54 protein-coding genes, 2 tRNA genes, 1 pseudogene and 1 riboswitch (1 of these 58 running past the window's edge) are annotated in these 54,853 nt (G+C 60.2%); of the genes and pseudogenes, 21 read left to right on the top strand and 36 right to left on the bottom strand.

The features are described 5' to 3' along the window. Positions 1-43: 43 nt before the first annotated feature. Both AC1DIH_RS21490 and AC1DIH_RS21485 read right to left on the bottom strand, forming a co-directional pair. Positions 44-120, bottom strand: a tRNA-Asp gene (locus AC1DIH_RS21490). 19 nt (positions 121-139) lie between these two features. Continuing rightward, a tRNA-Val gene (locus AC1DIH_RS21485) sits at positions 140-215 on the bottom strand. 160 nt (positions 216-375) lie between these two features. Between AC1DIH_RS21485 and rdgC the strand changes: the two genes are divergently transcribed. From rdgC to sugE, 3 genes are all read left to right on the top strand, one after another. Further along, entirely contained in the window at positions 376-1,296 is a 921-nt protein-coding gene (gene rdgC, locus AC1DIH_RS21480; protein ID WP_095147961.1) for a recombination-associated protein RdgC, read from the top strand. A 145-nt stretch (positions 1,297-1,441) separates the two neighbouring features. Continuing rightward, positions 1,442-2,407, top strand: coding sequence for a bile acid:sodium symporter family protein (locus AC1DIH_RS21475; RefSeq protein ID WP_477773194.1), 966 nt, complete (start codon positions 1,442-1,444; stop codon positions 2,405-2,407). A 118-nt stretch (positions 2,408-2,525) separates the two neighbouring features. Next, complete coding sequence (sugE, locus tag AC1DIH_RS21470; RefSeq protein WP_477773193.1) at positions 2,526-2,843, top strand: quaternary ammonium compound efflux SMR transporter SugE; 318 nt, start codon at positions 2,526-2,528, stop codon at positions 2,841-2,843. A gap of 62 nt (positions 2,844-2,905) precedes the next feature. Here the strand turns inward: sugE and AC1DIH_RS21465 are convergent, their stop codons facing one another. The 3 genes from AC1DIH_RS21465 to AC1DIH_RS21455 form a co-directional block, all read right to left on the bottom strand. After that, positions 2,906-4,780, bottom strand: coding sequence for an MFS transporter (locus AC1DIH_RS21465; RefSeq protein WP_477773192.1), 1,875 nt, complete (start codon positions 4,778-4,780; stop codon positions 2,906-2,908). Between the two features lie 84 nt (positions 4,781-4,864). Further along, positions 4,865-6,016 carry a TDT family transporter gene (locus AC1DIH_RS21460; RefSeq protein WP_477773191.1) on the bottom strand — a complete coding sequence of 384 codons (1,152 nt, stop codon included), beginning with the start codon at positions 6,014-6,016 and terminating at the stop codon, positions 4,865-4,867. A gap of 125 nt (positions 6,017-6,141) precedes the next feature. Then, positions 6,142-7,338, bottom strand: a complete 1,197-nt coding sequence (locus AC1DIH_RS21455; protein ID WP_477773190.1) for an MFS transporter — start codon at positions 7,336-7,338, stop codon at positions 6,142-6,144. A gap of 91 nt (positions 7,339-7,429) precedes the next feature. Between AC1DIH_RS21455 and AC1DIH_RS21450 the strand changes: the two genes are divergently transcribed. Next, positions 7,430-7,969, top strand: coding sequence for a TetR/AcrR family transcriptional regulator (locus AC1DIH_RS21450; RefSeq protein WP_477773189.1), 540 nt, complete (start codon positions 7,430-7,432; stop codon positions 7,967-7,969). Between the two features lie 263 nt (positions 7,970-8,232). Next, positions 8,233-11,703 (top strand): hybrid sensor histidine kinase/response regulator, encoded by a 3,471-nt coding sequence (locus AC1DIH_RS21445; protein ID WP_477773188.1) that lies wholly within the window; start codon positions 8,233-8,235, stop codon positions 11,701-11,703. Between the two features lie 3 nt (positions 11,704-11,706). On the opposite strand, the gene AC1DIH_RS21440 is transcribed toward AC1DIH_RS21445, so the two are convergent. Continuing rightward, positions 11,707-13,071, bottom strand: coding sequence for a DNA recombination protein RmuC (locus AC1DIH_RS21440; RefSeq protein ID WP_477773199.1), 1,365 nt, complete (start codon positions 13,069-13,071; stop codon positions 11,707-11,709). Between the two features lie 175 nt (positions 13,072-13,246). After that, positions 13,247-13,570, bottom strand: coding sequence for a sel1 repeat family protein (locus AC1DIH_RS21435; protein ID WP_477773187.1), 324 nt, complete (start codon positions 13,568-13,570; stop codon positions 13,247-13,249). 1,018 nt (positions 13,571-14,588) lie between these two features. Here AC1DIH_RS21435 and AC1DIH_RS21430 point away from each other — a divergent pair. The 3 genes from AC1DIH_RS21430 (at position 14,589) to AC1DIH_RS21420 (ending at position 16,992) form a co-directional block, all read left to right on the top strand. After that, positions 14,589-14,813, top strand: coding sequence for a hypothetical protein (locus AC1DIH_RS21430; protein ID WP_007898912.1), 225 nt, complete (start codon positions 14,589-14,591; stop codon positions 14,811-14,813). A gap of 279 nt (positions 14,814-15,092) precedes the next feature. Further along, positions 15,093-15,575, top strand: coding sequence for a hypothetical protein (locus AC1DIH_RS21425; protein WP_019693082.1), 483 nt, complete (start codon positions 15,093-15,095; stop codon positions 15,573-15,575). 145 nt (positions 15,576-15,720) lie between these two features. Then, a complete protein-coding gene (locus tag AC1DIH_RS21420) occupies positions 15,721-16,992 on the top strand; it encodes an OmpP1/FadL family transporter (RefSeq protein ID WP_477773186.1) in 1,272 nt (423 codons plus the stop codon). 85 nt (positions 16,993-17,077) lie between these two features. Here AC1DIH_RS21420 and AC1DIH_RS21415 read toward each other — a convergent pair whose 3' ends face one another. From AC1DIH_RS21415 to cobO, 13 genes are all read right to left on the bottom strand, one after another. Then, the gene (locus AC1DIH_RS21415; protein ID WP_477773185.1) at positions 17,078-17,200 is read right to left on the bottom strand and encodes a hypothetical protein; all 123 of its coding nucleotides are present in this window, start codon (positions 17,198-17,200) and stop codon (positions 17,078-17,080) included. After that, positions 17,197-18,405 (bottom strand): MFS transporter, encoded by a 1,209-nt coding sequence (locus tag AC1DIH_RS21410; RefSeq protein ID WP_477773184.1) that lies wholly within the window; start codon positions 18,403-18,405, stop codon positions 17,197-17,199. The genes AC1DIH_RS21415 and AC1DIH_RS21410 overlap by 4 nt, the downstream gene beginning before the upstream one ends. A gap of 66 nt (positions 18,406-18,471) precedes the next feature. Next, the gene (locus AC1DIH_RS21405) at positions 18,472-18,876 is read right to left on the bottom strand and encodes a MarR family winged helix-turn-helix transcriptional regulator (RefSeq protein WP_477773183.1); all 405 of its coding nucleotides are present in this window, start codon (positions 18,874-18,876) and stop codon (positions 18,472-18,474) included. Positions 18,877-18,958: 82 nt separating this feature from the next. Further along, entirely contained in the window at positions 18,959-19,690 is a 732-nt protein-coding gene (locus AC1DIH_RS21400) for an adenosylcobinamide-GDP ribazoletransferase (protein WP_477773182.1), read from the bottom strand. 2 nt (positions 19,691-19,692) lie between these two features. After that, positions 19,693-20,268, bottom strand: coding sequence for an alpha-ribazole phosphatase family protein (gene cobC, locus AC1DIH_RS21395; protein ID WP_477773181.1), 576 nt, complete (start codon positions 20,266-20,268; stop codon positions 19,693-19,695). Beyond that, complete coding sequence (gene cobT, locus AC1DIH_RS21390) at positions 20,265-21,320, bottom strand: nicotinate-nucleotide--dimethylbenzimidazole phosphoribosyltransferase (protein WP_477773180.1); 1,056 nt, start codon at positions 21,318-21,320, stop codon at positions 20,265-20,267. Before cobT ends, cobC begins: the two co-directional genes overlap by 4 nt. Next, positions 21,317-21,838, bottom strand: a complete 522-nt coding sequence (gene cobU, locus AC1DIH_RS21385) for a bifunctional adenosylcobinamide kinase/adenosylcobinamide-phosphate guanylyltransferase (protein ID WP_477773179.1) — start codon at positions 21,836-21,838, stop codon at positions 21,317-21,319. Before cobU ends, cobT begins: the two co-directional genes overlap by 4 nt. 77 nt (positions 21,839-21,915) lie before the next feature. Next, positions 21,916-23,367 carry a cobyric acid synthase gene (locus tag AC1DIH_RS21380; protein ID WP_477773178.1) on the bottom strand — a complete coding sequence of 484 codons (1,452 nt, stop codon included), beginning with the start codon at positions 23,365-23,367 and terminating at the stop codon, positions 21,916-21,918. Then, complete coding sequence (gene cobD, locus AC1DIH_RS21375; protein WP_477773177.1) at positions 23,364-24,356, bottom strand: threonine-phosphate decarboxylase CobD; 993 nt, start codon at positions 24,354-24,356, stop codon at positions 23,364-23,366. Before cobD ends, AC1DIH_RS21380 begins: the two co-directional genes overlap by 4 nt. Beyond that, positions 24,349-25,257: an adenosylcobinamide-phosphate synthase CbiB gene (gene cbiB, locus AC1DIH_RS21370; RefSeq protein ID WP_477773176.1), complete on the bottom strand. Its 909-nt coding sequence runs from the start codon at positions 25,255-25,257 to the stop codon at positions 24,349-24,351. The genes cobD and cbiB overlap by 8 nt, the downstream gene beginning before the upstream one ends. Further along, the gene (bluB, locus tag AC1DIH_RS21365) at positions 25,254-25,910 is read right to left on the bottom strand and encodes a 5,6-dimethylbenzimidazole synthase (protein ID WP_477773175.1); all 657 of its coding nucleotides are present in this window, start codon (positions 25,908-25,910) and stop codon (positions 25,254-25,256) included. The genes cbiB and bluB overlap by 4 nt, the downstream gene beginning before the upstream one ends. After that, positions 25,907-27,202 carry a cobyrinate a,c-diamide synthase gene (locus AC1DIH_RS21360; protein WP_477773174.1) on the bottom strand — a complete coding sequence of 432 codons (1,296 nt, stop codon included), beginning with the start codon at positions 27,200-27,202 and terminating at the stop codon, positions 25,907-25,909. The genes bluB and AC1DIH_RS21360 overlap by 4 nt, the downstream gene beginning before the upstream one ends. Continuing rightward, positions 27,199-27,810 (bottom strand): cob(I)yrinic acid a,c-diamide adenosyltransferase, encoded by a 612-nt coding sequence (gene cobO, locus AC1DIH_RS21355; RefSeq protein WP_477773173.1) that lies wholly within the window; start codon positions 27,808-27,810, stop codon positions 27,199-27,201. Before cobO ends, AC1DIH_RS21360 begins: the two co-directional genes overlap by 4 nt. Positions 27,811-27,891: 81 nt before the next feature. Further along, positions 27,892-28,126: riboswitch (cobalamin riboswitch) on the bottom strand. 159 nt (positions 28,127-28,285) lie between these two features. Between cobO and AC1DIH_RS21350 the strand changes: the two genes are divergently transcribed. Beyond that, on the top strand, positions 28,286-28,870 hold the full coding sequence (locus AC1DIH_RS21350) for a hypothetical protein (RefSeq protein ID WP_477773172.1): 585 nt from the start codon (positions 28,286-28,288) through the stop codon (positions 28,868-28,870). Between the two features lie 27 nt (positions 28,871-28,897). On the opposite strand, the gene AC1DIH_RS21345 is transcribed toward AC1DIH_RS21350, so the two are convergent. The 6 genes from AC1DIH_RS21345 to AC1DIH_RS21320 form a co-directional block, all read right to left on the bottom strand. Then, entirely contained in the window at positions 28,898-29,560 is a 663-nt protein-coding gene (locus AC1DIH_RS21345; protein ID WP_477773171.1) for a class I SAM-dependent methyltransferase, read from the bottom strand. A 15-nt stretch (positions 29,561-29,575) separates the two neighbouring features. Next, entirely contained in the window at positions 29,576-30,109 is a 534-nt protein-coding gene (locus AC1DIH_RS21340) for a C40 family peptidase (RefSeq protein WP_477773170.1), read from the bottom strand. Between the two features lie 165 nt (positions 30,110-30,274). Beyond that, positions 30,275-30,898, bottom strand: coding sequence for a C40 family peptidase (locus AC1DIH_RS21335; RefSeq protein WP_427530364.1), 624 nt, complete (start codon positions 30,896-30,898; stop codon positions 30,275-30,277). 213 nt (positions 30,899-31,111) lie between these two features. Then, complete coding sequence (hda, locus tag AC1DIH_RS21330) at positions 31,112-31,816, bottom strand: DnaA regulatory inactivator Hda (RefSeq protein WP_008033543.1); 705 nt, start codon at positions 31,814-31,816, stop codon at positions 31,112-31,114. A gap of 232 nt (positions 31,817-32,048) precedes the next feature. Beyond that, positions 32,049-33,119 carry an AI-2E family transporter gene (locus tag AC1DIH_RS21325; RefSeq protein ID WP_477773169.1) on the bottom strand — a complete coding sequence of 357 codons (1,071 nt, stop codon included), beginning with the start codon at positions 33,117-33,119 and terminating at the stop codon, positions 32,049-32,051. 34 nt (positions 33,120-33,153) lie between these two features. Next, positions 33,154-34,203, bottom strand: coding sequence for a DUF2066 domain-containing protein (locus AC1DIH_RS21320; protein ID WP_477773168.1), 1,050 nt, complete (start codon positions 34,201-34,203; stop codon positions 33,154-33,156). 385 nt (positions 34,204-34,588) lie between these two features. On the opposite strand from AC1DIH_RS21320, the gene purM reads away from it, so the two are divergent. From purM to AC1DIH_RS21300, 4 genes are all read left to right on the top strand, one after another. After that, positions 34,589-35,647 (top strand): phosphoribosylformylglycinamidine cyclo-ligase, encoded by a 1,059-nt coding sequence (gene purM / locus AC1DIH_RS21315; RefSeq protein ID WP_145020505.1) that lies wholly within the window; start codon positions 34,589-34,591, stop codon positions 35,645-35,647. Between the two features lie 11 nt (positions 35,648-35,658). Beyond that, the gene (gene purN, locus AC1DIH_RS21310; RefSeq protein WP_477773198.1) at positions 35,659-36,309 is read left to right on the top strand and encodes a phosphoribosylglycinamide formyltransferase; all 651 of its coding nucleotides are present in this window, start codon (positions 35,659-35,661) and stop codon (positions 36,307-36,309) included. Between the two features lie 8 nt (positions 36,310-36,317). Then, positions 36,318-37,031: a DUF3108 domain-containing protein gene (locus AC1DIH_RS21305; RefSeq protein WP_477773167.1), complete on the top strand. Its 714-nt coding sequence runs from the start codon at positions 36,318-36,320 to the stop codon at positions 37,029-37,031. Between the two features lie 267 nt (positions 37,032-37,298). Then, positions 37,299-37,487, top strand: a complete 189-nt coding sequence (locus AC1DIH_RS21300; protein ID WP_054593565.1) for a hypothetical protein — start codon at positions 37,299-37,301, stop codon at positions 37,485-37,487. 67 nt (positions 37,488-37,554) lie between these two features. Here AC1DIH_RS21300 and AC1DIH_RS21295 read toward each other — a convergent pair whose 3' ends face one another. From AC1DIH_RS21295 to AC1DIH_RS21265, 7 genes and pseudogenes are all read right to left on the bottom strand, one after another. Beyond that, positions 37,555-38,097, bottom strand: a complete 543-nt coding sequence (locus tag AC1DIH_RS21295; RefSeq protein WP_427530357.1) for a DUF2058 domain-containing protein — start codon at positions 38,095-38,097, stop codon at positions 37,555-37,557. Between the two features lie 25 nt (positions 38,098-38,122). Beyond that, a complete protein-coding gene (mazG, locus tag AC1DIH_RS21290) occupies positions 38,123-38,956 on the bottom strand; it encodes a nucleoside triphosphate pyrophosphohydrolase (RefSeq protein WP_477773166.1) in 834 nt (277 codons plus the stop codon). Between the two features lie 137 nt (positions 38,957-39,093). Then, entirely contained in the window at positions 39,094-41,337 is a 2,244-nt protein-coding gene (gene relA / locus AC1DIH_RS21285; RefSeq protein ID WP_427546250.1) for a GTP diphosphokinase, read from the bottom strand. A gap of 122 nt (positions 41,338-41,459) precedes the next feature. Then, the gene (gene rlmD / locus AC1DIH_RS21280) at positions 41,460-42,812 is read right to left on the bottom strand and encodes a 23S rRNA (uracil(1939)-C(5))-methyltransferase RlmD (RefSeq protein WP_477773165.1); all 1,353 of its coding nucleotides are present in this window, start codon (positions 42,810-42,812) and stop codon (positions 41,460-41,462) included. Continuing rightward, positions 42,812-43,714, bottom strand: coding sequence for a cysteine synthase CysM (cysM, locus tag AC1DIH_RS21275; protein ID WP_477773164.1), 903 nt, complete (start codon positions 43,712-43,714; stop codon positions 42,812-42,814). Before cysM ends, rlmD begins: the two co-directional genes overlap by 1 nt. A gap of 157 nt (positions 43,715-43,871) precedes the next feature. Next, positions 43,872-44,627, bottom strand: a pseudogene (locus tag AC1DIH_RS21270) (sensor histidine kinase); the annotation flags it as partial. A gap of 28 nt (positions 44,628-44,655) precedes the next feature. Further along, positions 44,656-45,378 (bottom strand): response regulator transcription factor, encoded by a 723-nt coding sequence (locus tag AC1DIH_RS21265; RefSeq protein WP_477773163.1) that lies wholly within the window; start codon positions 45,376-45,378, stop codon positions 44,656-44,658. A gap of 217 nt (positions 45,379-45,595) precedes the next feature. On the opposite strand from AC1DIH_RS21265, the gene AC1DIH_RS21260 reads away from it, so the two are divergent. From AC1DIH_RS21260 to AC1DIH_RS21245, 4 genes are all read left to right on the top strand, one after another. Beyond that, positions 45,596-48,346 carry a response regulator gene (locus AC1DIH_RS21260; protein WP_477773162.1) on the top strand — a complete coding sequence of 917 codons (2,751 nt, stop codon included), beginning with the start codon at positions 45,596-45,598 and terminating at the stop codon, positions 48,344-48,346. 66 nt (positions 48,347-48,412) lie between these two features. Next, positions 48,413-49,402 carry a 2-hydroxyacid dehydrogenase gene (locus AC1DIH_RS21255; RefSeq protein WP_477773161.1) on the top strand — a complete coding sequence of 330 codons (990 nt, stop codon included), beginning with the start codon at positions 48,413-48,415 and terminating at the stop codon, positions 49,400-49,402. A gap of 81 nt (positions 49,403-49,483) precedes the next feature. Continuing rightward, on the top strand, positions 49,484-49,918 hold the full coding sequence (locus AC1DIH_RS21250) for a hypothetical protein (RefSeq protein WP_477773160.1): 435 nt from the start codon (positions 49,484-49,486) through the stop codon (positions 49,916-49,918). Next, positions 49,918-50,322, top strand: a complete 405-nt coding sequence (locus AC1DIH_RS21245) for an META domain-containing protein (RefSeq protein WP_477773159.1) — start codon at positions 49,918-49,920, stop codon at positions 50,320-50,322. Before AC1DIH_RS21250 ends, AC1DIH_RS21245 begins: the two co-directional genes overlap by 1 nt. A 171-nt stretch (positions 50,323-50,493) precedes the next feature. Here AC1DIH_RS21245 and AC1DIH_RS21240 read toward each other — a convergent pair whose 3' ends face one another. After that, positions 50,494-50,961, bottom strand: coding sequence for a TlpA family protein disulfide reductase (locus AC1DIH_RS21240; protein WP_477773158.1), 468 nt, complete (start codon positions 50,959-50,961; stop codon positions 50,494-50,496). Positions 50,962-51,078: 117 nt separating this feature from the next. Between AC1DIH_RS21240 and arsC the strand changes: the two genes are divergently transcribed. Genes arsC through AC1DIH_RS21225 form a run of 3 tightly spaced genes read left to right on the top strand, consistent with a single transcriptional unit; the run spans position 51,079 to position 52,452 of the window. Further along, complete coding sequence (gene arsC, locus AC1DIH_RS21235) at positions 51,079-51,432, top strand: arsenate reductase (glutaredoxin) (RefSeq protein WP_054593577.1); 354 nt, start codon at positions 51,079-51,081, stop codon at positions 51,430-51,432. Beyond that, positions 51,429-52,025 (top strand): NAD(P)H:quinone oxidoreductase, encoded by a 597-nt coding sequence (wrbA, locus tag AC1DIH_RS21230; RefSeq protein ID WP_019693120.1) that lies wholly within the window; start codon positions 51,429-51,431, stop codon positions 52,023-52,025. Before arsC ends, wrbA begins: the two co-directional genes overlap by 4 nt. A gap of 1 nt (position 52,026) precedes the next feature. Next, positions 52,027-52,452 carry a DUF2069 domain-containing protein gene (locus AC1DIH_RS21225; RefSeq protein WP_477773157.1) on the top strand — a complete coding sequence of 142 codons (426 nt, stop codon included), beginning with the start codon at positions 52,027-52,029 and terminating at the stop codon, positions 52,450-52,452. Positions 52,453-52,551: 99 nt separating this feature from the next. Here the strand turns inward: AC1DIH_RS21225 and AC1DIH_RS21220 are convergent, their stop codons facing one another. Both AC1DIH_RS21220 and ttcA read right to left on the bottom strand, forming a co-directional pair. Continuing rightward, positions 52,552-53,223 (bottom strand): DNA-3-methyladenine glycosylase I, encoded by a 672-nt coding sequence (locus AC1DIH_RS21220; protein WP_477773156.1) that lies wholly within the window; start codon positions 53,221-53,223, stop codon positions 52,552-52,554. Between the two features lie 67 nt (positions 53,224-53,290). Further along, a complete protein-coding gene (gene ttcA / locus AC1DIH_RS21215; RefSeq protein ID WP_477773155.1) occupies positions 53,291-54,115 on the bottom strand; it encodes a tRNA 2-thiocytidine(32) synthetase TtcA in 825 nt (274 codons plus the stop codon). A gap of 312 nt (positions 54,116-54,427) precedes the next feature. Between ttcA and AC1DIH_RS21210 the strand changes: the two genes are divergently transcribed. Further along, positions 54,428-54,853, top strand: the 5' portion of a protein-coding gene (locus AC1DIH_RS21210; RefSeq protein ID WP_054593582.1) for a Yip1 family protein. Its footprint extends 177 nt past the window's final position; only the first 426 of its 603 coding nucleotides appear in the window; its start codon is at positions 54,428-54,430; the stop codon falls past the right edge of the window.

Genomic DNA, 54,853 nt, shown 5'->3' with positions numbered 1-54,853 from the left:
TTTCCGTGGTGACCTGGCGTTCAGTGTTCCAGGTTACCGAATATGGCGCAGCGGACGGGACTCGAACCCGCGACCCCCGGCGTGACAGGCCGGTATTCTAACCGACTGAACTACCGCTGCGCGTAACACTGAATGCGAATGGTGGGTGATGACGGGATCGAACCGCCGACATTCTGCTTGTAAGGCAGACGCTCTCCCAGCTGAGCTAATCACCCTTCACGTTCGGTGTGGCGCGCATTCTACGGAGCAGCCCCACCTCTGGCAAGCACTTTTTAAAATAATTTTTTCAGGCCTTCCAAAGGCTTAGCTGAGGGTTGGCCTATGACGCTGCGCGGAGAATAATGCCCCCCTTTGTATAAAGGAGAGACTCACCCCATGTGGTTCAAAAACCTGCTTATCTATCGCCTGACCCAAGATCTGCCTTTTGATGCTGAGGCGTTGGAAACTGCACTGGCCACCAAGCTGGCGCGCCCATGTGCAAGCCAGGAGTTGACCACCTACGGTTTCGTCGCGCCGTTTGGCAAAGGCGAAGACGCCCCTCTGGTACACGTCAGCGGAGACTTCCTGCTGATCGCCGCACGCAAGGAAGAACGCATTCTGCCAGGCAGCGTCGTGCGCGACGCAGTCAAGGAAAAGGTCGAAGAGATCGAAGCCGAGCAAATGCGCAAGGTCTATAAGAAGGAGCGTGATCAGATCAAGGATGAAATCATCCAGGCGTTCCTGCCGCGCGCCTTTATCCGTCGCTCGTCGACCTTTGCCGCCATCGCACCGAAACAGGGGCTGATCCTGGTCAACTCCGCCAGCCCGAAACGCGCCGAAGACCTGCTTTCCACGCTGCGTGAAGTAATTGGCACGCTGCCGGTACGTCCACTGACTGTAAAAATGTCCCCGACCGCGACCATGACTGAGTGGGTCACCACCCAGAAAGCCGCTGACGACTTCTTCGTACTGGATGAGTGCGAACTGCGCGATACCCACGAAGACGGCGGCATCGTCCGTTGCAAGCGTCAGGACCTGACCAGCGAAGAAATCCAGTTGCACCTGAGCACCGGTAAAGTGGTTACTCAGCTGTCCCTGGCGTGGCAAGACAAACTGTCGTTCGTCCTCGACGACAAGATGGTGGTCAAGCGCCTGAAGTTCGAAGACCTGCTGCAGGATCAGGCAGAACAGGACGGTGGCGATGAAGCCCTCGGCCAGCTGGACGCCAGCTTCACACTGATGATGCTGACCTTCGGCGACTTCCTCCCGGCGCTGGTTGAGGCGTTGGGCGGTGAAGAGACTCCGCAAGGGATCTAAAAGCTTGTGATATCTACTGTGGGAGCGAGCCTGCTCGCGATAGCGGAGTGTCGGTCAACATCATTGTTGAATGTCAGTCCCTCATCGCGAGCAGGCTCGCTCCCACATTGGTTTTTGGCTTTATTTAAATAACAAGGAACAGGTCATGCGTGCACTGGCAGCACTGAGTCGCTTTGTCGGCAACACTTTCGCTTACTGGGTCTTGATCTTCGCCGTGGTGGCCTTCCTGCAACCGGCGTGGTTCATCGGTTTGAAAAGTGCGATCGTGCCGTTGCTGGGGCTGGTGATGTTCGGCATGGGCCTGACCCTCAAACTTGAAGACTTCGCTGAAGTGGCCCGCCATCCGTGGCGCGTGGCACTGGGCGTGGTCGCACATTTCGTGATCATGCCCGGCGTGGCATGGTTGCTCTGCCAGGCATTTCACCTGCCACCGGAAATCGCCGTCGGGGTGATTCTGGTCGGTTGCTGCCCAAGCGGCACCTCGTCGAATGTGATGACCTGGCTGGCCCGCGGTGACCTGGCGCTGTCGGTAGCGATTGCCGCCGTCACCACCCTGCTCGCTCCGGTGCTGACGCCCGCCCTGATCTGGTTACTGGCCTCGGCCTGGTTGCCGGTATCGTTCATGGAACTGTTCTGGTCGATCCTGCAAGTGGTGTTGCTGCCAATCGTGCTCGGCGTGGTTGCCCAACGCCTGCTGGGAGATCGGGTACGCCATGCGGTAGAGGTGCTGCCGCTGGTTTCGGTGGTGAGCATCGTGATCATCGTCGCCGCCGTTGTCGCAGCGAGTCAGGCAAAGATTGCCGAATCCGGCCTGCTGATCATGGCCGTGGTAATGCTGCATAACAGCTTTGGCTTCCTGCTGGGCTACTTCACCGGACGCGTGTTCAAGCTGCCGCTGGCGCAACGCAAATCCCTGGCCCTGGAAGTCGGCATGCAGAATTCAGGGCTGGGCGCGGCGCTGGCCAGTGCCCACTTCTCGCCACTGGCGGCGGTGCCGAGCGCGCTGTTCAGTGTCTGGCACAACATTTCCGGGGCGTTGCTCTCGACGTATTTCCGCCGGATGAGCGAGAAACACGACCGTGAACTGGCCGCCCAACAAGCAACCGACTGACCCTGGAACTTGATCCCAAGGTTGATAGTGGGCACTATACTGCGCATCGCGAGGACGACCTCGCGGCTCGATCGAGTTATTAATCTGGGGACGACCCCGTCAATCGATGGAGGTCCTCATGCCTTGGATCATTCTGTTTTTCGCTGGCCTGTTTGAAGTCGGCTGGGCCGTTGGCCTGAAATACACCGACGGCTTCAGCCGCCCTCTTCCCACCGTCCTGACGGTTGGCGCCATGGTGATCAGCCTGGGTCTGCTGGGCCTGGCCATGAAGGATCTGCCGCTGGGCACTGCCTACGCGATCTGGACTGGCGTCGGCGCCGTGGGCACGGTTATCGCCGGGATCATCCTATTTGGTGAATCCATGGCGCTGTTCCGCCTGGCCAGCGTCGCGCTGATCATTGCAGGGTTGGTTGGTTTGAAACTCAGCGCAGCCTGACGAGTGCCCAACAATGAAAACGCCCGCAGATTGCGGGCGTTTTTTTTATACAGCCAGTAAACCTAACGAACCGCGCCACGCAGTTCGCCGACCAGCGCCTGCAACTGCGCTGGCTGCGCGACCTCTACCGCCACCGCCGGTCCGGCCACCACGGTCACCCGCGACCAGAGGCGGTGAAAGAACCCCTTGTTCGGATCGCGGCTGAAAAAGCTGCCCCACAACCCTTGCAAGGCCAATGGAATCACTGGTACCGGTGTCTCTTCCAGTATCCGCGTCAGCCCGCCCTTGAACTCATTGATCTCGCCATCGACGGTCAGCTTGCCCTCCGGGAAGATACACACCAGCTCACCATCCTTCAGGTACTGGGCGATTCGCTTGAAGGCCTTTTCGTAAATCTGATTGTCTTCCTGGCGCCCGGCAATCGGAATGGTCCCCGCCGTACGGAAGATGAAGTTCAGCACCGGCAAGTTATAGATCTTGTAATACATCACAAAGCGAATCGGCCGACGCACTGCGCCACCAATCAGCAATGCATCGACGAACGACACATGATTGCAGACCAGCAACGCCGCGCCCTCATCGGGAATCAGCTCAAGGTTGCGGTGCTGCACGCGGTACATGGAATGGCTGAGCAGCCAGATCATGAAGCGCATGCTGAATTCGGGAACGATGCTGAAGATGTAGACGTTTACACCGATGTTAAGCAGCGACACCACCAGGAACAGCTGGGGAATCGACAGCTTGACGATGCTCAGCAGCACAATCGAGACAACCGCCGAGACCACCATGAACAGTGCGTTGAGGATGTTGTTGGCTGCGATTACCCGCGCCCGCTCGTTTTCGGCGGTACGCGACTGAATCAACGCGTACAGCGGCACGATGTAGAAACCGCCGAAAACCCCCAGCCCGAGAATATCGAACAGCACCCACCACGTCTGACCGAAGCCAAGCACTTCGATCCAGCCATGACCTTGAAGGCTTTGCGGGATGCCCCCGGAGCTCCACCACAGCAGCAAGCCAAACACTGTCAGCCCAAAGGAGCCAAACGGCACCAGACCGATCTCGACTTTGCGTCCGGAGAGTTTCTCGCAGAGCATCGAACCCAGCGCGATACCGACCGAGAACACCGTCAGAATCAGCGTCACCACCGTCTCGTCGCCGTGCATCCACTCTTTGGCGTAGGCCGGGATTTGCGTCAGGTAGATCGCCCCGACAAACCAGAACCACGAGTTGCCGACAATCGAGCGTGACACCGCAGGTGTTTGCCCCAGTCCCAGGCGCAGAGTCGCCCAGGACTGGCTGAAGATATTCCAGTTCAGCCGCAGTTCAGGGGTCGACGCCGCGGCACGCGGAATGCCGCGACTGGCCAGATAGCCCAGCACCGCGACACCGATGATCGCCGTGGAGACGATCGGTGCGTAATGACTGGACGACATCATGATCCCGGCGCCGATGGTCCCGGCCAGAATCGCCAGGAAGGTGCCCATTTCCACCAGGCCGTTACCGCCCACCAGCTCTTCTTCATGCAGGGCCTGCGGCAGGATCGAGTACTTCACCGGGCCAAACAGCGCCGAGTGGGTGCCCATGGCGAACAGCGCCACCAGCATCAGCGACAGGTGATCGAACAGGAAGCCGATTGCGCCGACCGCCATGATCGCGATTTCACCAAGTTTGATCAGACGAATCAGCGCGTCCTTGGCGAACTTTTCGCCGAACTGCCCGGCCAGCGCCGAGAACAGAAAAAACGGCAGGATGAACAGCAGCGCACACAGGTTGACCCAGATCGAACGGTCACCCTCGATGGTCAGCTTGTACAAAATGGCGAGGATCAACGATTGCTTGAAGATGTTGTCGTTGAACGCCCCGAGGGACTGCGTAACAAAAAACGGCAGAAATCGCCGCTTGCGAAGCAAGGTGAACTGCGAAGGGTGGCTCATCTTCCATGTCCCTGTGTGGCTTGGATGCTCTTATTGGAATGTCGTACAGCGATCCAGGCCACAACCTTACCTAAACTTTGCGAATTATTTCGCTAATCCGGCAATGCACGGCGAAACAAACAACTCTCCGCGCCAGGCGCCTTGAACGGTGCGCTTGGAGACGATCAGCCACATGATCGCCAACGCAACCACCAAGACACTGCCAAAGAGGCTGAAAAAAGTCAGGTTCAAGGTGCTTGCCAGCTTCAATGTGGCCAGCGAGTAGACACCCAGCGGGAAGGTAAAACCCCACCAGCCGAGGTTGAAGGGAATCCCGCCACGCAGGTAACGCAAGGTGATCAGCACCGCCATCAACATCCACCACAAGCCGAAGCCCCACAGCGTGATGCCGGCGACCAGGCCCAGCCCGGCGGCAATTTCACCGATGCCCGGCAAGCCGTTGGCGGCGAAAATCGCCGGAGCATCGCTGCCCAGCAACAACATGCCCAACGCCCCGGTGCCGATCGGCCCCAGCGCCAGCCAGCTCGACGCGGCCATGTTTTCGTGCGGCAGTTTGTGCAGGGCCATGCGCAGCAGCAGGATGGTCAGGATGCTGAATGCCACCGGCAGCGAGAACGCCCACAGCACGTAGCTGGTCACCAGTACCACCAGTTGCGAGTGAGCGTCTGCGAGGTGCGGTGCAAGCAAACCACCGCTGGCCGCCGCGACTTCCGCAGCCACCACCGGCAACAGCCAGACAGCGGTCATCTGGTCGATGCTGTGTTCCTGGCGGGTGAACATCATGTACGGGATCAAGATGCCACAGGCCAACGACATGGCGACATCCAGCCACCACAACACCTCGGCCAGGTGCACAACGCCCTCCCCCCAACGCGGCAGGCCGAACAGCAGGAAGCCATTGATGATGGTCGCCAGGCCCATGGGAATGGTGCCGAAAAACATCGAAACCGTGGAGTGGCCGAAAATCCGTCGCGCTTCATCGAAGAAAAACGCCCAGCGCGCGGCGTACAACCCGCTGAACAGCAGGAAAAGGAAAATATTGAACATCCACAGGCCTTCAGCGAAGGCATGCAGGCCGGGAACAGACACCGGCAATTGGGCGAGCGCCAGGGCCAGGACCCCGGTGCCCATGGTCGCGGCGAACCAGTTCGGGGTGAACTGACGAATCGCTTCGCGAGGGTGCTGCAAATGGCTCAAAGGCCGGTTAGCGGTTTTGTTGCTGTTGGGGCATTGCATCGTGAACTCCTGTCCTCGGGTGAGGTAGAGCTCATGGTAGAACTGAATCGAATATCTATATAACGGGTAATTTCTCTAACTGTTATCTGCTTTATAGATATACGCACAGGAACGTCTCTGTCGCGCTAAGGATTAGCCCTTGCGCCACAGAGCCTGGCTGGCCGCTGACGCATCAACCCCAACAACGCCCCCAACGACAGCACGATCAATACCGCGCCATAGCCATCGGTGGTGGCGATCAGGCCGAAGCTCCGGGTCAGGTTGCCTGCCAATAGCGACGGCAGGCAGAACGCCAGGTAACTCAGCACGTAGAACGCCGACATCAACCCCGCGCGCTCATGGGGCAAGGCCAGCGGTACCACGCTGCGCAAGGCACCGAGAAAGCCGGCACCAAAACCACTGCCGGCCACCAGAGTGGCGAAGAAGAACAGCGGTAGGCTGGCGCTGTGCACGGCGGTCAGAATCAGCGCGATGCCGATCGCCAATAGGCTCGCGCCCAAGCGCAGGACTTTGTCTGCCGGGCGATTGCGCAATGTGAAGATCATCAACGCGCCACTGACCGTCAACACAGCTACCAGGCCGCCGCCGATCAGATTCGAGGTCGAACCGGTCGCCGTACGAACCAGCGATGGCGCCAGCGACAGGAAGAAGCCCCCCACCGCCCAGACCGCCACATCCACCGGCAGCGCCAGCCAAAGCGCCCGTCGTGCCTGTGGCGGCACATGCAAGGTGGGGCGCAGTGACGCCCAGGCGCCGGCTAGCCGAGTGACGCTTTCCGGCAGACGCCAGACGTACAGCGCTTGCAGCGTGAACAACCCGAACAGAATCCAGTAGGTCAATCGCAACGGTTGCGGCGCGTACTCCGCCAGCAATCCACTGCCCAATGCGCCACACGCCATGCCCAGTAGCGGCGCAACGCTGTTTACCAGCGGGCCTTGCTGCCGGTCGGTGTCGAGCAACGCCGCACCGAGTACGCTGGTGGCCATGCCGGTGGCGAACCCTTGAAGCACCCGCGCAGCAATCAGCCAGGCCACATTGTCGGCATTGATAAACAGCAACATCGCCAGCATATCCAGCAGTAACGCAGCGAAGATCACCGGTTTGCGCCCCAGATGATCCGACAACGAGCCGACTGTCAGCAGCGCCGCCAGCAGGCTAAAGGCATACACACCGAAAATCAGTGTCAGGGTCGCCGGAGAGAATTGCAGCGCCTCCTGGTACAAGTGATAAAGCGGCGTTGGTGCACTGGAAGCGGCGAGAAAACTCAGTAAGGTGATCGCCAGGAACACCAGGCTGGAACGGTTTGAGACAGAACTGGACATGAGCACACTCCGCAAAAGCTAATTTTTTGCTTTTGCGGAGTGTGCTACTGGCTTCGGCTTAAAGCAAATTCTTTGTGTTAAGGTTCGGCGCATGGCTATTAAAGATGGTTTACGCCCGGGCGGTCGTAGTGCTCGGGTGCAAGAGTCGATTCATTCGGCAGTGCGCGAACTCCTCCAAGAGCAGGAGCGTTCAAGCGTGACCGTGCCGCAAATCGCCGCTCGCGCAGGCGTTACGCCGTCGACGATCTACCGACGCTGGGGCGACTTGTCGGCATTGTTGGCCGACGTCGCGCTGGTACGCATGCGCCCTGACAGCGAACCGGCCAACACCGGCAGCCTGCGTAGCGACCTGCGCGCCTGGGCCGAGCAGTATCTGGACGAAATGAGTTCGGAGCCCGGCCGCAACATGATGCGCGACGTGCAATCGAGCGCCACGCCGGGGTATTGCGTGAGCATTCTCAGCAGCCAGTTGCAGACGATACTGGACCGTTATCCGAATGAGCCGAAGCCCGGTGTCGACCGACTGATCAACATGGTGGTGGCGCCGACGGTGTTCCGCATCCTGTTCGCGTCAGCGGCGCTTGAGGTTGAAGAGTTGCATCGGTTGATCGATATCTCGTTGAGCCAGTAAGGACGCCTTCGCGAGCAAGCCCGCTCCCACAAGGGTTCAGAGTTGAACCACCATTTGGTGAACAACATCAATCCTGTGGGAGCGGCGGTGCGACGATTCGACTTGCTCGCGAAGAGGCCCGCAAATGCACTAAAGATCCAACCGGCCTCCACCCTGCGACACCCCGCCGCGCCACGACCTTGGTCGACACTGACTAACCGAAGTGGTCGTGCGAGACTGTCAGACCGGGTTTGCGTCCCGGGTGTCTTTTGCCTGGAGTTACCATGTCGTTGTCCAGCGGGCTGATTGCCACCGTCGCCCTGGCCTATATGGCCGTCATGTTCGCCATCGCCTTTTACGGTGACCGGCGCAGCGCGCCGCTGCCGGCGCGTATGCGTGCCTGGGTGTACAGCCTGTCGCTGGCGGTCTACTGCACCAGCTGGACATTCTTTGGTGCGGTCGGTCAGGCCGCCGAACAACTCTGGTCGTTTTTGCCGATTTATCTGGGACCAATCCTGCTGCTGGTGTGCGCGCCGTGGGTCCTGCAAAAAATGGTGATGATCAGCAAGCAGGAAAACATCACCTCGATTGCCGACTTCATCGCCGCCCGCTACGGCAAGTCGCAATCGCTGGCAGTGGTGGTGGCGCTGATCTGTCTGGTCGGCGTATTGCCCTACATCGCCTTGCAACTTAAAGGCATCGTCCTGGGGGTCAACCTGTTGATCGGCGCAGGCCCCGACGCCATGGGCACCCGTGCCCAGGACACGGCGCTGATTGTGTCGCTGATTCTGGCACTGTTCACCATCGTCTTCGGCACCCGCAACCTCGATGCCACCGAGCACCACCGTGGCATGGTGCTGGCGATTGCCTTCGAAGCACTGGTCAAGCTGCTGGCCTTCCTCGCCGTCGGCGCCTTCGTCACGTATGGTTTGTACGATGGCTTCAACGACCTGTTCGATCAGGCCATGCTCGCACCACGCCTGGAGGAATACTGGAAAGAAACCGTGAATTGGCCATCGATGGTGGTGCAGACAGGCGTGGCGATGATGGCGATCATCTGCCTGCCTCGACAGTTCCATGTGACCGTGGTGGAGAACATCGAACCGCAGGATTTGCGCCTGGCGAAATGGGTATTCCCGGCTTATCTGGGATTGGCCGCACTGTTCGTAGTACCGATCGCGCTGGCCGGGCAAATGATGCTGCCAAGCTCGGTACTACCCGACTCCTTCGTGATCAGCCTGCCACTGGCCCAGGCCCATCCAGCACTGGCGCTGCTGGCGTTTATCGGCGGTGCATCGGCCGCCACCGGCATGGTAATCGTTGCCAGCGTGGCGCTGTCGACCATGGTCTCCAACGACATGTTGCTGCCATGGCTGCTACGCCGGAAAAATGCCGAACGGCCGTTCGAGGTGTTCCGCCATTGGATGCTATCGGTGCGACGGGTGAGCATCGTCGCCATTCTGCTGCTGGCCTATGTTTCCTATCGCCTGCTCGGCTCGACCGCAAGCCTGGCCACCATCGGGCAGATCGCGTTTGCCGCCGTGACCCAACTGGCGCCGGCGATGCTCGGCGCGCTGTACTGGAAACAGGCCAACCGCCGCGGGGTATTCGCCGGTCTCGCCGCCGGGACGTTCCTCTGGTTCTACACCTTGATCCTGCCGATCGCCGCCAACAGCCTGGGCTGGTCGCTGCACAGCTTCCCAGGGCTGGGCTGGCTGCACGGCAATCCGCTGAACCTGCCGATTTCCCCACTAACCCAAGGCGTGGTGTTGTCACTGGCCGGTAACTTCACCTTGTTCGCCTGGGTGTCGGTGCTGTCCCGTACACGGGTTTCGGAACACTGGCAGGCCGGACGTTTCATTGGTCAGGAGATCAGCACACGGCCAAGCGCGCGTTCAATGCTGGCGGTACAAATCGACGACCTGCTGCAACTCGCGGCACGTTTTGTCGGCGAAGAACGGGCACGCCAGAGCTTCATCCGCTTCGCCTACCGCCAAGGCAAAGGTTTCAACCCGAATCAGAATGCCGACGGTGAATGGATCGCTCACACCGAACGCTTGCTCGCCGGTGTACTGGGGGCGTCATCGACACGCGCCGTGGTAAAAGCGGCCATTGAAGGCCGGGAAATGCAGCTCGAGGACGTGGTACGAATCGCCGACGAAGCCTCGGAAGTGCTGCAATTCAACCGCGCCTTGCTGCAAGGCGCGATCGAGAACATCACCCAAGGCATCAGCGTGGTCGACCAGTCGCTAAAGCTGGTGGCCTGGAACCGCCGCTACCTTGAACTGTTCAACTACCCGGACGGCCTGATCAGCGTCGGCCGGCCGATTGCCGACATCATTCGCTATAACGCCGAACGCGGCCTGTGCGGCCCCGGCGAAGCGGAAGTCCACGTTGCCCGGCGTCTGCACTGGATGCGCCAGGGGCGCGCCCACACCTCGGAACGGTTGTTCCCCAACGGTAGGGTGATCGAGCTGATCGGCAATCCAATGCCGGGCGGCGGGTTTGTCATGAGTTTCACCGACATCACCGCGTTTCGCGAAGCCGAGCAAGCGCTGACCGAGGCCAACGAAGGACTGGAGCGACGCGTCGCCGAGCGCACCCATGAACTGTCGCAGTTGAACATCGCGCTGACCGAAGCCAAAGGTACCGCCGAGTCGGCCAACCAGTCGAAAACCCGTTTCCTTGCAGCCGTCAGCCACGACCTGATGCAGCCATTGAACGCCGCACGGCTGTTCTCGGCCGCCCTCTCCCACCAGAACGACGATCTCTCCTGCGAGACCCGGCAACTGGTGCAGCATCTGGACAGTTCGCTACGCTCGGCCGAGGACTTGATCAGTGACCTGCTCGACATCTCGCGCCTGGAAAACGGCAAGATCAACCCGGATCGCAAGCCATTTGCGCTGAATGATTTGTTCGACACCCTCGGTGCCGAATTCAAGGCGCTGGCGCAAGAGCAAGGGCTGAAATTTCGCCTGCGCGGCAGTCGCCTACGGGTCGACAGCGATATCAAACTGCTGCGGCGGATTCTGCAAAACTTCCTGACCAACGCCTTCCGCTACGCCAAAGGCCCCGTGCTGCTGGGCGTACGACACAAGGGCGATCAGCTGTGCCTGGAGGTCTGGGACCGTGGCCCGGGGATTCCCGAAGACAAACGCCAAGTGATCTTCGAGGAGTTCAAGCGCCTCGACAGCCACCAGACCCGCGCCGAAAAAGGTCTGGGCCTGGGTCTGGCGATTGCCGACGGCTTGTGCCGAGTGCTGGGTCATCAACTGCAAGTCCGCTCCTGGCCAGGCAAAGGCAGTGTGTTCAGCGTCAGCGTGCCCCTGGCCCACGCACAAGCCAGTGCGCCCGGTAAAACTGCCAAGCTTAATGGCCGACTGCCGACAGGCGTGCAAGTGCTGTGTATCGATAACGAAGACAGCATTCTGATTGGCATGAACAGCCTGCTCTCGCGCTGGGGCTGTCAGGTGTATACCGCGCGCAATCGCGATGAGTGCGTCGCCCTGCTCAACGATGGCATGCGCCCGCAACTGGCATTGGTGGATTACCACCTCGATCATGGCGAAACCGGTACCGAGCTCATGGCCTGGCTACGCGCCCAACTGGGTGAGCCGGTGCCTGGTGTGGTGATCAGTGCTGACGGGCGACCGGAGATGGTTGCCCAAGTGCATGCAGCAGGCCTGGAATACCTGCCGAAACCGGTGAAGCCGGCGGCGTTGCGGGCGTTGTTGAGTCGGCATTTACCGTTGTAGGCGCTACTCCGGCAGCTCGGCCAACCCATCGACATCGGTCATCGCCCGCTCCAGCAGATCGGCCGGCAAGCTCTTGCTGGCCCGTGCGCCGAGCAATTTGAGCTGCTCGCTGCGGCTGACCAGATTGCCACGGCCTTCCGTCAGCTTGTTGCGTGCGGCGCTGTAGGCTTTATCCAGTTGCTGCAAGCGATTGCCGACCTCGTCCAGATCCTGAATAAACAATACGAACTTGTCGTACAGCCAGCCCGCGCGCTCGGCAATTTCCCGGGCGTTCTGGCTCTGGCGCTCCTGCTTCCACAGGCTGTCGATGACGCGCAACGTCGCCAGCAAAGTGGTCGGGCTGACAATGACGATATGGCGATCGAACGCTTCCTGAAACAGATTCGGCTCGGCCTGCAATGCCGCGGAAAAAGCCGCCTCGATGGGCACGAAAAGTAAAACGAAATCCAGGCTGTGCAGACCGTCCAGGCGCTTATAGTCCTTGTCGGACAAGCCCTTGACGTGATTACGCAACGACAGCACATGCTGCTTCAGCGCCGCCTGGCCAATCACGTCGTCGTCAGCCGCCACGTATTGCTGATAGGCCGTCAGGCTGACCTTGGAGTCGACCACCACCTGCTTGTCACCCGGCAGATAAATCAGCACATCGGGCTGGAAGCGCTCGCCATCCGGGCCTTTGAGGCTGACTTGAGTCTGGTACTCACGGCCCTTCTCCAGGCCTGCGTGTTCCAGCACTCGTTCGAGAATCAACTCACCCCAGTTGCCTTGGGTTTTCTGCCCCTTGAGTGCTCGCGTTAGGTTGGTTGCCTCGTCACTCAAGCGCAGGTTCAGTTGCTGCAGACGCTCCAGCTCCTTGGCCAGCGAGAAGCGCTCGCGGGCTTCGGCCTGATAACTTTCCTCGACGCGTTTTTCGAAGGATTGAATGCGCTCTTTCAGTGGGTCGAGCAATTGGCCCAAACGCTGCTGACTGGTTTCGGCAAAGCGCTGTTCGCGCTCATCGAAGATTTTCCCGGCCAGCTCGGCAAACTGCGCACGCAGCTCGTCTCGCGAGCCCTGCAGGTCGCTCAGGCGTTGCTGATGGCTTTCCTGCTGCTCACGCAGCTCGGCATTCAACGAGGCGGCCTGCGCGTCCAGCCGCCGCAACTCGGCCTCTTTGCTGCTGCGTTCAAGGTTCCAGGCATGGGCCGCGTCACGGGCGTTGTCACGCTCGATCTGCAACAGCTCGACTTCACGACGCACGGCAGCTAGATCGGCTTGCTTGGCCGCATTGGCCTGACTCAGGTCGCTGATTTCATCACGGCAGGCATCGAGTTGCGCATTCAGACCATCCTGTGCCAATTGCGCAGTCCCCAAGCGTTCTTCAAGCAGCGGCAGCTCGGATTGCGCGGCGCTCAGGCGCCGCTGTAGCTGCCACGTCAGCATCAATAACGGTAGCGCAGCACCCGCCAGACCGAGCAACACACTGGTCACGTCCATAGCCATGACGACTCCTGCCGATGAATTAAAGCGCGAAGGTTAACCAAGCCGTCGGGGCTTGGACAGCTCAGTCTTCGATCTGACCGAGTTCCTGCCGGGCACGCCGGTCGCCGGCACGCGCGGCCTGGCGCAACAGGTCCTGGCCAATGCGCCGATCCCGGGCATTGCCGCATTCGCGGCACATCAATAGCCCCAGACGGCTTTGCGCAGCCACTACCCCTTCACGGGCTGGAGCCTTGAGCAAACGCCCGGCGAAATGCTTGATATTGGCGTTATCGCCCAGGCGTGGACTGTCGAGCAACCATTCGGCGAACCGTATCGAAAAGCGCTTGGGTGGAGTAACACCTGAGGTGATGGAGGTAACAGAGGTTGGTACTGAGCGAAACTTCATAAAGCACTGTGGGACAAATCGGAAGGCGCGCCACTCTACTCTTTTTTTCGTACGGGTAAAGTCGAAAAAAGCCTGCACAGCCGTCCTAGAGCAAGCGCTTGGGACAATCCACAGAAGCTGTGGATAACTCAGTGGACAACCCGCCCTGAACTCGCCAGAAGCCCTGTGGAATGGGGCTCGCAGTCAAACTGACGATTTTTTCACCAGTAAAAAAAAGCGATGTTTTTCATTGACTTAAATTTCCACTACAGGCACCCACTGCGCTTGAAGGTGAAATGACAGGCGGGTGACAGCCCACGCAACTAATGTGCACAAGTCCCTTTGAGGTGGTTATATCACCGCCCTTTTTTCGTGCGTTTTGCAGTCAATCAGTCGCAACGAGCCTCACTGTACCTGCGTTTCAAGCGAGGTGATGGCTCATGCCATTGGACAGCTGGTGACCCAATTGTGTGCTTTACTTTCGTCGCGACGTTTTACCCGCGACTGCAGATGCTCCGGGTACGGCAAACTCCCACCAGCGAGCAGAGCGATTCAAGCTCATGCAAAAGTTTTTCCCCTAACACACTTCCTTTCTCGAATTCAATCCGTTAGTATCCGCGGCGTTAGTACCAAGCTGAAAGTCAATTCTGGTCGAACAACTCCTGCGGTATACCTTCCCTAAAGAGAAGCCTCTACCGACATCACAGGACCGACCACCTCGATGGTTTCCAGGTAACGCTTGCGACAACACTGCCTTTGAATCGAAAGCAAAGGGTGTTGCGAAGCTCACTTACTCTGACCGAACCAACCTGCAAATTGATCAGGATCTTCACCCCGGGCCCAGAACCTTTGCCCTTGATGTGTTGCCTGCCCTCCTAAGTACCTACCTGCCGGCCCAAGCGCGCAAAAATCATAGCGCTTCAACTGGCTGCTTTGTTCCAGTCGGGTTCTTCGTTCGATCAATGGTGATCGACGTTACTGGAACGTTTTAACGTTGCACGGTTCTTATCCGTGTCATTTGTAGGAACACCCAATAACCATGTCTACTCAAATCCACACTCAGGATGCCATTCGCACCCTAACCAACGCTTTTGCTCCAATGAACTGCCTGATCATGGCTGCTCGCAAAGGCTGCTTCAGCTTCACTCTGGTCAATGAACACGGCATCGCTCGTCACAGCGAACGCCTGTACCCCGATCAATACTCCAGCGCCGAGCCGCTGCAGGCCGTGATCGAGCGTACCCGTCAGGCACTGGTTGCCTGAAACGCCAGAAAGGCTGAAAACCTCAAAAGCCCTGCCTGAAAAGCAGGGCTTTTTATTGCCTGATATTTCTCAATTCGCTGTACCGGCTTAAGCACCAAGCGATATAACGGTTATAACTCGAAGCCGGAAATATTTTAAAAACAGGCCTTTACGGCACGAATATGACACTACACTTCAACTCAAGCGGCTTGATCCGCTTCCGGCGATCCTGAACCGATCCACCGCTGCCAAGCCCCCTCCTTTCAGGAATCGCCGCCCACTTCACGTTTCGAGGGCTTTATGGGTATCGCCGCCAGCGAACTGTGCCGTTATGTGATCCGTCCGACATTGATTTACCTCGGACGCCACAGCACGATTGCCGAATCCCTGCTACTGGGTGTTGCAGCCAGTCAGTCCGCTCTCGGTTCCGCCCTGCATGACCGCCGCGGGCATGGCCTGTACCGGATTGCCGAACCTCGCCACCAGGCGCTTTGGGATCACTACCTGGCGCTGGACCCGGAACGCGCCAGCCTGGTTCGCGGCCTCGCCAGCCAGCATGCATTCCTCAGCGGGCCGCACCTCGAACTGACCGTCAACCTGCGCTACGCCACCGCCATCGCCTGGCTATTAATAGAAGAACAGAATACCCCGCTCCCCGAAGCCGATGACCTGCTGGGCATGGCCCGAATCTGGCGCCAGACCTTCCAGCCGCAAGGTCGTCTGCGAGACTTCACCTGCGCCTGGCAAACCTGTGTATCACCGCTGAATCAGATCGCCTGTTAACCGGGCAATTTGCAAGATCGCGCATTTAGACGCGAATTTGGTCTGATTGTCCTACAAAAGCGCTCTATCTCAAGCCATACAGCCTATAGCGCTGAAACGAAAATGTTGGTAATTTTCGCTCCGGTGATCACCAGGAGTTCTAATAATGAAAAAAGTAATGCTCAAAACCACCCTTAGCCTCGCCGTTGCCTTGGCATCCACCCAGATCTTCGCAAGTGGTTTTGCCCTCAACGAACAGAGCATCAGCGGGATGGGGACTGGTTACGCGGGACGCTCTTCGTCCGCCGAGGATGCAAGCACTGTATTTGGCAACCCTGCCGGCATGTCGCGAATCAAACGTCAGGAAGTCACTGGCGGGATCGCAGCTATCGATGCCTCGAGTGATATCAAAGACGCCCACGGCGCCCATCCGGGTACCAACAAAGGCGACATGGTGCCATTTACAGCCGTTCCGATGGGCTATTACGTCAAACCGATCGATGATCACTGGGCATTCGGCCTCGGTGTCTATGCACCTTTTGGCCTGATTACCAACTATGAAAGCGGCTTCCAGGGCGGCGGCTTCGGCAGCAAGAGTGAAGTCAAGGTTGTGACCTTCCAACCTACCGTCAGCTATGCCTTCAACGACAGAGTATCGATCGGCTTTGGCCCGACCATTAACCGTATTGGCGGCACTCTAGAGTCGGATGTACCTCTTTTCGGTGATACCCACGTCAAGATCAAAGGCGACGATACCGCTCTGGGCTACAACTTCGGTGTTCTGGTACAAGCTACCGACACGACTCGCGTCGGCCTGACCTATCACTCGAAAGTGAAATACAAGCTCGAAGGTCATACCGATATCACCGCAGGCGACAATGCGCCTTCCGCCTTCCTGAAGAGCAATCGATACGACGCTTCGCTGAACATCGAAACGCCTGAATCGGTCGACTTCTCCGTGACGCAACAGTTGACGGATGCGTGGACCGTGTATGCGGGCTCCACCTGGACTCGCTGGAGCCGCCTGAAAGACATCACCGTCAATAACGAAGGTGTCACTGCGGCACAGGGCGGCGTTTTGTCCCCAGCCCTGTTCGGTACCATCAAGGAAGATCAGAACTGGCACAATACCTGGGCCTACGCCATCGGTACTTCCTACCAGTTGAACAAACAGTGGGTATTGCGCACCGGCCTGACCTTTGACCAGTCGCCTACCAACAATACTGACCGTTCGCCACGTATTCCTACCGGTGACCGCACAATCTTCAGCCTTGGCGCTGGCTACAACGTCACCGATGACCTGACCATTGACGTCGCCTACTCCTACCTCAAGGAAGAAGCTGTCACAGTGAATCACTCCAACGCAGTAGACAGCTACAGCGCCAAGTACGAAAACAGCGCCAACGGTTTTGGTGTCGGCGCGACCTACCGCTTCTGATCCACCGCGAGCCTGAACAGCTCATGCTGAATTGAAAAAGCCCCGCTCTCTTGCACAGAGGCGGGGCTTTTTTAGTGGGCGTGACTCAGCAAGCACCCATACCGAGCTGCATCAGTGCGAGCCCTCCCCGGTGCCAGCCCCACCAGGCCAGCGCCAACAACAGCGCGCCAGCACCGGCAGCGGCGAACCAGGCTGCAATCCTGCTCATGCCGCACTCACCTGAGCCTGCAACCGCGCCACCGGGCGCTCGCGCACAGGCCAGTTCAAGACTGCTGCCAACAGACTGAGGAGAATCGCCACCTGCCAGATCAAGTCATAGTTGCCTGTTCGGTCATAAACCACCCCACCCAACCAGCCGCCGAGGAACGAGCCCAACTGGTGAAAGAGGAAAACGATACCTCCGAGCATAGAGAGGTTTCGTACACCAAACAGCGTCGCTACCGTGCCGTTGGTCAAAGGCACTGTCGACAACCAGAGAAAGCCCATGGCCATGCCAAACAGATAAGCACTGGTCTGCGTGACCGGCGCCCAGATGAACAGACTGATCACCACCGCACGCAGCAGGTAGAGCCCCGTCAACAGACGCGGTTTGGACATGCGCCCGCCGAGCCAGCCGGCGGTGTAAGTACCGAAGATATTGAACAGGCCAATCAACGCCAGCACTGTGGTGCCGACGCTGGCAGGCAGATGCTGGTCGACCAGATAGGCCGGCAAATGAACGCCGATAAACACCACCTGGAAACCACAGACAAAAAAACCGAACGCCAGCAACCAGAAGCCCGAGTGCGAACACGCCTCGCGCAGGGCCTCGGACAGGGTTTGTTCATGACCGAGCACGGGCAGCGGTTTGTCCTTGAGCATGCTGACCAGCGGCACAATCAGCGCTACCAGCATTCCCAGCACCAGGAGTGCTGTCGACCAACCGAGCCAGCCGATCAACCCCAGCGTGCCAGGCAACATGGCGAATTGGCCAAAGGAGCCGGCGGCACTGGCGACACCCATGCCCATACTGCGTTTCTCCGGCGGCAGGGCACGCCCTACAACGCCAAGAATCACCGAGAACGAGGTACCGGACAGACCGATTCCAATCAACAGGCCGGCACTCAACGACAGCGTCCAGGCCGAATCGGACAAGCCCATGAACACCAAACCCACGGCGTACAGCACGCCACCGACCAGCACCACTTTCGCCGCGCCGAAACGGTCCGCCAAGGCCCCGGTGAATGGCTGCGCCAGCCCCCAGATCAGGTTCTGCAGCGCGATGGCAAAGGCGAACACTTCGCGCCCCCAGCCGAACTGCGCGCTCATCGGCGGCAAAAACAGCCCGAAGCCATGCCTCACGCCAAGCGACAGCGCAAGAATCAGCGCACTCCCAAGTAGAACCCAACCGCTGGTACGCCACATCGATGTCATTCTTGTTCTCCGGTAGCGGGTATATACCCGCTTAAGTTCGGACTAAATTCGGAAAGGCCCACCGCCTCAGGCGAGTTCATCCAGCAAGGCCAGCAAGGTTGCACGCTTCTCTGCACCCAGACGATCGATCAGCCGCTGCTGCGCCGCTTCCCAGGCCGGTAAGGCTGCTGCCAGGCGTTCACGCCCGGTTTCGGTCAATTGCACGATGCGATTGCGCTGGTCTTCACCTTCAACCAGCTTCACCAGCCCCTCCCCCTCGAGCACCCGCAGATTACGCCCCAACGTGCTGCGATCCAGGCCCATGGCTTCCGCCAGGGTCGAAATGCTCGGTTGATCGAGGCGCTGCAAATTGCACAGCAAGGAATACTGCGCAACGTTGATCCCGAAGCCGTCGAGGGCGCCGTCGTAATGCCTGCTGACGCCACGAGCGGCGCGACGCAGGTTGGTGCATAAACATTGAGAGGCTAGCATGGTGCGTGTATATACCCGCGATAAAGTTAAAGCAAGTTTGATTATCAAACAGCCGTTAGGTCGCGCATGTTGAAGGTCACTCTCAGAACAGCGCCAAACCCACCAGCACCACTGTTTCCAGCAGCTCCAGCAACGCCCCTGCCGTATCGCCGGTGGTCCCGCCCAGACGCCGCAACATCACCTGGCGCAACCAGCAGAACATCAGGGCCGCCAGCACCAGCGCAACAACACCGCTCCAGCCGCCAATCAGCACGCACGCCAGTGCGCTGAGCAACAACACCTGCTGACCGGCCTTGCGCGGTAGATGATCGGCCAGCGCCTGCCCCAAGCCGCCGGCGCGCACGTAAGGTGTGTTCAGAAACAACCCCAGCAAGGCACCGCGACCAATCAATGGGGCGAGGATCAAACCGGCCATTGAATGCTGTTCAATCAACGCCAGTAACGCCGTGAACTTGAGCAGCAGCACCAACACCAGCGTCACCACTGCGATCGGCCCACTGCGCGGGTCCTTCATGATACTCAAGGTGCGCTCGCGATCGCCAAAACCGCCGAGCCAGGCGTCGGCGCTGTCGGCCAAACCGTCGAGGTGCAAACCACCGCTGAGCATCACCCAGACACTCAACAGCAACGCCGCATGCAACAACGCTGGTGTACCGAGCAACAACCCATTCAGCACCCACAACAGCCCGCCAAACAGCAGTCCCACCAACGGATAAAACAGCAACGAACGCCCAATCTCCTGAGGCGCCGGCATGCCTGGCAGACGAATCGGCAAGCTGCTGAGAAACTGCACGGCGATCCAGAACGGCAGCATGTTCAGCCCTCTTCCCTGAGCACGACATCAGCTTCGACGCGCAACGAAAACAGCGCACCATGAGCGACTTCAACGTTGAGCAATTGCTCGCGCGGCAATCCGCGTGCGCGGGCCAGCAACAGACGCATGACCCCACCGTGACTGATCAGCAACACTCGCTCACCGGCATAGGCCTGATGCAAGCGCTCGACGGCCGCCAGCACCCGTGCGCAAAACGCAGTCACCGGCTCACCTTCCGGCGGCGTAAATGCGTAGGGATCAGCCCAAAACTTGCCTAACGCTTCGGCATCGGTCTCCATCAGCGCTGCTGCACTCTGCCCTTCCCAGGCGCCGAAGTGCAGCTCTTGCAGATCCTTGTCCAGCACCACCGGCAAGCTCAACCGCTCGGCCAGTTCCTCGGCAAAACGCGCGCAGCGTTGCAGCGGTGAGCTGACCAGACGATCCCACGGACCTTGATCAATCACCGCCGCGCGCATCTGCTGCCAGCCTTTGGCGGTCAGCGCGTCATCCAGGCTGCCGCGCAATCCGCCACCGAGTTCGGTTTCACCATGGCGCAGCAGATCCAGACGCAACGTCATGCCGGGCGATCGGCCACGGCCGCTTCGGCGAAGGTCGCCATTTGTCCGTGCAGGTCACAAGCCAGACGCAGCAATGGCACCGCCAGCGCTGCCCCACTGCCCTCGCCCAGTCGCAGGCCGAGATCCAGCAAAGGTTCAGCACTCAGCGTTTCCAGGACATGCCGATGGCCCGGTTCAGCCCCGCGATGACCAAACAACAACCACTCGCGGCACACCGGATTCAGGCGCACCGCGACCAATGCTGCCACGCTGCAAATAAAGCCATCGACCAGCACCGCCAAACCTTCCTGCGCGCAGGCCAGATAGGCACCAACCAACGCGGCGATTTCAAAACCACCGAGGTTGAACAACGTCTGCAACACGTCGCCACGCTGAGCGGCATGCAACGTCAAAGCGCGCTCAATCACCTGGGCTTTATGGCTGACACCTGCCGCATCCAGACCGGTACCCGGCCCGGCCAGCTGCGCCACCGGGCAATCGAGTAATGCACAGGCCAATGCGCTGGCAGCGGTGGTATTGCCAATGCCCATCTCGCCACCGATAAACAGCTCGGAGCCTTCAGCAATCGCCCGCAGCACACTGTCACGGCCAGCCTGCAAGGCTTGCTGGCCCTGGATTTGCGTCATCGCCGGGCCATGAACGAAGTTCGCAGTGCCTGGACCGATGTACAGATGGCGCACGCCCAGCAAATTCAACGAAGGCGTGACGGTGCCAAGGTCGACCACTTCCAGCCGCGCCTCCAGTTGCCGCGCCAATACGCTGATCGCCGCGCCACCGCTGACGAAGTTGTGCAGCATCTGCCCGGTGACTTCCTGCGGGAACGCCGAAACGCCTTCGGCGACCACCCCGTGGTCACCGGCAAAAATCGCTATCCACAGCTGATTCAGGCTCGGTTTTACCCGACCCTGCAACCCTGCCAGTTGCACCGCCACCGACTCCAGCTGCCCGAGGGAGCCCGCCGGTTTGGTCAGTTGCTGCTGTCGGGCCGCCGCTTGCTCATGGGCTTGCGCATTGATCGGCTTGCACGGGTTCAACCACCAGGAATGAGTCATAACGCAGTACCTTTCAAAGTCAGGGGCAGGCCGGCGACAGTCAATACGACACGTTGACAGCGCTCAGCCAGGGCTTGATGCAACCAACCGGCTTCATCGACATAGCGGCGAGTCAATTCGCCCAGCGGCACGACACCCAGACCGGTCTCGTTGCTGACAAAAACAATTTCTCCCGGCAGTGATGCCAGGCACTCCAGCAGGGCTTCACGCTCATGCGCCAGACGCTCGGGATCTTCCAGCATCAGTAGATTGGTCAGCCACAAGGTCAGGCAATCCACCAGCAAACAACGCTCGGCACTGGCGTTTTCGCGCAGCACCCGGGCCAGTTCCAGCGGCTCTTCAATCAGCGCCCATTCAGGCGGGCGGCGCTCGCGGTGATGGGTCACGCGGGCATTCATTTCGCCATCCAGCGGCTGGCTGGTGGCAATGTACGTCACCGCCAGAGCGCTTTCACTGGCGAGCTTCTCAGCCAGACGGCTTTTACCGGAGCGGGCGCCGCCGAGGATCAGTTGCAACATGGTCATAAACCTCTAAATGGCGGAGTGACAACCGAGGTCATCGCGAGCCTGCTCGCGATGCGGCCGGCACAACCACCTCAAAACCCACAGAGCTCACGCAACAACCCAGTATCCAGATGCTTCTCCACCAGGTCCGCCAACCGCTCGATATCACGCTCGCGCAAGGCGTGGTAATCGACGTCCTGCACGTCCTGCAAACCGGACCAGCGCAACAGCGCACTGCACGCTGCCGGGGATTCGAACAGGCCGTGCAAATACGTGCCGAGCACCTGTCCGTCAGCACTTCGGGCTCCGTCGCTGCGACCGTCATCCAGCAACACCGCCGCCTGCTCCAAAGCACTACCGGTGGTGACCCCGGCGTGAATTTCATAACCGCTGACTTCAGCGTTTTCCAACGTCAGATGTCCGCGCACATTGCGCAGCTGTTTCTCTTCTTCGAGCACGGTTTCGAACGCCAGCAAGCCGAGACCGGCACTGGAGCCCGCCGCGCCTTCCAGCCCCAGCGGGTCGTGCACGTGCTCGCCGAGCATTTGCAGGCCACCGCAAATGCCGAGCAGCTTGCCGCCGTAACGCAAATGGCGGGTAATGGCCGCGTCCCAGCCGTTGGTGCGCAAGTAGTGCAAGTCGCTGCGCACGCTCTTCGAGCCCGGCAGGATGATCAGATCGGCAGGCGGAATCGGCTGCCCCGGCCCGATGAATTGCAGATCGACCTGCGGATGCAGACGCAGTGGATCGAAGTCGGTGTGGTTGCTGATACGCGGCAATACCGGCACCACCACGTTGAGCACCTGCTCGGCCTTATCGGCCTGGCGCTGATCGATGCCGTCTTCGGCTTCCAGATGCAGATCCATGACATACGGCAGCACGCCGATCACCGGTTTGCCGGTGCGCTCTTCCAGCCAGTCGAGGCCCGGCTGCAGCAAGGCGATATCGCCGCGAAAACGGTTGATGATGAAGCCTTTGACCCGCGCCTGCTCAGTGGCTGACAACAGCTCCAGTGTGCCCACCAAATGCGCGAATACCCCGCCGCGATTGATGTCGGCGATCAGCACCACCGGACAATCCACCGCCTCGGCGAACCCCATGTTGGCAATGTCGCCGGCACGCAAATTGATCTCGGCGGGTGACCCCGCGCCTTCGACCATCACCACCGGATAGGCTGCACTCAAACGTTGGTGAGAGGCGAGCACCGCTTGCATGGCGATGGCTTTGTAGTCGTGATAGGCGACGGCGTTCATGGTGGTCACGGCACGTCCGTGAATGATCACTTGCGCGCCGGTATCGCTATTGGGCTTGAGCAGCACCGGATTCATGTCGGTGTGTGGCTCCAGGTTGGCCGCCTGGGCCTGCACAGCTTGAGCGCGGCCGATTTCGCCACCGTCGGCGGTTACCGCGCTGTTGAGTGCCATGTTCTGCGGCTTGAACGGCGCCACGCGAACACCCTGGCGCGTCAGCCAGCGGCACAGCGCGGTTACCAGGGTACTTTTGCCGGCGTCCGAGGTGGTGCCTTGCACCATCAGCGTGGTCATGGGGTTTCCTTGGCGTAGGCTTCGAAAGCGTGCTCGAGGCGCTGCCAATCGGCGTCATCGGCCGGCAGGCCGAACCGCAGGCTGCTATTGTGGGTGAACAGGCGCAGCAAGATGCCGCGCCGGGCCATGAATTCGTGCAGATGCTCTGCGCGCTCGATGATCAACCACTGAAACAACGCACAACCGCCGTGCGGCTTGAAGCCATGACGCTCGAGAACCTCAGCCAGACGCTGGCTCGCTTCTTCACTGCGCAGACGCTGGCGAGCGTGGCCTTGGGTGTCACGCAAACAGACCTGACCCACTACCCGGGTCGGCCCGCTGACCGCCCAAGGACCGACCTGCTCGGCGAGCAGTTTGAGCAATTTGCGCTCGGCCAGTACAAAACCCAATCGCACCCCGGCCAGGCCGAAAAACTTGCCGAACGAACGCAAGACGATCAAGCCGACCTGATCGGTATAAGACGACAGGCTCAACTGTGGGGTGTTGTCCATGAAGGCTTCGTCGACCACCAGCCAGCCGCCGCGCTGTGCCAGCCGTGCATGCCAGTCGAGCAGGCGTTCCGGGGTCAGGCTCAGGCCGGTGGGATTGTTCGGGTTAACCACCACCAGCACGTCGAGGCTATCGAGGAAAAAGTCGACTTCCTGCTCCAGCACTTCACGCACGATGTAGCCGTTGCGACGCCAGGCCTCGGCGTGCTCGGCATAACACGGCGAGAGCACGCCGACTTTACCGGCGCGACGCAGGCGTGGCAGCAACTGGATAGCCGCCTGGGAGCCCGCGACCGGCAGCACCTGCGAGGCGCCGTAGTATTCGCGTGCAGCCTGCTCCAGGCCGTCATCGGTTTCCGGCAAGCGCGCCCAGGCCCGCAACGGGATGTCCGGAATCGCCCACGGCCAAGGTGCCAGACCGCTGGACAAGTCGAGCCAATCGGCTTCGGCGATGCCGTACTGCAACGCCGCCTTGCGCAAGCGGCCACCGTGCTCAAGCATAAAACTCGGCTCCCACACAGAGGATCAGCAACCACAGCCATACCCCACGCTGAACCAGTTGCCAGCCGTGATCGATGGAGTTGGCGTCTGCCGGCACACCTTCGCCCAACTGTGGACGCTGATGCAGCTCACCGTGATAGATCGCCGCCCCGCCCAACTCGACGCCCAGAGCGCCCGCGCCAGCAGCCATCACCGGCCCGGCGTTCGGGCTGTCCCAGGTCGGCCCCTGGGTGCGCCAGCATTTGAGTGCCAAACGGGTTTTGCCCAGCAGCGCGTAAGTCAATGCCACCAGACGCGCCGGAATATAGTTGAGCACATCGTCGATTTTCGCCGCCGCCCAGCCGAAGCGTTCAAAGCGTTCATTGCGATAACCCCACATGGCATCCAGCGTATTGCTCAGCCGATAGAGCACCACGCCCGGCGCACCCGCGACGGCAAACCAGAACAGCGCGGCGAATACCGCGTCGCTGCCGTTTTCCAGAACCGATTCGGTGGCCGCGCGGGCCACTTCGGTCGAGTCCAGCTCACTGGTCTGACGGCTGACCAGATAACCGACACGCTTGCGCGCTTCATCCAGGTCGTCGCTGCGCAGGGCCTGAGCCACCGGCTCGACATGCTCACCAAGGCTGCGCAGACCGAGCGCGCAATACAACGCGAGAATCTCGACGACCCAGCCGATGTAAGGCAACCAGGACAATGCCGTGATCAACAGGGTCAGCGGCAGCACCGCCATCACCCAGGCCGTGACGCCATGACTGCGCCAGCCACGACCGGCAGAGTTGAAACGCTGCTCGATACGATCGGCAAAACGGCCGAACGCCACCAGCGGATGCCAGCGCTTGGGTTCGCCCAGCAGCGCATCCAGCGCTACGCCGGCGACACTCAGCAACGCCACACTCATTGACTCACTCCCCAAAAATTCTCGTACAACAGTTCACTCAGCGGACGCGCCTGCGCCCAGCCTTCAAGGACCAGCATCGGCGCCGGGTAAAATTCCTTGACCGGTCCCAGGCACAACACCGCCAGCGGTTTGGCCCCCGGCGGCAGGCCGAGCAGATCGGCCAAGGCTTGCGGCTCGAACAACGAGACCCAGCCCATGCCCAGACCTTCGGCACGGGACGCCAGCCAAAGATTCTGGATCGCGCAGGACAACGACGCCATGTCCATTTCCGGCAAGGTCCGACGACCAAAGATATGCCGCTCGCGATCATCCATCAGCGCGGCGACCAACACTTCGGCGCAATCATTGATGCCTTCGACTTTCAGCGTCATGAATTCGTCGGAGCGTTCGCCCAGCGCTTCGGCGGTGCGTACCCGCTCCTCTTCCACCAGTTGCTGGATCCTGCCGCGTAACGCTCGGTCGCTGATGCGGATAAACCGCCAGGGCTGCATCAAACCGACACTCGGCGCCCGATGCGCCGCTTCGAGCAAACGCCGAAGCAGTTCGGGCTCGACGCTGCCGCCACTGAAGTGACGCATGTCGCGACGCTCGGCAATCGCGCGATAAACCGCTTCGCGCTCGGCGGCGCTGAACGCCAGATCTTCAGGATTCATGGCTTGAGCAACGCCGCCACCGCTTGCGGATTGGACGGGAAATAAAAGTGCACATAAGACGCCGTCATCCGCCCGTCACGGTAAACCGCCTCGGCACCGCGCCCGCCGTTAGGGCTCAGGCCGCGAGCGATCGGCTCAAGCTCGGTGCTGGTCAACGAATGGTGGTAGGTGTGGCCACGCAACGCGCCTTCGGGTAACTCGACCGCTTGCAGGGCCAGCGCGGCCAGGCGCTTTTGCATCACCGCATCACCGGCCAGCAGCCCTACCAACTCGGCACGCGTGCCATCGACATCGGTCAGTGAGTCGAGCAGGTACAGCATGCCGCCGCATTCAGCCAACAACGGTTTGCCAGCGCCGTGATGCGCGCGAATGGCATCGAGCATTGTGCGGTTTTCAGCCAACGCCACGTGGTGCAATTCCGGATAGCCACCGGGCAGATACAGGCTGTCCGCTTCTGGCAGTTCACGGTCATGGATCGGCGAGAAGAATCGCAACTCCGCACCCATCGCCCGCAGCAAGTCGAGGCTCGCGCCATACGTGAAGGCAAACGCTTCATCGCGAGCCACGGCAATTCGCACACCGGCCAACAATGGCTCGGCGGCAATCACGTCAGGTGCAGCGAACTCGACGGCGGGCGGCAACGCCACTTCGCAACTGCTGGCCAACGCTTCGGCGGCGGCGTCGAGGCGCAGATCGAGGTCATTCAATTCACTGGCCTGGACCAGGCCCAGGTGACGGCTTGGCAGTTCGATCCCGGTTTCCCGGGACAAAGCGCCATACCAGCGCAGGCCTTCGGTGAGGCTGCCTTCGAGCAATTGCGCGTGACGCAAGGTACCGACGCGGTTGGCCAAGACACCGGCAAACGGCAGGTCCGGCTGATAACGTGCGAGCCCCAACGCCAGCGCGCCGAAGGTCTGAGCCATGGCGGTGCCATCAATCACACCCAGCACCGGTACGCCGAAGTGCCGCGCCAGATCGGCGCTGGACGGCGTGCCATCGAACAGGCCCATGACGCCTTCGATCAAAATCAGATCAGCCTCAGCGGCGGCTTCCCACAACAGTCGACGACTTTCCTGCTCGCCGACCATCCACATGTCCAATTGATAGACCGGCGCACCGCTGGCGCGCTCGAGAATCATCGGGTCGAGAAAGTCCGGGCCGCATTTGAACACCCGGACCTTGCGCCCCTGATTGCGATGCAAACGGGCCAGCGCGGCAGTGACGGTGGTCTTGCCCTGACCGGAAGCCGGCGCGGCAATCAGTACCGCCGGGCAAAAGCGCGGCTCACTCACAGCTCTACGCCTTTCTGCGCTTTGATCCCGGCCTGGAAAGCGTGCTTGATCATGCCCATTTCGGTAACGGTGTCGGCCAGTTCGATCATTTCCGGCTTGGCGCCACGACCGGTGACCACCACGTGTTGCATCGGCGGACGCGCCTGCAAGTCGCTGAGCACCTGATCGAGGTCCAGATAACCGTGCTTGAGGGCGATATTCAGCTCATCGAGCACCACCAGACCAATGCCCGGGTCACGCAGCAATTCACGGGAGACTTCCCAGGCAGCTTCGGCGGCGGCGATATCGCGCTGGCGATCCTGGGTTTCCCAAGTGAAACCTTCGCCCATCACGTGGAAGCGCACTTGCTCCGGGAAGCGCCGGAAGAACAGCTCCTCACCAGTGCTGCTACGCCCCTTGATGAACTGCACCACGCCGCACTGCATGCCGTGGCCCATCGCCCGGGCGAGCATACCGAACGCTGAACTGCTTTTGCCCTTGCCGTTGCCGGACAGGACCAGCAGCAAGCCGCATTCATTCGGCGAGTTGGCAATACGCTCATCGATCACCGCTTTCTTGCGCAGCATGCGTGCCAGATGGCGTTCGTCACGATCAGGGGAATCAGTCATGGGGGAGCTCTCCGTTGAGGCTGGATAACGGCGGGCAGGCATAGAAATAGACGGCAAGAAGCCTGGCATCGCCCACCGTGATGCCGCTGGATGGATCAGGCCGGTCTCCGGGCTCATGAGCGGCTTGCGCCTGACTGCGCGCCTTCCCATATCGACCTTCGACACAGTGGCTCAAAGCGCAGTTTTTACTCATTTACCGTTGCGGGGGCAGCGCCGGGATCGTCGCCCGCTCTGTCAAAGAACGCGCCCTCACCAGCTTCCCTGTTTCACTCGGTCGACCACTGGGTCACAGAGCACCTGAAACAAGTCGCGAAGGTTAGAGGGTTGGGGGTGGAGCGTCAATTAAAGCCGGGGGCTCATCGACAGATAGAAACCGACCCCGATCAATAAACTGGCGCCAATCTTGCGCCACACTAAAAGCGATGATATCAAAGAGCCACAACCTTATATTACAAGAACAAAGAGGGGGAGCAACATGCAAGGCATGATCATCAGTAACCCGAAGCTGGAATTCCTGCGCCCGGTGCTGGAGCGCTGGTTCGAGTGCATCGACCGCTACAACGCAGTACGCGGCGATAACGAAAGCCCTTACTGGTTTGACGAACGCGCCAACCTGAGCCTGCTTTCGGCGGCAGCGTGGATGGCTGAAATGGTCACCCTCGAACAGACTCCGACGAAAAAGCAGATCGAGGAAGGCGAGCGCAATGGCCGCGCCGACCTGTTTATCGCCAGCAAAGAAGAACGCGCCTACCTTCAAGCCACGCAACGCTGGCCGCGAGTCAACAACCTGAATCTGACCCAGGCCTTGCACGACGTCGTGAGCGATGCGAAAAAAATCAGCTATGCCAGTGACCTGAAACTCGGCTGCCTGTTCGTTGCCCCGCAAAAGACCCAGCACAGTCCTACGCCGGAAGAGCTCCAGGACATGGTCGACGACCTGCAAAAGGAACACACCTGCGCCGTGGCCTGGTACTTCCCCTACGCCTACCGCAAATTGCACAACGAAGCCGGCAACTACCATCCGGGCATCGCACTGCTGCTCAAAGAGGCTCGCGGCTGACAGGTTGAACCTTAGGCCAATCAGGGTCTAGCGCTTGCGGCACAAGGTCAAACCATCGCCCAGCGGCAACAACGACAGATCGACACGCGAGTCATCCTTCAAGGCGCGATTAAGCGCCTGGATGGCTCGGGTGTCTTCGCTCGCAGGATTGTCTTCCAGTACTCGCCCACTCCACAGCGTGTTGTCGAATACCGCCAACCCACCGCTTCGCAGCAGCCGCAGAGCGCTTTCCAGATACGCCGGATAGTTGGCCTTGTCGGCATCGATGAAGATCAGATCGAAACAACCACCCTGCCCTTGCTGCTCAAGTTGAGCCAGGGTTTGCAACGCGGGGGCCAAACGCAAATCGATGCGCCCGGCGAGACCAGCCTCCTGCCAGTAGCGGCGCGCCGTGGCGTTGTAGTCTCCGGGAAGGTCACAGCAGATCAACGAGCCGTCATCCGGCAAGGCGGTCGCCATGCACAAGGCGCTGTAGCCGGTGAAAGTCCCCACTTCGAGCAAGCGCCTGGCGCTCATCAGCTTGACCAGCAAGGCGAGGAACTGCCCCTGCTCGGGCGCCACCTGCCAGCGCGCCATGGGCAGCGCCTGGGTTTCGTCACGCAAGCGACGCTGCAGCGGCGTTTCGCGCAAGGAAACGTCGAGCAGGTAGTTATAAAGGGAATCGTCGAGATTGAGTGTGCGAGCGGTCATGACAACCTCTGCGAACTAGAAATTGTGCGCCAGATGCTCAGGCTCGATAACACGCTTGGCGCTCAGGTAGGCTCTCTGCCAATAGGCCTTGGACAAACTGTCGAGCTTCACCGTACCACCCGTGGCGGGAGCATGCACGAAGCGACCTTCACCGACGTAGATCCCGGCGTGGCTGACTTGCGAGCCGCCATTGGTGGCGAAGAAGATCAGGTCGCCGGTTTGCAGAGCCTCCAGGCCAATGTTCGGCGCTTGCATGCCGATCATCTCGCGAGTCGAGCGCGGCAAGGAAATACCCGCCGCATCGCGGTAGACGTAGCCGATCAGGCCGCTGCAATCGAAACCTGAATCCGGCGTATTGCCGCCCCAACGATAAGGCGTGCCGACCAGACCCAGCGCGCGAATCAGCACGTCTTCAGCGGCAGGCGAGAACGATTGGGCGGGAGCGAAAACCGGGGCGCGAACGACTTTGACAGGCGGCGGAGTACGGCTGGCACAGGCGCTGAGCAGCGCTGCGAGGAAGATAAGTGCGAGGCGGGCCGACATCGTCATGTGCAGAACATCCTGATCTGGCAGCGGCTTTCTCTGCCGAGCGGCTGAAAACAAAACCGCGTAAGCAGGGCTTACGCGGTTAGTTAGTCAACAATAGATCAGGATTCTAGCGGCTACGCGCCAAACTTCAAGTAAGACTTTAAGTTGGCCTTACAAAAAGTCCGCTTACTTGCGTGCCGTGACTGTCGTTGGGGCCATGGCGAGTGCCCGCTTGGCCTCAATGAAGGTCTTGCTCCAGTAGCTGTCGCCCAGGTTATCGACCCGGACACCACCGCTGCGGCGGCTGCTGGAATGGATGAACTGGTCATCACCCAGGTAGATCCCGGCGTGACTGACGCGACCGCGACGACCATTGGTGGCGAAGAACAGCAAGTCGCCAGGCTTCAGGTTGTTGCGCGAGACCAATGGGGCATTCACGTTGATCATTTCGCGAGTGGAGCGCGGCAGGTTCATGCCAGCCTCTTCACGAAACAGATAACCGATGAAACCGCTGCAATCGAAACCGGCTTCAGAGGTGCCGCCCATGCGGTAACGGGTACCAACCAGGGACAGGCCACGCTCGAGGATGCTGTCGGCCAGAACCGGAAGCTGGTAAGGCTTGTTGCTGGCAAAGTCTGCCAGCTCTTTTTCGGTAGCCAGCTCTTCCTGATAAATAACGGAAGACTGGGCAGTCGCTGAATTTTTAATCTGCTGATCGTTTTGTTGTTGCGAGACCGGGGAATGAACCGCGCAACCAAAAAGCAGGGTGACAAGTGCGAGAGGCACGAGGGGTGCGAAGCGATTTAGCATGGGCACGACCGTGGCTGAAGTTGTAAAGAAGGCGAGACTATGCCTTCTATCGTCCTCATTTGCAAATTCAATCGATCCGAATGTGACTTATCGGTTTCTCGTTAACATCTAAGCGCTTAAGCCCATTTTAAATCTGCACGCGCCGTGAACACCCTTCCGGAAGCGGGTTTTCTAACGCCTGAAAGATGCCGAAACGCACTACAGGCCGCGGTTTTACCAGCCCAGGGTTTCTTTGAGAAAGGGGATCGTCAGCTTGCGCTGAGCCTGCAAGGAGGCCTGATCGAGGCGCTCAAGGAGCTCGAACAACGCACTCATGCTGCGAGTGCCGCGCGTCAAAATAAAATGCCCGACTTCGTCGGTCAGGTGCAGACCGCGACGTGAGGCGCGCAATTGCAGCGCACGCAACTTGTCTTCATCGGACAGTGGCCGCATCTGAAAAATCAGCGCCAGGGTCAAGCGGGATTTGAGGTCTGCCAGTTTTACCGGCAACTCGCGTGGCGAGGTCGAAGCGGCGATCAGCAGGCGCCGACCGCTGTCTCGCAGGCGATTGAACAGATGGAACAACGCCTCTTCCCAATCAGCCCGCCCTGCGACTGCCTGCAAGTCATCCAGGCAGACCAGTTCGTACTGTTCAAGGTTGTCGAGGATTTCGATACCGCGATCCAGCAACTCGGCCAACGGCAGGTACACCGCCGGCTCCCCCAACTGCTCGAAGCGCAAGCACGCGGCTTGCAACAAGTGCGTACGCCCTACGCCGTCCTTGCCCCAGAGATAGATCAGGCTTTCGGTCCAGCCGGCGTCGGCTTCGCACAGCCGCTCGACATAGCCGAGTGCAGCGGCATTGGCGCCAGGGTAGTAGTTGATAAAGGTAGCGTCATCACGCAGACGCACACCTAGGGGCAGCTGAATCGGTTTCATGCTGACTGAACAGTTCAAACGAACCGTTAGTGGCCTCTGTGTAAAGTTTGCAAAGTTTATACCCGTGACGCCAGCCGCACAATGCAGCAGACCATAAGCAAAATCAAAGGTTTGCGTTAACTTGCGAGGATCGCCGAGGTTTGTTTGACGGCGTATGTGACAGCCGGGAGAGTTTTACAGGCTTGCCCGGTAATGTGCCGGGCATCCTTGGGTACTCAGTCGACAGGGCTGATCAATCCGAATTATCCACACCGCTGTACATGCCAGAATCTTTATATAAATCATGGACATGCCGAACAAGCACCATGATCACCGCCGCGACTGGCAATGCCAGCAGGATCCCGGTGAAACCGAACAGCTCTCCACCCGCCAGAATCGCAAAGATCACCGCCACCGGGTGCAGACCAATCCGGTCCCCCACCAACAACGGCGTCAGCACCATGCCTTCCAGCGCCTGACCGACCATGAACACCGCGACAATCCCGATCATCGGATACAGGTCGCCACCAAACTGAAACAACCCGGCGATCAACGCCGCGCCGATCCCGATCACAAAGCCCATGTACGGCACGATCGCTGCCAGACCGGCAATCAGGCCGATCAACAGCCCCAGCTCCAGCCCGACCAGCATCAGGCCCGCCGCGTAGATCACTCCCAATGCCAGCATCACCAGCAACTGCCCACGAACAAATGCGCCGAGCACCTCGTGACACTCGTCCGCCAGCGATACCACTTGCTCTTCGCGATTACGTGGCAACAGGCTACGGAGCTTCGCCATCATCAGGTCCCAGTCGCGCAACAGGTAAAAACTCACCACCGGGATCAGCACCAGATTGGCCAGCCAACCGATCAATGCCAAACCCGATGCAGTGGCCTGGCTCAGCACGATCCCGACGATGTCAGTGGCCTGCCCCATGTGCTCGGTAATCGCAGCCTTGACCTTGTCGAACTTCCAGAACCCATTCGCCAACCCGAGCTTCGACTGCGCCCAAGGCATCGCCGTGTGCTGCAACCAATCGAGCATTTGTGGTGCCAGTTCATACAAGCGGAACAGCTGCTTGGCCAGCATCGGCACCAACACCAGTAACAGTGTCATGACGACCAGGGTGAACAGCGCGAACACTGCGACCACCCCCCAGGTTCGCGACAGGCCGAATGCCTCCAGGCGATCCACCAGCGGGTCGAACAGATAGGCCAGCAACAACGCCACCAGGAACGGTGTAAGGATCGGATGCAACAGGTACACAAATGCGCACAGCAGGGCTACCCCACCAAGCCACACCCAACGCCGTGTATCGGCCATGAATCACTCCAGCTTCTATATAAGGAAAGAAAATCTACCAACGGAAACTCAACTGCGCCTTGGGCGCGGGTGCCGGGGCGACCGCAGGTACTGCACCGCCGACTGCTGGCTGAACCACTGCAGGCGCAACGCCCGCCGGCACTTCCTGCAAATTCGCCAGACTCAACTGTGCTCGCAGCTGATCGGCACTGCCGTTGACGCGATACACGATCCGGTCACCATCGACACTTTGCAGGCGCACACCATACGGTTCAAGCAAGCGCCCCAGCACCGCGTAACGCTCCAGATTCATGCCTTGCACCTCAAGTACCTGCTCGGTGGACGCTCCTGGCCTGGCAACGAAACGCGGCGCCATGCGCTGACTCACCGCCAGCAATACCGCATCGGCCACAGCCGCACTGTCGGCCCCTTGCACGCTGCCTTGCTCGCGCTGGTCACCCAGCCATAAATGCCACTTGGCCTGCCACTGACCACCCTCCTCCCGCGCATGCACGGCCAACAGAGCATCCGCGCCGTAACGCTCGGAGATGCCATGCAGCGGCGCCGGATCATTGCCTTCCAGATGTGGCGCAGTAGCGACGATCTGCTCGTTCAGGTCACCCAGTGGTAAACGCAATGGCAGACCGCGATGCTGTGCCGCACGGCGCAATGGCGCAGCACTGGCCAGACCGTCGCCGACCAGGCTTGAACCTTCGGCCGAATCGTTCAGCCACCAACCGAGAATCGACGGCCGATTGGCGCCCCACAAGGCCAGCCCGGCCTGACGCAGCGCACGATCGGTGCTGACGGGATCGAAATCGACTTGCAGGCTTTCCGGTGGTCCGGCGTCGTAGCCATATCGGCTGATGATCTGCTGCGGGTCCTTGCGAATCGCCGCCAACCCTGGATTCTGCGCGGCCTTGGCATCACCGGTCAGACGCAGCACGAGGGTTTCCAGCGCACGCTGGGTGGCCTGATCGCGCTCCTCCGGGGTCTGACTGCTGACCGGCTCGCGCACCTGGTAGAGACCGTTAACGGTTTGGGCATTACTCGCCAGGCTGACCAACGACAAACAGCCCACAAAAAGAAGCTTACACAAACGCATGGAGGATTCCCGTCGACAAAAAGCGGCTGGAACAGACCGCATGAACAGACTTGAGCAAGGCTGTGACCGCCGGCCTGCGCAAAACATTCACGCAATCGATGGAAGTTTTCACTCTGTCATAACGATAGCCGGTTAACGGCTATACCTTATACAGCCACGAGCGAGGTCACCAGCGCGGGCATTTTCGGTTTTTTTAACACGATATGCCTCTGCCCGTCGGCCCGAGGATGGCCGCTGCCCCTCAAGCCTGATAAAATCGCGCGCCTTCGTAGACCGGCAACGGCTGGGTACGCTGAAATGCTCGCGCGGCAATCGCGCCACACACATTTCAGTGCACTTGCCGAACTCGGTCGTTACCCCTGAATCCCCCCTAAAGGCCTGGATCATGAGCAAGCAACCCTCCCTGAGCTACAAGGACGCCGGTGTAGACATCGACGCCGGTGAAGCATTGGTCGAACGCATCAAGAGCGTCGCCAAGCGCACTGCGCGCCCGGAAGTCATGGGCGGCCTGGGCGGTTTCGGCGCCCTCTGCGAAATCCCGGCTGGCTACAAGCAGCCCGTGCTGGTATCCGGCACCGACGGCGTCGGCACCAAGCTGCGCCTGGCTCTGAACCTGAACAAGCATGACAGCATCGGCATCGACCTGGTTGCCATGTGCGTCAACGACCTGGTGGTCTGCGGTGCCGAACCGCTGTTCTTCCTCGACTACTACGCCACCGGCAAACTGAACGTCGACACCGCCGCTCAAGTCGTCACCGGCATCGGTGCTGGCTGCGAACTGTCCGGCTGCTCGCTGGTGGGCGGTGAAACCGCTGAAATGCCTGGCATGTACGAAGGCGAAGACTACGACCTGGCCGGCTTCTGCGTGGGCGTGGTCGAGAAGTCGGAAATCATCGACGGTTCGAAAGTCGCCGCTGGCGATGCCCTGCTCGCCCTGCCGTCTTCCGGTCCGCACTCCAACGGCTACTCGCTGATCCGCAAGATCATCGAAGTGTCCGGTGCAGACATCGAAAACATCCAGCTCGACGGCAAGCCGCTGACTGATCTGTTGATGGCACCAACCCGTATCTACGTGAAGCCGCTGCTCAAGCTGATCAAAGACACTGGCGCAGTCAAGGCCATGGCCCACATCACCGGTGGCGGCCTGCTCGACAACATCCCGCGCGTTCTGCCAAAAGGCGCGCAAGCTGTGGTTGACGTAGCGAGCTGGACCCGTCCGGCCGTATTCGACTGGCTGCAAGAGAAAGGCAACGTCGACGAAACCGAAATGCACCGCGTGCTGAACTGCGGCGTCGGCATGGTGATCTGCGTTGCTCAGGAACACGTTGAAACCGCGCTGAACGTACTGCGTGAAGCCGGCGAGCAGCCTTGGGTCATCGGTCAGATCGCTACCGCTGCCGAAGGTGCTGCGCAGGTTGAACTGAAGAACCTCAAGGCGCATTAATGCAAGAGCAAATGCCCGCAACCTGTGATGTCGTGGTGCTGTTGTCCGGCACCGGCAGTAACTTGCAGGCCTTGATCGACGACGCGCAGAACGCGGACAACCCTGTGCGCATTCGCGCGGTGATCTCGAACCGCGCTGATGCCTACGGCCTTCAGCGCGCCAGGGATGCGGGTATCGACACCCGCACCCTGGATCACAAGGCTTTCGAAGGTCGCGAGGCCTTCGATGCCGCCTTGATCGAGTTGATCGACGCCTTCCAACCCAAACTTGTGGTACTGGCCGGATTCATGCGTATTCTCAGCGCTGATTTCGTCCGTCACTATCAGGGTCGCCTGCTCAATATCCATCCTTCGCTGCTACCCAAATACAAAGGGTTACACACTCATCAGCGAGCGCTGGAAGCCGGCGACACCGAACATGGCTGCAGCGTGCACTTCGTCACCGAGGAACTCGATGGCGGACCACTGGTCGTACAGGCAGTAATACCGGTAGAGTTGCACGATTCGCCGCAAAGTCTGGCGCAACGGGTCCACACCCGCGAACACCAGATTTACCCGATGGCCGTACGCTGGTTTGCCGAGGGCCGACTGAGCCTTGGCGAACAGGGTGCTTTACTGGATGGTCAGTTACTCGCGGCCAGCGGTCACTTGATTCGAAACTAGGAGATTTTATGCGTCGTGCCCTGCTCTTCGCTTGTGCTCTGCTCGCCCTGCCCCTTGCGCAGGCGGCAGACCTTCAACCGTTCTCCGCCAGCTACACCGCCGACTGGAAGCAGCTCCCGATGAGCGGTTCGGCCGAACGCAGCCTGTCGAAAAATGACAACGGCTCCTGGACCTTGAATTTCAAGGCCTCCATGCTGGTCGCCAGCCTGACCGAGGAAAGCACCCTGAAGCTGGACAAGGACACCTTGCTGCCTCAGTCCTATCGCTTCGAACGCGGTGGCCTGGGCAAAGCCAAGAAGGTCAATCTGGACTTCGACTGGACCGCCAAGATGGTCACCGGCACTGATCGCGGCGATCCGGTCAAGGTACCGCTCAACACCGGCATGCTGGACAAGTCCACCTACCAACTGGCCTTGCAGCGCGATGTAGCCGCCGGCAAAAAAAGCATGAGCTACCAAGTGGTCGAAGGTGAAGACACCGACACCTACGATTTCCGCGTGATCGGCTCAGAGAAAGTCCAGACCAAAGCGGGCTCGGTCGATGCGATCAAGGTCGAACGTGTTCGCGACCCGACACAGAACAAGCGCATCACCGAAATGTGGTTCGCCAAGGACTGGGGCTACATCCTGGTAGCCCTGCGCCAGGTCGAGACCGACGGCAAGGAGTACAACATCATGCTCCTCGACGGTACGGTTGACGGCAAGGCTGTCAAAGGCAGCTAAGCAAACTGATCGAAATGAAGAAGCCTCGCGAATGCGGGGCTTTTTTTCGTCTGTTGTTTTGTGTCCAGGCCGTTGGAAACATGAAACTTCTGTCATGAAACCCGGCGGCCTGCGACCAAATGTCACGGCCTGCAAGGGCTGCGGGATTTTTTCAATTTCTGCAAAAGATTGTTACCGACCGCAGGCATTTACTTAGCAAGCTAACAAAACATATAACAAAGGCCTGCACACGCCTTGCTGCAGAACAATTGAGATTGGAGCCAGCAGATGACTGTAAAAGTAACTGAACGCGACGATTCACATAAATCCCACGAAGGCGTAGCCGCCGGTATCCGGATCTGGGACGTCTATCAACAAGACATGCTGGTGGGGATGTTCCACTCCGAGAGCGATGCCCACAGCTACAAGGCCGAACTGGAAAATCTGGAACAGCAACGAGACGCCCGTTCCGTGTAATGACCGCATTGAAAACGACAAACCCCGCCAATGAGCGGGGTTTGTCGTTGTGGCAACCTTTAAAGGCTTACCACATCAGATCATCAGGGATCTGATAGGCCGCGTACGGATCGTCTTCAGCGCTGACTTCTTCTGTCTTCACATTCAGCTGCACGATACGTTGCGGATCGCGCTCCTGGATCTTCAAGGCCGCTTCACGCGGGATCACTTCGTAGCCGCCGGCGTGATGCACGATTGCCAGGGAGCCGCTGCTGAGCTTGTTGCGCATCAGGGTGTTAACGGAGATGCGCTTGACCTTCTTGTCGTCCACGAAGTTGTAGTAGTCCTCGGTGGTCAACTTCGGCAGGCGCGAGACTTCGATCAATTGCTTGACCTGTGCGGCACGAGCCTTCTGCTCGGCCTTTTCCTGCTGCTGGCGATTGAGTTCCTGGTCGCGCTTGACCTTCTCGGCCATGGCCTCCTGGGCCGCACGCTGCTGGGAATCATCGAGTTCGATCTGGCCTTTATGGGCCAGACGTTGCTGCTTCTGTTTTTCTTTGCCGACCTGTTTGGCCTGCTTTTGGTTGACCAGCCCTGCTTTGAGCAACTGGTCGCGAAGGGAAAGGCTCATGGTGCTTACTCACTTAGGCAACAGCTCAGCCGCAGCTGGGCAAATTCTTTTCCTGACGTTTGGCTTCGCCCCACAAGGCGTCCAACTCTTCGAGGGTGCAATCTTCTATGGGACGGCGGGTGTCGCGCAATGCCTGTTCGATAAATCGGAAGCGTTTTTCAAACTTGCTGTTGGCGCCACGCAATGCCGTTTCGGGATCGACCTTGAGGTGACGCGCCAGGTTGACCACGGAAAACAGCAGATCGCCGACTTCGTCACTGATCGCTGTCGCGTCGTTATCCGCCATGGCTTCGAGCACTTCATCAAGCTCTTCGCGGACTTTATCCAGCACCGGCAACGCGTCCGACCAGTCGAAACCCACCTGCCCCGCGCGCTTTTGCAGCTTGGCCGAACGGGACAATGCCGGCAACGCTGCCGGCACATCGTCGAGCAAGGACAATTGCTCAGGGGCCAGGGACTTCTCGGCCCGCTCCTCGGCCTTGATCTCCTCCCAGCGCTGTTTGACCTGCTCCTCACTGAGGCGCGGGATATCCAGTGCCGCGTACAGATCACCAGTCGGGAATACGTGGGGATGACGACGAATCAGTTTGCGGGTGATGCTGTCGACCACACCGTCGAACTCGAAACGCCCCTCTTCCCGCGCCAGCTGGCTGTAATACACCACCTGGAACAGCAGATCGCCCAACTCACCCTGCAAATGATCGAAATCGCCGCGCTCGATGGCGTCGGCCACCTCGTAGGCTTCTTCCAGGGTGTGCGGGACGATGGTCTGGTACGTTTGCTTGATATCCCACGGACAGCCGAACTGCGGATCCCGCAGCCGGTTCATCAGGTGTAGCAAGTCTTGAAGTGAATACATCTATCAATCTCTTCACAAAACCCATGTGGGAGCGCGCTTGCTCGCGATAGGGCCAGCACATCCAGCATAACTGCTGACTGGACAACCGCCCTCGCGAGCAGGCTCGAACCCACATAAAGCAGCTCCCACACCGATCATCACGGGGTGCGGTTACGCCGGGTTTCGATGATGTTCGGCAATTGGGAAATACGCCCCAACAACCGCCCCAATGCGTCCAGCCCCGGAATCTCGATGGTCAGGGACATCAACGCGGTGTTGTCCTCTTTGTTCGAGCGGGTGTTGACCGCCAGCACGTTGATCCGCTCATTGAGCAGCACTTGCGACACGTCCCGCAGCAGACCGGAACGGTCGTAGGCACGAATGATGATGTCCACCGGATAGGTCAACACCGGCACCGGGCCCCAGCTGACCTGGATGATCCGCTCAGGCTCGCGCCCAGCCAGCTGCAGCACCGAGGCGCAGTCCTGGCGGTGAATGCTGACACCACGACCCTGGGTGATGTAACCGACGATCGCATCGCCCGGCAACGGCTGGCAGCAGCCGGCCATTTGGGTCATCAGGTTGCCGACGCCCTGGATCTGGATGTCGCCGCGCTTGCCCGGTTTGTAGCCAGTGGCCTTGCGCGGGATCAGTTCCAGCTGTTCGTTGCCGCGTTCCGGCTCGACCAGTTGCTGTGCCAGGTTGACCAGTTGCGCCAGGCGCAAATCGCCAGCCCCCAATGCGGCAAACATGTCCTCGGCGGTTTTCATGTTGGCCTTGTCGGCCAGCTTTTCGAAATCCACCTGCGGCAGACCGAGGCGATTGAGTTCGCGCTCGAACAGGGTTTTACCGGCCGCGACGTTCTGGTCACGCGCCTGCAATTTGAACCAGTGAACGATTTTCGCCCGCGCCCGCGAGGTAGTGATGTAGCCCAGGTTCGGGTTCAGCCAGTCGCGGCTCGGCGTGCCGTGTTTGCTGGTGATGATCTCGACCTGCTCACCGGTCTGCAGGCTGTAGTTGAGCGGAACGATCCGCCCGTTGATCTTCGCGCCCCGGCAGTTGTGACCGATTTCAGTGTGTACGCGGTAGGCGAAGTCCAGCGGTGTGGCGCCTTTTGGCAAGTCGATTGCGTGACCGTCGGGGGTGAAGATGTACACCCGATCCGGCTCGATATCGACCCGCAGCTGTTCCGCCAGGCCACCGATATCGCCCAGCTCTTCGTGCCACTCGAGCACCTGACGCAGCCAGGAGATTTTCTCTTCGTAGTGATTGGAGCCGGACTTGACGTCGGTGCCCTTGTAGCGCCAGTGCGCGCAAACGCCCAGCTCGGCCTCTTCGTGCATCGCGTGGGTGCGGATCTGCACTTCCAGCACCTTGCCTTCAGGGCCGATGACCGCCGTGTGCAACGAGCGGTAGCCGTTCTCTTTCGGGTTGGCGATGTAGTCGTCGAATTCTTTCGGGATGTGCCGCCACAAGGTGTGGACGATGCCCAGCGCGGTGTAGCAGTCGCGCATTTCCGGCACCAGCACGCGCACCGCACGCACGTCGTAGATCTGGCTGAACTCCAGACCCTTGCGCTGCATTTTGCGCCAGATCGAATAGATGTGTTTGGCCCGGCCGCTGATGTCGGCATCGACGCCGGTGGCCTGCAATTCGGCCTGCAGCTGATTCATCACATCACTGATGAACCGCTCGCGATCAAGGCGCCGCTCGTGCAGCAACTTGGCGATCTGCTTGTATTGTTCAGGCTCCAGGTAACGGAAGGACAAGTCCTCCAGTTCCCATTTGATATGACCGATGCCAAGACGGTGAGCCAGCGGCGCATAGATGTCGAAGACTTCCCGGGCGACCCGGTTGCGCTTTTCGTCATCGGCGGTTTTCACCGCACGGATCGCGCAGGTGCGCTCGGCCAGTTTGATCAGCGCGACGCGGACGTCGTCGACCATGGCCACAAGCATCTTGCGCAGGTTTTCCACCTGGCCCTGAGAGCCCAGCACCAACGATTGGCGCGGGCTCAGGCTGGCGCTGATCGCTGCCATGCGCTGCACGCCGTCGATCAGTTTGGCGACCACCGGGCCAAAGCGCTGGCTGACGGCCGGCAGCTGGATATGGCCTTCGCGTACGCCACGGTAAAGAATTGCCGCGACCAGCGAATCCTGATCGAGCTTGAGGTCGGCGAGAATCTCTGCGATCTCAAGGCCCGTACGAAAACTCGACGTGCCTTCGGACCAGAGATTCTTCGCCGCTTTGTCTTGCTGTTCGGCCTGACGAGCGAACTCGCAGGCTTCTTTCAAGGCTTCGCGATCCAGTGCCGGATCGACACTGACCGCATGATCGAGCCAAGCCTCGAGATTGATACTGCCGTCGGTATTGATCGGCTGGTGTGCTCTCACCTGTACCATCTTGCTTACCTTCCCTACGACGCAGATTCAATGCGTCAAATCGCTGACCTTCGTTGCCCACGCGCCCTCGCTGGGCTGAGCGGCTGATGCATGAGCGGTCTGGTCGGACCTGACGAGCCATCCTAGCTCGCTTCAAATAACGCCATGGCCTCGACATGTGCCGTCTGAGGAAACATATCGAGGATCCCGGCACGTTTTAACCGGTAGCCCTGCTTGATCAATTCGACCGTGTCGCGGGCCAAAGTTGCCGGGTTGCACGACACATAAACCAAGCGCTTGGCACCCAACGATGCGAGTGTGCGCACCACCTCGAAAGCACCGTCGCGCGGTGGGTCCAAGAGTACCGCAGAAAAGCCCTCGCTGGCCCATTTGGCATCAGCCAAAGGCTGGGATAAATCGGCCTGAAAAAACTTCGCGTTATGCAGATTGTTGCTAGCGGCATTCGCAGCCGCGCGCTCGACCATGGTCTGCACGCCTTCCACCGCCACCACTTCACGGACATTCTGCGCCAGCGGCAAGGCAAAGTTACCCAGGCCGCAGAACAGATCGAGCACGCGTTCGCCAGCGGCAGGCTTCAGCCATTCCAGCGCCTGGGCGACCATCGCTTCGTTGACCCCGGCGTTCACCTGAATGAAGTCACCCGGACGATACGCCAGCTCAAGATTCCATTGCTCAAGGCGGTAACCCAACGCCTGATCGGCATCGACCGGTTGCGGCTCGCCTTCGCCATGCAGCCACAATTGGGCACGATGGAATGCGCAGAATTCCTTGAGGATGCTCAGGTCGTTTTCAGACAGTGGCGCCATGTGGCGCAACAACAAGGCCAGGGATGAACCGGCGAACAATTCAACATGCCCCAACGCCTGAGGCTTGCTCAAACGCCGGAGCATTTCCGGCAAGCCGCTCATGATCGGCTGCAAGGGCTGTACCAGCACCGGGCAATCGTTGATGCCGACGATGTCCTGGCTGCCGGCGGCACGAAAACCGACTTCGAGTTGTTTCGTCTTCACGTCCCAACGCACCGCCACCCGGGCGCGACGTCGGTAGGCGAACTCAGGACCGCTCAAGGGTTCTGCCCACTGCTCGGGTTCGACACCGGCTACCCGCGACAACTGCTCGGCGAGCATGCGCTGTTTCAGGGCGAGCTGTTCGTTGTGGGGCAGATGCTGCACGCTGCAACCACCGCAGCGTCCGGCATGGGCGCACGGTGCCGGACGACGCACTTGATTGGCGACGAAGACGCGCTCGGTGCGTGCCTCGACAACTTTGCCATGGGCACCCAGGACGCGGGCCTCGACTTCTTCACCGGCCAATGCACCGATGACGAACCAGGTACGACCTTCGAAAAACGCGATACCGCGACCGTCGTTCGCCAGGCGCTCGATGGTCAAGCGCTGCTTTTTGCCGGTCGGGACTTGCGGGGCCTTGCTGCCGCCAGTGGGTTGGAAGCGCAGGCCTCTCTCTTGCTTTGCCATCAGTTGGGCGCGTCGAAAATGCCGGTCGACAAGTAACGGTCGCCACGGTCACAAATGATCGCGACCATCACCGCGTTTTCGACTTCCTTGGACAGGCGCAGCATCGCCGCTACAGCACCGCCCGAGGACACGCCACAGAAGATGCCTTCTTCGCGCGCCAGGCGACGGGTCACGTCTTCGGCTTCGCTTTGGGCCATGTCGACGATGCGGTCAACCCGATCGGCTTGATAGATCTTCGGCAGGTATTCCTGCGGCCAGCGACGGATACCCGGAATCGCCGAGCCTTCCATCGGTTGCAGGCCGACGATCTGCACCGCCGGATTCTGTTCTTTCAGGTAACGCGAGACCCCCATGATGGTGCCCGTGGTGCCCATGGAACTGACGAAATGGGTAATGGTGCCCTGGGTCTGGCGCCAGATTTCCGGGCCGGTACCGGTGTAATGCGCCTCGGGGTTGTCACCGTTGGCGAACTGGTCGAGCACCTTGCCGCGACCCTCAGCCTGCATCCGCTCGGCGAGGTCGCGAGCACCTTCCATGCCCTCTTCCTGGCTGACCAGAATCAGCTCGGCGCCATAGGCGGTCATCGCGGCCTTGCGCTCGGCGCTGGAGTTGTCGGGCATGATCAGGATCATCTTGTAACCCTTGATCGCCGCGGCCATCGCCAGGGCAATCCCGGTGTTGCCGGAGGTCGCCTCGATCAGCGTATCGCCGGCATGGATCTGCCCACGCAGCTCGGCACGGGTGATCATCGACAGCGCCGGACGGTCCTTGACCGAACCCGCCGGGTTATTACCCTCGAGCTTGAGCAGCAGGGTGTTGCTGGTGGCGCCGGGCAGGCGCTGCAAACGAACCAGCGGAGTGTTGCCGACGCAATCGGCGATGGTTAGGTACTGCAAGGTCATGGCGTATTCGCAATCCAGACTGCGGGGGCGACCATCATACCGGCAAACGTGCGCAGTCCATATCACGCAAAGTGTGGTGCTTATGGCTTATGGGAATAAGCGCTGTTTTTGTGGTGGTTTGCAGATTACCATCGCGAGCAGGCTCCCCACAGGGAATTTATGAACGACGCAGATCCAATGTGGGAGCGAGCCTGCTCGCGATGGCGTCGTCACTGACACCATCAAGATCAGCCAACAACCGCATATTCAGCCGCAACCCTGCCCCCGTATTCTCCGCCCACAAGCGCCCGCCCTGGCGCTGCACCGCGTTGCGCGCGATGCTCAGGCCCAGGCCAAAGCCGCCATTGCCGGGACGTGAGCCATTGAGTCGGGTGAACGGGTCGAAGATGCGTTCCAGATCGTCTTCAGCGACACCGCCGCCCTGATCTTCGAGCCACAGCAGCCAATAATCGCCGTCGCGCCGGCCATCGAGGCGCACGCTGCCACCGCTCGGAGAATGGCGGATGGCATTGCGCAGGATGTTCTCCAGCGCCTGGGCCAAGGTATTCAGATGGCCGCGAACCCAGCATGAAGCCTCCACCGCGCAGCTCAATCGCTCGGCAGCCCAGCCGCTTTCATAGCAGGCGTTTTCCGTGAGCATTTCCCAAAGTGCCTGAATCTGGATGGCCTCGCCCGGTAATGGCGAGTGCTCCGCGTCGAGCCAGGCCAGTTGCAGAGTGTCTTCTACCAACCGCTGCATGCCATCGACTTCGCGACCGATGCGCTCGCGCAGTTGCAGCAGATCCTCTTCGCTTTCGCTGGCCACCCGCAGACGGCTCAACGGTGTGCGCAGTTCATGAGACAAGTCGCGCAGCAGTTGTTGCTGCTGCTGGGCCACGGCGCTGGACATTTGATCGCAAGCCCGGGCCTGTTCATCCTGGTTACTCAAAGGCACCACCCGCTCAGACCACTTCATCAACGGCACTCATGACATAACCCTTGCCCCAGACCGTGCGCACTTCGCGCTCGCAGTAGCCGATAGCCTTGAGTTTGCGGCGGATCTGGCTGATGTGCATGTCCAGGCTGCGGTCGTGGGGCGCGTAGCCGCGCTGCAACACCTGCTGATAAAGGAAGGCTTTGCCGAGCACTTCATCGACATTGCGGTTCAAGGTTTCCAGCAGCCGGTATTCGCTGCGAGTCAGCCCGGCCCACTGCCCACCATAGCGAACATCAGACAGTTCATCGTCGAAACGCAGGCTGTGAACGTCGCTGTTGATCGCTGGCAGCGTATGTCGACGGTCCAGGGCCACCCGCCGCAGGATCGCTTCGATGCGCACCCGCAATTCGGCCATGCTGAAAGGCTTGGGCAGGTAGTCGTCGGCACCCAGGCGAAAACCGTTGATGCGATCCGCTTCGGCGCCCAGTGCCGACATCAGCAGCACCGGGGTGGAATCGCGGGTCCGCAGGTCGGTCAATACCGCCAGGCCATCCATGCCTGGCAGCACAATATCCATCAGCACGATATCGAAGGTCTGCTCACGAGCAATCGCCAACCCGTCCTCGCCGTTCTGGCACCAGGTCACCTGAAAACCACAGCGCCCCAGATGTTCATGAACATGTGCCCCCACTACAAGGTCGTCTTCTATCGCCAGGATACGCGGGGGGACAACAGATACGGGAGTCATTAGCTTCTGCAAGTCATTCTCAATCACTGATTATTCAAGATTGCCCGGCAGTGAGCAACCCGCGACTTTCGTCGCCGCCCCCGGTAACGTTCAAACCGTCACAAAGCACTGGATAATTTGCCGGGATTGCCCGCAAGCAAATCGCTACACTGCGCGGGTAGCGCGTGCCGGATGCACGCACAGTCATCTATAAACAGCGTGATAGCAGGAGAGTGACGTGCTGAAGAAACTGGGGATCAAAGGTCGCGTATTGTTGTTGACCTTGTTGCCGACCAGCCTGATGGCCTTGGTTCTGGGCGGCTACTTCACCTGGATGCAACAGTCCGACCTGCAAACCCAACTTCTGCAACGCGGCGAAATGATCGCCGAACAGCTGGCACCTCTGGTCGCCCCGGCCATGGGCCACAAGAATGACGACCTGCTGGAACGCATCGCAACCCAGTCACTGGAGCAACCGGACGTGCGCGCCGTGTCGTTCCTGGCGCCGGACCGCACGCAACTGGCGCACGCCGGGCCGCTGATGCTCAACCAGCCGCCCACCGGCGACAGCGCGCATATGCTGCAACGCACCGGCAACGACGCCACCCGTTACCTGCTGCCGGTGTTTGGCAGGCATCGCAACCTGGCCGGCGAGCTGATCCCCGATGAATCCGATCGTTTGCTGGGCTGGGTCGAGCTGGAACTCTCCCACAACGGCATGTTGCTGCGCGGTTACCGAAGCCTGTTCGCCAGCGTGCTGTTGATCGCCGCAGGCCTGGTCGGCACCGCGCTGCTGGCATTACGTATGGGCCGCACCATCAATACACCGCTGAACCTGATCAAGCAGGCCGTGGCACAACTCAAGGACGGCCATCTCGAAACCCGCCTGCCCCCGCTTGGCAGCCAGGAGCTCGACGAGTTGGCTTCGGGTATCAACCGCATGGCCAGCACCCTGCAAAATGCTCAGGAAGAATTGCAGCACAGCATCGATCAGGCCACCGAAGACGTCCGGCAGAACCTGGAAACCATCGAGATCCAGAACATCGAGCTGGACCTGGCGCGCAAGGAAGCCCTGGAAGCGAGCCGGATCAAGTCCGAGTTCCTCGCCAACATGAGCCACGAGATTCGCACGCCGCTCAATGGCATCCTCGGTTTCACCCATTTGCTACAAAAAAGCGAACTGACGCCGCGTCAGCTCGACTACCTGGGCACGATCGAAAAGTCCGCCGACAGCCTGCTTGGGATCATCAACGAGATTCTCGACTTCTCGAAAATCGAGGCCGGCAAACTGGTGCTCGACAGTATTCCGTTCAACCTGCGCGATCTGCTTCAGGACACCCTGACCATCCTCGCCCCGGCCGCCCACGCCAAACAGCTCGAACTGGTCAGCCTGGTGTACCGTGACACTCCGCTGTCGCTGGTCGGCGACCCGCTGCGGCTCAAGCAGATCCTCACCAACCTGGTGAGTAACGCGATCAAGTTCACCCGCGAAGGCACTATCGTTGCCCGCGCCATGCTTGAAGAAGAACACGAAGACAGCGTGCAACTGCGCATCAGCATTCAGGACACCGGCATCGGCCTGTCGAATCAGGACGTGCGTGCGTTGTTTCAGGCCTTCAGCCAGGCCGACAACTCGTTGTCGCGGCAACCGGGCGGTACCGGCCTGGGGCTGGTGATTTCCAAGCGGTTGATCGAGCAGATGGGGGGCGAGATTGGTGTCGACAGCACGCCGGGCGAAGGCTCGGAATTCTGGGTCAGCCTGAGCCTGCCAAAAACCCGCGACGATGCCGAAGACCTGCCAGGACCACCGTTGCTCGGACGGCGCGTTGCGGTGCTGGAAAACCACGAACTGGCACGCCAGGCCTTGCAGCATCAGCTGGAAGACTGCGGCCTTGAAGTAACCCCGTTCAACACCCTGGAAAGCCTGACCAATGGCGTCACCGGTGCGCATCAGACCGAGCAGGCGATCGACCTTGCCGTGCTCGGCATCACCTCCAACGACATGCCGCCGGAGCGGCTGAATCAGCATATCTGGGACCTCGAACACCTGGGTTGCAAAGTACTGGTGCTGTGCCCGACTACTGAGCAGACGCTGTTCCATCTCTCGGTGCCCAACCCTCACAGCCAGTTGCAAGCCAAACCGGCCTGCACCCGCAAGTTGCGTCGGGCGCTGTCGGATCTGGTCAACCCGCGTCAGTTGCGCAACGAGCCGGGCGAACCGGTTTCCAGCCGCGCGCCCAAAGTACTCTGCGTCGACGACAACCCGGCCAACCTGTTGCTGGTGCAGACGCTACTCGAAGACATGGGCGCCAAGGTGCTGGCGGTCGAAAGCGGTTCTGCGGCGATCAAGGCCGTGCAGACCGAAGCCTTTGACCTGGTGCTGATGGACGTGCAGATGCCGGGCATGGATGGACGCCAAAGCACCGAAGCGATTCGCCAATGGGAAAGCGAACGGCATTGCACGCCGCTGCCGGTCGTCGCCCTCACCGCCCACGCGATGGCCAACGAAAAGCGCGCCTTGCTGCAAAGCGGCATGGACGATTACCTGACCAAACCCATCAGCGAACGTCAATTGGCGCAGGTGGTGTTGAAGTGGACCGGGCTGGCCCTGCGTAACCACGGTCCGGAGCGGGCCGACGTTTATGGCAACAACAGCGACCTGCTGGTGCTCGACCCTGATGAAGGCCTGCGCCTGGCGGCCGGCAAAGCCGATCTGGCGGCCGACATGCTGGCGATGTTGCTGGCCTCACTGGAAGCTGATCGCGAGGCGATTCGCGTCGCCCGTGAAAGCAATGACCAGAATGCCCTGATCGAACGGGTCCACCGCCTGCACGGGGCGACACGCTATTGCGGCGTTCCGCAGTTGCGTGCGGCCTGCCAGCGCAGTGAGACCCTGCTCAAGCAACAAGACCCCAAAGCCCTGGTGGCGCTGGAAGAACTTGAGCGGGCGATCAACCGCCTGGCCTCGCAAGCGCGTATTGGCGCTTGACCCAACGCAATAGCGCGGCCGGCGTTGAGGGTTAAACTCAGCGCACTCAAGCACAAGGATGACGCCATGCGCACGATTCTCTTCAGCAGCCAGACGTACGACCGCGAGAGTTTTCTCGCCGCCAAAGTGCCCGCCGCTATCGAATTGCACTTCCAGCCCGCGCGCCTGAGCCTGGACACGGTGGCGCTGGCCGAGCGGCATGAAGTGGTCTGCGCCTTTATCAATGACGACCTCAGCGCGCCGGTGCTTGAACGACTGGCCGCCGGCGGTACGCGCCTGATCGCCCTGCGCTCGGCCGGTTACAACCACGTTGACCTGGCGTGCGCGAAACGCCTGGGGTTGAGCATCGTCCGCGTGCCGGCCTACTCGCCTCATGCGGTGGCCGAACACGCGGTGGCGTTGATCCTGGCCCTGAACCGACGCCTGCACCGCGCCTACAACCGGACCCGCGAAGGCGATTTCAGCCTGCACGGGCTGACCGGTTTCGATCTGTTCGACAAGACCGTCGGCGTGGTCGGCACCGGCCAGATCGGCGCCGTCTTCGCTAAAATCATGGCCGGGTTTGGCTGTAAGCTGCTGGCTTACGACCCCTGCCCCAATCCTGCGGTTCAGGCCCTCGGTGCCCGCTATCTGCCGTTACCGGAGCTGTTGGCCGAAGCGCAGATCATCAGCCTGCATTGTCCGCTGACCGCCGAAAGCAAACACCTGATCAACAGCCAGTCGCTGGCGCATCTGCAACCCGGCGCCATGCTGATCAACACCGGACGTGGCGGCCTGGTGGACACACCCGCGCTGATCGACGCACTGAAAAGCGGTCAATTGGGGTATCTGGGGCTGGACGTCTATGAAGAAGAAGCCCAACTGTTCTTCGAAGACCGCTCCGACCGGCCGCTGCAAGACGACGTGTTGGCGCGGCTGTTGACCTTCCCCAACGTGATCGTCACCGCGCACCAGGCCTTCCTGACCCACGAAGCATTGGCCGCCATTGCCACGACCACCTTGCAGAACATCATCGCTTGGGCTGCTGGCACACCTCACAATCAGGTCGAAAGCTGATTTGGCCTGATCGAAGGTCGCAACCATGGACCATGCCCGATTCTTTCGCGTGCTAGCATATCGCGCATATTTGGAGGACCCATGGTCGAACACGATTTCCGCTACAGCCTGATGAACCCTCAACACACCCTGACCGAATGCCGCGCGCTGACGCCGGGGCGTTATCAAGTCACCGGCAACGGCGGCTCGATCCGCGCCAATGATGTGCTGTTGGTCACCCTCAAAGGCAGCAAGGACCTGTCCATGCGCCTGACCGTTGAAAACGTTCGCCACCTGCTCAAGCCCATGGGCCAGTGGGTTGCCGTGGCCAATGGTCCGGTGTTTGGTGAACTGGCGATCCACAACTGGCAAGTGAACTGCGACAGCTGCGCCAAAGAGCTCAAGTTCGAGTTCGCGGTCGACGCCAAGCTGGGCAACAAGGCCGAAAAACCGGCCGCCACCGCACGGATTGCCGAACTGGGCTGGACCACCGCCAGCGAGAAGCACCTGTGCCCGAAATGCCAGGAGCCCGTGTAATGAAACACCTCGTTCTGGCCGCGATGGTGGGCGCCAGCCTGCTGGGCTGCGCCGCTGAGCCGGTGCAACTGCAACAGGATCACAGCTATGTGCTGGAGTGGATCGGCGAACGCCCGCTGATCGACTACAGCCACCTGACCATCACGTTGGGTGAAGACGGTCGCGCTTATGGCAATGGTGGCTGCAACCACTGGTTCGCGCCCTACACGCTGGACGGTGACAAGCTGAGCTTCGGCAAAGTCGGCAGCACCCGCAAAATGTGCGCCCCGGCCTTGATGGAACAGGAAAAACGCTTCCTGCAAGCGCTGGAAACCGTGCAGCGCTGGGACATCTCGCCGATCGAGCAAATACGCTTCTGGCCCGCCGAAGGCAAGCCGCTGCGCTGGTGGCTTGAAGAGGGTTAAACCCTCTGTGGCGAGGGAGCTTGCTCCCGCTGGGCCGCGAAGCGGCCCTGAACCCTGCTATTTCATTTCGTCAGGCACGCCGCATTACTCGATTCTGCGACTGCTTTGCCCGAGCGCGGACCGGCCGGCGGGAGCAAGCTCCCTCGCCACAGGTGGGTGCTCGGCCCGTGGTCAATTCATCGCCTGCAACGCCTTGAGCTTCTCCATCACCCCCGCCGCCGTCTGCTCACCCATCAACTGTTCGCGCACCTTGCCCTTGTCATCGATGATGTAGGTCACCGGCAGCGCCTCGCTGCGTGGCAATTCGAAGCGGTCGGCCGGATCCTGGGCCAGCACGGTGAACGTGATTCCGAGCTTTTCACTGGCGCTCTTGAGCTCTTCGCCCTGCACATTGTCGAAATTGACCCCGAACACACTGATCTTCTGACCCTTGAGCTGTTCAGCCAAAACGTTCAATTGCGGGATTTCGGTACGGCACGGGCTACACCACTCAGCCCAGTAATTAAGCACAAACCATCGGCCATCCAACCGCTCGGACGCCACTTTCTGTCCCAGTTGATCGCTGCCGTAGTCATAGCCACAGCCGCCAAGCAGCAAGGTTGCGAAAAGGGCCAATGCTGCTGTCAGTTGCCTTGTCATGGGGGTCATCCTTACTCAAAAAAACAGGTTCTGCTGCGACCCATCGCCTCCCAAGGTTCAGGACTGCTCGCTGCACAGGTAGAATAGCCGCCACCTTACGCAAGATGCGAACCGCACATGACCGATCTGACGCTTTATCACAACCCGCGCTGCTCGAAATCCCGCGGTGCGCTGGAACTGCTGGAAGCCCGTGGCCTGACGCCAACCGTGGTCCGCTACCTGGAAACCCCGCTGAACGCCGCGCAGCTGCAAAGCTTGCTGGGCAAACTCGGCATCAGCGCCCGGCAACTGCTGCGCACCGGCGAAGACGAATTCAAAGCCCTGAACCTGGCTGACAGCAGCCTGAGCGAAGCGCAATTGATCGCCGCCATCGCCGAGCATCCGAAACTCATGGAGCGACCGATTCTCGAAGTCGGTGACAAAGCCGTCATCGGCCGTCCGATAGAGAACCTGCTGGAGATTCTGCCGTGAGTGCGCCGTACATTCTGGTTCTGTATTACAGCCGCAGCGGCTCGACCAATGAAATGGCCCGACAGATTGCCCGTGGCGTGGAACAGGCCGGGATGGAAGCGCGCCTGCGCACCGTGCCGGCAATCTCCAGCGAATGCGAGGCGGTGTCGCCGGACATTCCCGACGAAGGCGCGCTGTACGCCAGCCTCGACGACCTGAAAAACTGCGCGGGCCTGGCCCTTGGCAGCCCGACCCGCTTCGGCAACATGGCGGCGCCGCTGAAGTACTTCCTCGACGGCACCAGCAACCTGTGGCTGACCGGCGCACTGGTGGGCAAACCGGCCGGGGTCTTCACCTCGACGGCCAGCCTGCACGGCGGCCAGGAAACCACCTTGCTGTCGATGATGTTGCCATTGCTGCACCACGGCATGCTGATCACCGGCCTGCCCTACAGCGAATCGGCATTGCTCGAGACCCGTGGTGGCGGCACGCCTTACGGCGCCAGCCATCACGCCGGTGCTGACGGCAAAAGCGGCTTGAACGAGCATGAAGTCGCCTTGTGCCGGGCCCTGGGTCTGCGCTTGGCGAAAACCGCCCTGAAACTGGAGCGCTAACGTGGCCAAAAAGCCGAAGGTGCTGCCCTCCATAGACTGGCTCGAACCGCGAGTTCGGGCGATGCGCGTCATCAGCCTGCTGTGCTACTTCGGCCTGGCAGGATTGCTCTGCGCCTATTACCTGCTGATCGCCGACCTGCATGGTGCACGGCCGTGGGTCATCCTGCTGATTGAACTGGTGCCTTTGTTGGTGCTGGCACCGGGCATGCTCAGCGGCAGCCCGCGCGGGCACTCATGGATGTGCTTTGTGGTGAACCTGTATTTCATCAAGGGCGCGACTGCCGCGTTCGACCCGAATCGGCAGGTGTTTGGTTTGCTGGAAATGGCCGCGAGCCTGGCAGTGTTCTGTTCGGCGTTGCTGTATGTGCGCTGGCGGTTTCAGTTGAACCGCAAGCTGGCCGGCGAAGGCGAGATCTCCGTCGCCTGACACACCGCTTTCGCGAGCAGGCTCACTCCCACACTGGATCTGCGTCGTTCACAAATCCCCTGTGGGAGCGAGCCTGCTCGCGATGAAGGCGCCTCGGTTTCAATGATTGACGGTGTAAGCCAGCATCATCGAAATCTGACACATCGGCCGGCCACTCTCAGCGTGCCACTGGTTGAAGGCGTTCTGTACCGTTGCCAGATCGCGCAGGCTGGTCGGCACCTTGTCGATGATCTCTTGCGCATTCAACGCCGCGACCACGTCATAGCTCGGTACGAACGTGTCCTTGCCGACCATCCGCAGAAACCGCGGTGCCGACAACCCGCCCAATTGATGCCCGTGTTTGGCCAGGTACTTCCACAGGCCAACGATGTCGGTCACCGGCCACTCGGCGATCAATTCGCCGAAGCTGCCCTTCTCTTTCGCCACATCCAGGATGAACTGCGCATTGCGCGGCACGCTCTTGAGCTTGCCCAGGTGGCGGATGATCCGTGCGTCCTGCATCAGTCGCTCAAGGTGCTCGGCGCCCATCAGCACGACCTTTTCCGGATCGAACCCGAAGAACACTTCTTCGAATGCCGGCCACTTGGCGTCTACCAGGCTGTGCTTGAGGCCCGCTCGAAACACCCGCAATGCCAGGGTCGACAGGTAGCGATCATCGCTGATCTGGCGCAGTTGTGCCGGAGTCTTGGGCACGGGCAGATGGGCTTCCAGTTCGGCTGCCGAACCAAAACGGTTCAGACAGTATTCGTGCAGCCACTTGTAATCGCGCATGCCCTCTCCTGAGCAATGAAATAAAAACGGCGCCCGCGAGCGCCGTTAAGTCAGAACGGTTCAGCAATCAGAGATTCACCACATTGACGAAACGCGACGCTGCGGTTTCGTCGATACGCAGGTTGGTGAAGTCGAACAGGTTGCGGTCCGCCAACTGCGACGGAATGACGTTCTGCAAACCACGGAAAATGCTTTCGGTACGGCCCGGCGTCTTGCGTTCCCATTCCTGAAGCATTTCCTTGACCACCTGACGCTGCAGGTTTTCCTGGGAGCCGCAGAGGTTGCAGGGGATGATCGGGAACTGCTTGAAGTCCGAGTAAGCCTGAATGTCTTTCTCGTTGCAGTAGGCCAGCGGGCGGATCACTACGTTACGGCCGTCGTCGGCGCGCAACTTCGGCGGCATGGCCTTGAGCGAACCGTTGTAGAACATGTTCAGGAAAAACGTCTCGACGATGTCGTCGCGGTGATGACCGAGGGCCATTTTGGTCGCGCCGATTTCGTCGGCGAAGGTGTAGAGCGTCCCGCGACGCAGGCGTGAGCACAGCGAGCAGGTGGTCTTGCCTTCCGGCACCAGCTCCTTGACCACCGAGTAGGTGTCCTTTTCGACGATGTGGTATTCCACGCCCAGCTCTTTCAGGTAGGCCGGCAGCACATGCTCAGGGAAACCCGGCTGTTTCTGGTCCATGTTCACCGCGACGATCTCGAACTTGATCGGCGCCACCTTCTGCAGGTGCATCAGCACGTCGAGCATGGTGTAGCTGTCCTTGCCACCGGACAGGCAGACCATGACCTTGTCGCCGTCTTCGATCATGTTGTAATCGGCGACGGCTTCACCGGCTAGTCGGCGTAGACGTTTCTGCAGTTTGTTCTGGTTGACCGAAAGAGTGCCCATGGCGCTTGAAATCCGCGAGGTGTGACGAAAGGCCGACATTTTACGCAAAAACGCTTCGGGGGCGAAGAGCCGAGCGGATGCCCCTCCTCGCCGCAGGAATGAAACCAGCCACAAATGATGCGTTGTCATGCGGCGATGCGATTAGCCCCGGGGTTTACAGCGCGATTTGCTCTAAAGCCCCCCACCTGTGGCAGCCAGTACTTTCTATACTGCGACATAAGGTCGCACGCATTTCAGACCTCTACCGACTTGGCCACTGGCCCGTAGGCGCTCCGCTGGGGGGCGATAGCAATCACGAAGGAGTGACTGACTATGATCCATCACGTCGTGGGGCTTTTCACCCACCCTGATCAAGAATGGAAAGAAATCCGTGGCGACCAAGAGGAAAGCATCAGCCACATGTACCTCACCCACACGCTGATTCTGGCGGCAATACCGGCTATCTCGGCGTTTATCGGCACCACCAAGGTCGGTTGGGTCATCGGTAGCCGCGCACCGGTCATGCTGACCCAGGAAAGCGCGCTCTGGATGACCATCATGTCGTACCTGGCGATGCTCGGCGGGGTCGCAGTGATGGGGGCGTTCATTCACTGGATGGCTCGCACCTATGACGCCAGCCCGAGCCTGGCGCGCTGTGTCGCGTTTGCCACCTACACCGCCACGCCACTGTTCATCGGCGGTCTGGCGGCGCTGTATCCGCACATGTGGCTGGGCATGGTCGTCGGCACCGCAGCCATC

Source organism: Pseudomonas sp. 05N36 (assembly GCF_056397385.1).
The sequence above is the reverse complement of the archived record's forward strand: the minus strand, read 5'-3'. Positions and strand labels throughout refer to the sequence as shown.

Excerpts from the sequence above, each read along its gene's own strand:
- rdgC (WP_095147961.1), top strand. The coding sequence starts at position 376 with ATGTGGTTCAAAAACCTGCTTATCTATCGCCTGACCCAAGATCTGCCT.
- AC1DIH_RS21475 (WP_477773194.1), top strand. The coding sequence starts at position 1,442 with ATGCGTGCACTGGCAGCACTGAGTCGCTTTGTCGGCAACACTTTCGCT.
- sugE (WP_477773193.1), top strand. The coding sequence starts at position 2,526 with ATGCCTTGGATCATTCTGTTTTTCGCTGGCCTGTTTGAAGTCGGCTGG.
- AC1DIH_RS21465 (WP_477773192.1), bottom strand. The coding sequence starts at position 4,780 with ATGAGCCACCCTTCGCAGTTCACCTTGCTTCGCAAGCGGCGATTTCTG.
- AC1DIH_RS21460 (WP_477773191.1), bottom strand. The coding sequence starts at position 6,016 with ATGCAATGCCCCAACAGCAACAAAACCGCTAACCGGCCTTTGAGCCAT.
- AC1DIH_RS21455 (WP_477773190.1), bottom strand. The coding sequence starts at position 7,338 with ATGTCCAGTTCTGTCTCAAACCGTTCCAGCCTGGTGTTCCTGGCGATC.
- AC1DIH_RS21450 (WP_477773189.1), top strand. The coding sequence starts at position 7,430 with ATGGCTATTAAAGATGGTTTACGCCCGGGCGGTCGTAGTGCTCGGGTG.
- AC1DIH_RS21445 (WP_477773188.1), top strand. The coding sequence starts at position 8,233 with ATGTCGTTGTCCAGCGGGCTGATTGCCACCGTCGCCCTGGCCTATATG.
- AC1DIH_RS21435 (WP_477773187.1), bottom strand. The coding sequence starts at position 13,570 with ATGAAGTTTCGCTCAGTACCAACCTCTGTTACCTCCATCACCTCAGGT.
- AC1DIH_RS21430 (WP_007898912.1), top strand. The coding sequence starts at position 14,589 with ATGTCTACTCAAATCCACACTCAGGATGCCATTCGCACCCTAACCAAC.
- AC1DIH_RS21425 (WP_019693082.1), top strand. The coding sequence starts at position 15,093 with ATGGGTATCGCCGCCAGCGAACTGTGCCGTTATGTGATCCGTCCGACA.
- AC1DIH_RS21420 (WP_477773186.1), top strand. The coding sequence starts at position 15,721 with ATGAAAAAAGTAATGCTCAAAACCACCCTTAGCCTCGCCGTTGCCTTG.
- AC1DIH_RS21415 (WP_477773185.1), bottom strand. The coding sequence starts at position 17,200 with ATGAGCAGGATTGCAGCCTGGTTCGCCGCTGCCGGTGCTGGCGCGCTG.
- AC1DIH_RS21410 (WP_477773184.1), bottom strand. The coding sequence starts at position 18,405 with ATGACATCGATGTGGCGTACCAGCGGTTGGGTTCTACTTGGGAGTGCG.
- AC1DIH_RS21405 (WP_477773183.1), bottom strand. The coding sequence starts at position 18,876 with ATGCTAGCCTCTCAATGTTTATGCACCAACCTGCGTCGCGCCGCTCGT.
- AC1DIH_RS21400 (WP_477773182.1), bottom strand. The coding sequence starts at position 19,690 with ATGCTGCCGTTCTGGATCGCCGTGCAGTTTCTCAGCAGCTTGCCGATT.
- cobC (WP_477773181.1), bottom strand. The coding sequence starts at position 20,268 with ATGACGTTGCGTCTGGATCTGCTGCGCCATGGTGAAACCGAACTCGGT.
- cobT (WP_477773180.1), bottom strand. The coding sequence starts at position 21,320 with ATGACTCATTCCTGGTGGTTGAACCCGTGCAAGCCGATCAATGCGCAA.
- cobU (WP_477773179.1), bottom strand. The coding sequence starts at position 21,838 with ATGTTGCAACTGATCCTCGGCGGCGCCCGCTCCGGTAAAAGCCGTCTG.
- AC1DIH_RS21380 (WP_477773178.1), bottom strand. The coding sequence starts at position 23,367 with ATGACCACGCTGATGGTGCAAGGCACCACCTCGGACGCCGGCAAAAGT.
- cobD (WP_477773177.1), bottom strand. The coding sequence starts at position 24,356 with ATGCTTGAGCACGGTGGCCGCTTGCGCAAGGCGGCGTTGCAGTACGGC.
- cbiB (WP_477773176.1), bottom strand. The coding sequence starts at position 25,257 with ATGAGTGTGGCGTTGCTGAGTGTCGCCGGCGTAGCGCTGGATGCGCTG.
- bluB (WP_477773175.1), bottom strand. The coding sequence starts at position 25,910 with ATGAATCCTGAAGATCTGGCGTTCAGCGCCGCCGAGCGCGAAGCGGTT.
- cobO (WP_477773173.1), bottom strand. The coding sequence starts at position 27,810 with ATGACTGATTCCCCTGATCGTGACGAACGCCATCTGGCACGCATGCTG.
- AC1DIH_RS21350 (WP_477773172.1), top strand. The coding sequence starts at position 28,286 with ATGCAAGGCATGATCATCAGTAACCCGAAGCTGGAATTCCTGCGCCCG.
- AC1DIH_RS21345 (WP_477773171.1), bottom strand. The coding sequence starts at position 29,560 with ATGACCGCTCGCACACTCAATCTCGACGATTCCCTTTATAACTACCTG.
- AC1DIH_RS21340 (WP_477773170.1), bottom strand. The coding sequence starts at position 30,109 with ATGACGATGTCGGCCCGCCTCGCACTTATCTTCCTCGCAGCGCTGCTC.
- AC1DIH_RS21335 (WP_427530364.1), bottom strand. The coding sequence starts at position 30,898 with ATGCTAAATCGCTTCGCACCCCTCGTGCCTCTCGCACTTGTCACCCTG.
- hda (WP_008033543.1), bottom strand. The coding sequence starts at position 31,816 with ATGAAACCGATTCAGCTGCCCCTAGGTGTGCGTCTGCGTGATGACGCT.
- AC1DIH_RS21325 (WP_477773169.1), bottom strand. The coding sequence starts at position 33,119 with ATGGCCGATACACGGCGTTGGGTGTGGCTTGGTGGGGTAGCCCTGCTG.
- AC1DIH_RS21320 (WP_477773168.1), bottom strand. The coding sequence starts at position 34,203 with ATGCGTTTGTGTAAGCTTCTTTTTGTGGGCTGTTTGTCGTTGGTCAGC.
- purM (WP_145020505.1), top strand. The coding sequence starts at position 34,589 with ATGAGCAAGCAACCCTCCCTGAGCTACAAGGACGCCGGTGTAGACATC.
- purN (WP_477773198.1), top strand. The coding sequence starts at position 35,659 with ATGCCCGCAACCTGTGATGTCGTGGTGCTGTTGTCCGGCACCGGCAGT.
- AC1DIH_RS21305 (WP_477773167.1), top strand. The coding sequence starts at position 36,318 with ATGCGTCGTGCCCTGCTCTTCGCTTGTGCTCTGCTCGCCCTGCCCCTT.
- AC1DIH_RS21300 (WP_054593565.1), top strand. The coding sequence starts at position 37,299 with ATGACTGTAAAAGTAACTGAACGCGACGATTCACATAAATCCCACGAA.
- AC1DIH_RS21295 (WP_427530357.1), bottom strand. The coding sequence starts at position 38,097 with ATGAGCCTTTCCCTTCGCGACCAGTTGCTCAAAGCAGGGCTGGTCAAC.
- mazG (WP_477773166.1), bottom strand. The coding sequence starts at position 38,956 with ATGTATTCACTTCAAGACTTGCTACACCTGATGAACCGGCTGCGGGAT.
- relA (WP_427546250.1), bottom strand. The coding sequence starts at position 41,337 with ATGGTACAGGTGAGAGCACACCAGCCGATCAATACCGACGGCAGTATC.
- rlmD (WP_477773165.1), bottom strand. The coding sequence starts at position 42,812 with ATGGCAAAGCAAGAGAGAGGCCTGCGCTTCCAACCCACTGGCGGCAGC.
- cysM (WP_477773164.1), bottom strand. The coding sequence starts at position 43,714 with ATGACCTTGCAGTACCTAACCATCGCCGATTGCGTCGGCAACACTCCG.
- AC1DIH_RS21265 (WP_477773163.1), bottom strand. The coding sequence starts at position 45,378 with ATGACTCCCGTATCTGTTGTCCCCCCGCGTATCCTGGCGATAGAAGAC.
- AC1DIH_RS21255 (WP_477773161.1), top strand. The coding sequence starts at position 48,413 with ATGCGCACGATTCTCTTCAGCAGCCAGACGTACGACCGCGAGAGTTTT.
- AC1DIH_RS21250 (WP_477773160.1), top strand. The coding sequence starts at position 49,484 with ATGGTCGAACACGATTTCCGCTACAGCCTGATGAACCCTCAACACACC.
- AC1DIH_RS21245 (WP_477773159.1), top strand. The coding sequence starts at position 49,918 with ATGAAACACCTCGTTCTGGCCGCGATGGTGGGCGCCAGCCTGCTGGGC.
- AC1DIH_RS21240 (WP_477773158.1), bottom strand. The coding sequence starts at position 50,961 with ATGACAAGGCAACTGACAGCAGCATTGGCCCTTTTCGCAACCTTGCTG.
- arsC (WP_054593577.1), top strand. The coding sequence starts at position 51,079 with ATGACCGATCTGACGCTTTATCACAACCCGCGCTGCTCGAAATCCCGC.
- AC1DIH_RS21220 (WP_477773156.1), bottom strand. The coding sequence starts at position 53,223 with ATGCGCGATTACAAGTGGCTGCACGAATACTGTCTGAACCGTTTTGGT.
- ttcA (WP_477773155.1), bottom strand. The coding sequence starts at position 54,115 with ATGGGCACTCTTTCGGTCAACCAGAACAAACTGCAGAAACGTCTACGC.